We start from the raw sequence: 47,251 nt of genomic DNA on the forward strand, positions 1-47,251 counted from the left end.
CGGCTTCGGCTTCGGCTTCGGCTTCGGCTTCGGCTTCGGCTTCGGCTTCGGCTTCGGCTTCGGCTTCGGCTTCGGCTTCGGCTTCGGCTTCGGCTTCGGCTTCGGCTTCGGAAGTGATTTCTTCCGGGTTGTCCTGGTTGTCAATCGACAGATCGTCCGCTGCAGGATCAGAAGCCGATGGATCAACTTCCAATCGCTCTTCTGAATTGGGGTCTTCCAGTGGTTCCTGATCAGTCTTCTTTTTACCAGCCACCGTCACAATCCCCTTATCGATTCTAAAAACACCCGAACTACAGACGCACCCAAGTTAATCCGCGCCAGCCGCACCCTCAACCCGCAAGGCATGTTTCACAAGTTTTTTGACGGCCTTACTCATCTTCTTGGGCGTGGGTTCTTTAGCAATCTTCAGGCGCCGGAACGTCAACGTTCTAAGGGGGTCGGCCGTCGCTTCGCTAATAGCGGCCAACCATAAAGGCGCAGAACCTTCCCAGACGTCGGCAAATTGTCGCGCGGTCCGTGGCGAAAATATCGGCGCTAAAACGGGTGCGTCACCAAGGGCAGCTTTTTCGGCCTGGGGGGTGAGCGGCAGGAGCCTTTGTCTATAGACCGGCTGTGCGAACGTGGTCAGGCCTAGTTCGGTTAGGCGTTCGGCGACATTGCCGCGGCTGTGTTCCCCGCGCAGATGCAAAAGTGGGCTTTCGGGTCTAAGTTGTAACAGGTTTGCCACCAGTTCCTCAGCCGTCGCGCCAACCATCCGGGCCATCCATCCCGCGCCTTTTGCAGTTCCAGTGGTGGCAGGCCCAACGCAATACGCAGGTAGTTTTCGGTTCACCCCCAAGGATACCGCCGCATTCACCGAGTTTGCCGATGTGAAGATCAAACCCCGAATTCCTTTTGTCGCCACTTGAACCTCAAGCGGCCGTATCTCAAGTAAAGGGGAATGAATCACAGTGACACGCGATCTGGCGCGGGTCGGAAGCTGCGCAACGAACCTCTCCGAGGCGGCGCGAGGGCGGGTCATCAAAAGGTACAACAGGCGGCGCCTTCGGCCTTGGGATTGTTTGCGTCCGCGCAGGGTGCTACCCCGCTTTGAAATCATGATGCAACGGATCAGGTCAATGGTGCAAACACTTACCGTCCTTGGATTGGAAAGCAGCTGTGATGATACAGCTGCCGCTGTCGTGCGCCAAACTGACTTCGAGCCTGCGGAAATTTTATCTTCCATCGTGCATGGCCAGACTGAGCTTCACAGTACATTCGGCGGCGTTGTGCCAGAAATCGCTGCCCGGGCGCACACGGAAAAGTTAGACATCTGCGTAAAACAGGCACTGGACACTGCGGGGCTGAGTTTGCGGGACATGGATGCCATAGCTGTTACAGCAGGACCCGGCCTGATAGGCGGGGTTATGTCAGGCGTGATGTGCGCTAAAGGTCTAAGCGCGGCGTCCGGCCTGCCCTTGATCGGCGTTAACCATCTTGCGGGCCATGCGCTAACGCCCCGCCTGACCGACAAGATTGCATTTCCTTATCTGATGCTTTTGGTTTCAGGCGGGCATTGCCAGTACCTGATTGCCAGAGGGCCCGAAGAATTTACCCGGTTGGGCGGAACAATTGACGACGCACCCGGCGAAGCTTTCGACAAAACCGCGCGGTTGCTGGGACTGCCTCAACCCGGAGGCCCAAGCGTAGAGGCTGAGGCTCGGGCGGGAAATCCAAACCGTTTCCATTTTCCGCGTCCTCTGCTGGATCGACCAGGTTGTGATCTTTCTTTCTCTGGCCTTAAGACGGCCTTGTTGCGTTTGCGCGATCTGGTCGTTCTTGAAAAGGGCGGTTTGATGCGAAGCGACCGCGCAGATCTATGCGCCGGATTTCAACAAGCTGTAGTGGAAACTCTGTCGGAAAAAACCCGAAGTGCCATTGCATTATACATGGCTGAGAGTCCACCAGAGCCGGTCATAGCGGTGGCCGGAGGAGTGGCAGCGAATTTCGCGATTCGCGCTCGTTTAGAGACTGTTGCTGTGGAGTCTGGTGCAAAATTCATTGCCCCGCCGTTGAGCCTTTGCACTGATAACGCTGCCATGATTGCATTCGCTGGGTTGGAGCGATTTCGCCGTGGCGCCAGAGATGGAATGGAGCTTTCCGCTCGGCCCCGTTGGCCACTGGATCAGAACAGCCCTTCGATTTTGGGCGGTGGCAAAAAAGGTGCTAAGGCGTGAGCATTTCAATCCTGGGATCAGGTGCATTTGGAACCGCATTGGCGGTTTCACTTGCTGAGAATGGGCAGGTCACCCTTTGGTCGCGCAATAACGAACAAGCGCAGACAATGCTATTGGAGCGGGAAAACAAATCCCATTTGCCCGGCGTGCGCCTTCCCTCGGAAATCGATGTAACTGCTGACATAGAGAAAGCTGCCCTTTCCGACGTCGTCCTATTAGCTGTTCCAATGCAAAAAATGAGGGAAGCCTTAGTTGAACAAGCCTCTGCACTGGATGGCAAGACACTGGTGGCCTGTTGCAAGGGAATAGAATTGGCTACCGGGGTAGGTCCGATATCTATTATCAAGCAAGTAACACCCAATTCCTGCGCTGCCCTTCTCACCGGACCAAGTTTTGCAGACGACATCGCGCGCGGTCTACCTACGGCGCTGACTTTGGCTTGCGCGGACAAGAACCTTGGGAAAAACCTGCAGACCGACCTAACTACGTCCAATTTGCGCCTGTATCGCACCAACGATTTGATCGGCGCAGAACTTGGGGGCGCCCTAAAGAACGTGATAGCCATAGCCTGTGGCGCTTCCATCGGAGCAGGTCTGGGCGACAGTGCGCGAGCGGCGCTAATGACAAGAGGGTTTGCTGAAATGCTGCGCTTTGCGTTGATGCGTGGCGCAAGGTCTGAAACATTGATGGGCTTGTCCGGACTAGGTGATTTGGTTTTGACCTGTTCGTCGGAACTGTCTAGAAATTACCGTTTTGGACTGTGTTTGGGTCGGGATCGACCCTTCGACCAATCAACTACAGTCGAAGGTGTAGCCACAGCGACCGCAGTTGCGGAAATCGCACAGACCGAAGCGCTGGAAATGCCGATAAGCCAAACGGTGGCAGAGCTTAGTATCGGAAAATACAGTGTAAACGACGCGATTGGCACTCTGCTTAGTCGCCCGCTCAAGGAGGAATAGGATGCTTATTGCGTTGATCACCCGTGACAAAGAGGGCGCGTTGCAAACCCGCCTTGATAACCGTTCGGCTCACCTGTCGTATATTGAAGAAACAGGAGTTGTTTCCCAGGCTGGCCCGTTGTTGGACGGCGATGCTATGATTGGTTCGCTGATCATTTTAGATGTGGAAGATATGGATGCTGCGAAGACGTGGGCCGACAACGATCCTTATGCCAAGGCTGGGTTGTTTTATTCCGTAGAGCTAATCCCATGGAAAAAGGTGATAGGTTGATGGCGTACTGGCTATTCAAATCCGAGCCTTCGACGTGGAGTTGGGATCAGCAGGTCGCCAAAGGCGATTCTGGTGAGGAATGGGATGGCGTTCGAAATTATCAGGCGCGGAACTTTATGCGTCAAATGCATGTTGGCGATCGCGGTTTTTTTTACCACTCGCAAAAAGACAAGGCGATTGTCGGGATTGTTGAAGTCTGCGCCCAAGCGCATCTGGACAGCACAACCGATGACGAGCGCTGGGAGTGTGTGGACATAAAAGCAGTCCGACCATTCGTTGCGCCAGTGACATTAGACCAGATTAAAGCCGATGAACGGCTATCTGAGATGGTTTTGGTTAAAAACTCGCGACTTTCTGTGCAGCCCGTGACTGGTTCAGAGTGGGCTGTAATTTGCAACCTTGGTCAAACTCTGGCTGATTAAAAAGGGAAGATCCTGAACTTTCAGAACCTTCCCTACCCCCGCGCGCTCCCGAGTCACCACACGCGATTGGATTATTCTGGTTCTGACCGTCCTGGTCATGTTTTGACCTTAGCTGATCAACGGCTATAGGCACAAACAACAAATCCGTAAGAATTCACTAAAATTCAATTTTCAGCCTGCTTTTGTCAGCATTAGTTCGGCTATTTTCTGTTACTGCCGAGAGGGAAATCTTTGGTTCCGTGACCAGTGGAAATTCGATGGACCAACGCTAAAAATTTTTTCCAAAGGTCAGATTCCATTCACTTTTTTTGGGGGGTTCGTTCAAATTTAATATATTTTTCAAATTCTTATTTGTTCCTAGGGAAACTTTCTCGAATGGGAAATAAAAGTTCAATCATTCAAGAAAAACTGTTTTTGGGTCAGGCTTGAATATTCTTCATCAATTATTTAACATAAAAGTTAAATTAAAAATCCTGCCATGCCCAGAGAGGTAGTCATGCCAGTTACGCTTCCAAATGAAAGCCCCGAATATCGATCCGCTCGAAACGCCTTGCTCGCGGCCGAAGCCGATTTGAGGTCTCAAATAGAAAATGTCGCGAAACTGCGTCGCAACCTGCCAAAGGGCGGAGCAGTTCCTTCGGATTACGTGTTTCGGACCGAGAAAGGTGAGACTGCGCCTATGTCGACACTATTTGGTTCGCATGACACCCTTGCTATCTACTCGCTGATGTACGGACCAACCGCTGACGCGCCTTGTCCAATGTGTTCAGCTTTTCTTGACGGGCTGAATGGTCAGATCGCGCATATCTCACAAAAGATAAGCTTAGCGATTGTCGCTCAAAACACGGCGGAAAAGTTAGTTGAACTTAAATCTCGAATGGGTTGGAGCGAATTGTCGCTATTTTCCGCAAAAGGTACTGACTATCAACGCGATTATCTGGCAGAAACTCAGGATGGGAGCCAACTGCCGATCCTGAACATCTTTCAGCGCGGTAACGACGGCATACGCCACTTTTGGAGTTCTGAACTTTTCTTCGAGCCCAGCGATTGGCATCCGCGTCACGTGGACTCGGCGTGGCCGCTTTGGAATATCCTTGACTTCACGCCAGGCGGCCGGGGTGAATTTTTTCCCTCGCTACGATGATGCTGATTTGTAACGGCGGCCAAGTCAGCCGCCGTCTATTTCGGATAACTATTTATCAGTAGCGGTAGTGCTCAGGCTTATACGGGCCTTCTGGTTTCACGCCGATATAAGCTGCCTGTTCATTATCCATCTGAGTCAACTTCACCCCAATCCGATCCAAGTGAAGCCGAGCGACTTTCTCGTCCAGATGCTTGGGCAGGATATAGACTTTGTTCTCGTACTGGTCGCCCTTGGTAAATAGCTCTATCTGCGCCAAAACCTGGTTGGTAAACGATGCAGACATAACGAAAGAGGGGTGACCGGTCGCGTTTCCAAGGTTCAAAAGGCGACCCTCGGACAGCAGAATGATACGGTTGCCAGAAGGCATTTCGATCATGTCTACCTGTTCTTTGATGTTGGTCCATTTGTGGTTGCGTAAATTGGCGACCTGAATTTCGTTATCGAAGTGGCCAATATTGCCGACAATGGCCATATCCTTCATCTCACGCATATGTTCGATGCGGATTACGTCCTTGTTTCCCGTGGTCGTAATGAAGATATCGGCGCTGTCTATTTCGTCCTCCAGCAGGGTAACTTCGAAACCGTCCATCGCGGCTTGCAAGGCGCAGATCGGATCCACCTCAGTTACTTTAACGCGGGCACCTGCACCGCGCAACGACGCGGCAGATCCTTTGCCAACATCCCCATAACCACAAACTACGGCGACCTTACCAGCCATCATTGTGTCTGTGGCGCGGCGGATACCGTCAACCAGCGATTCCTTGCAACCGTATTTGTTGTCGAACTTCGACTTTGTTACCGAGTCATTTACGTTGATTGCCGGGAAGGGAAGATGGCCGTCTTTGAAAAGTTGATACAGTCGGTTCACACCGGTGGTGGTTTCCTCAGAAACACCCTGAATCTGGTCGCGCATCTTAGCAAACCAACCCGGGGACGCTGCCATCCGTTTGGCGATCTGCTTCTTGATCACCTCTTCCTCTTCTGAGCTTGGAACAGCAATAATTTCTTCGCCTGCCTCCGCCCGCGCGCCCAAAAGAATGTACAATGTCGCGTCACCGCCATCGTCCAGGATCATGTTTGGGCCTTCTTCGAACAAGAACGATTTGTCCAGGTAATCCCAGTGCTCTTCAAGCGTTTGGCCTTTGATGGCAAACACCGGTATGCCTGCTGCTGCTATAGCGGCCGCGGCATGGTCCTGTGTCGAGAATATGTTACACGACGCCCAGCGCACGTCTGCCCCAAGCGCGACGAGCGTTTCGATCAGTACCGCAGTTTGAATCGTCATGTGCAACGAGCCAACTATCCGTGCGCCCTTCAAGGGTTTCTGGTCGCCGTATTCAGCGCGCAGCGCCATAAGGCCAGGCATCTCTGTTTCAGCAATATCCAGCTCTTTTCGGCCAAACTCAGCCAGCGAAATGTCCTTTACCTCGTAGTCATTGCCCATAGCACGCCTCCGTATAACCTGACCGAGGCATCTAACATTGACATCATGGTCTCGCAATGCGAATTCGATCCGGCAAATTCGAATATACGAAAATTGATCGAGTCCGATAACCTCGCGACCTTAGACGTCTATATGGAACAAGAAATTCAACAGCTGAATGTAACGTCTTCCGCACCCGCACAGTTTCGCAAAGCGATCATATTTTGCTGTGACCAAAATTATTTGGTCTTTGCCGCACACGCCGCGTCCCAAATCGCTTCTCTGCATTCAAATCGAGATTTCGATATTTGCATCTGCTATGGCGAGCGACCGGTTGAAATTCCAAAGTCACTTGAACATCTGAACATTCGGCTCTGTCACGTGGATACAGGAAACCTTTTTCAGGGTCTTAGGCTTGATCCCGGCAAAAGTCATGATGTTTATCTGCGCCTTGCACTGCCTTCAGCATTTTCCGCCAAATATGATCGCATTCTTTATTTGGACAGCGATATTTTTGTCCAAGGCGGAAACTTTAGCGCTTTGATGGACTTGGACATTGCACCACACCCAATTGCAGCGGTGCGCGATAACACTCAGTGGCGTACGCCTGGTCGAAAACCTAAACAGTTCAGAATTTTAGCGCTGCGCTCGGCGCCATACTTCAATGCCGGTGCGATACTGATGGATGTAAATCGTTACAACAATCAGGGCTTGCTAAAAAAATGCTTGGAACTGGGCAAGGCAAAAGCCGACGTTATGATCCGCCATGACCAAAACCTGTATAACGCAGTTTTACAAGGGGATTGGGCAGAAATAAGCCCGATGTGGAATTGGCAGTTTACGTGGTCTTCGCAGCTCTTTGCCATGCAGATCGAACCGCATTTAGTTCATTTCATTGGCAAGACCAAACCTTGGAAAGATCCAAGAGGCGAGCTTAGTCCACGCTTTGCGAGGACTATGAAAGCGTTCTCCGATGTGCATTTTCCCGATGAAAATATATTTCGGAAGAATAATGGGCCGATGGCCTTGAATAGCACAAAGATGCGCAAAATTTTGATAAAACATCTTCTTTCAGCATCAAGGACTCAACGTTATCTAGGCAAATTCAAAAATGATTTTGAAGTGATCACAAACAACGTCATGTCGACTACGGGTCACTAAAGATCAGCTAGGGATGCCGTCGGGCGTTTCTTTGCTGTTGGCTTCAAAAAAGTCGGTGCCGACTGCGACTATGCAACTAATGCCATTCGCATGGGTCACCAAGACCGTGTAACTTCCGGTTTCTTCCGAAGTCCATACTTCCATAACTGATTGCGCACCACGCGTCTTTTGCAACCCTCCAAAGGCCAACTTCTCTGAGTAGCTGTTCTGCAGTTTGGTTATGAGATGCTCGCGCTCTGCACAATTTTGGGCAAAAGCCGGAGGCGCTGCGGCGGCCATTCCGAAAGTCAGGACAATTCCAAACAAACGCTTGAACATATAATGCTCCTTTCGATACGTGTTTCGTTTCGAGAGGGGCGCAACCGGGAGGAGCCTGCGCCCCCCTCAGTCCATTATGTCGGGATCAAATCGCGCCAATTCAAAGCACGAATGCTCAAGAAATAGTTGGCAGCCAGTGATCCAGACAGGTACATCATATCATAAAAACACCGGGCTTGCGCGTCGGTCATAAAGGGGCATGGCAGAATGGCAACACAACCAAGAGCATGGCAAAGGATGCTGTCAGGTCGCAGGTTGGATTTGCTGGACCCCACACCGGTGGACATCGAGATCGAAGATATCGCCCATGGACTTGCTTTTGTCGCGCGCTGGAATGGTCAAACGCATGGTGATTTTGCTTATTCCGTAGCTGAACACTCCCTGCTGGTCGAAGAACTTTTTAGTCGCATCGCCCCTAATTCCCCAGTCAAATGGAGGTTGGCCGCATTGTTGCACGATGCGCCGGAGTATGTGATCGGGGATATGATTTCGCCAGTAAAGTCAGCCGTCGGACCGGGATACGGCGAGCTGGACGACCGACTTGCCACGGCAATTCACATCCGGTTCGGCCTGCCTGCGTCGGTTCCAAAAACTGTCAAAGCGCAAATTAAAAAGGCTGATAAAATCAGCGCCTGGATGGAAGCCACCCAGATCGCGGGGTTTTCTGAAGCCGAGGCCACAAAATTCTTCGGCCGCCCGGACAAGGCAATTATTGAAGGATCGCTGATCAAACTGCGTCCGCCAATCGAAGTGCGGCGGGCATATATGGAACGACACAAACAGTTGATCGCGTCCCTCTAGCAAATCAAATTACTCCACCGTCGGCTTGAAGCCAACAAAGACCTTTGACCCAATGTCGCAATCTGGCAACTAGACGTCTGTTTGGCGGCGTCGAATTAAGTAAATCATGGGATGCTTTATCAACAAAAAATGGAGCATCGGATGACCACCAGGGGCCATTGCCTTTGCAAGAAAACCAGTTGGGAATTTGTCGAAGAAATTTCTTGGGGCTGTTATTGCCATTGTGACGACTGCCGCAGAAATTGCGCGGCCCCTGTCGTTGCGTGGCTCGGCGTTCCCTTGAAAAACTTTAGGTGGACCGGGAAAACCCCAAAAACCTTCGAAAGCTCCAAAGGCGTATACAGACATTTCTGCGCCGATTGCGGTTCACCGCTAGGTTTCGAAGCACAACACTACGAAGGGGGAATGCACCTTTACGCGGCTTCTATGGAAAACCCCGAGGATTTTGAACCGACTTTTCACGTCAACTATCATAGCAAATTGCCATGGCTCAATATGCTCGATGACCTAAAAAAGTACGAGAGCACATTGTTACATGCGCCCGAAGATATTAGCGATTATCAAGATTGACCTTTTGGTATTTTTCGAAGGCAGCCGCCGCGCACTCAGGAATGGTCACATTGATAGCAATTCAAATGAAGGCTATGCCAATAAGACTGTTCTAACGTGGGCTGCGCTTTGCCAGAATCCGCTGCAACGTCCTACGGTGCATGTTCAAACGCCGCGCTGTCTCGCTGACATTCCGATCACATAGCTCATAAACGCGCTGGATATGTTCCCAACGTACCCGATCGGCACTCATGGGGTTTTCAGGCGGTGGAGGCAACTCATCTCCTTTGGCCAGCAAAGCATTCATGACGTCGGTGGCATCGGCAGGTTTTGAAAGGTAATCTGTGGCTCCGATCTTTACCGCGGCCACTGCGGTTGCGATGGCGCCGTATCCAGTCAAGACTACGACCCTGCAATCTGGCCGCTTTTCTCGCAGAACTTCCACGACATCCAGGCCGTTTCCATCCTCCAATCGTAGATCAACTACCGCGTAGGCAGGAGGCCGAGCCGTCGCAATGGCGCGACCAGCTGCAACCGAGCCAGCAGTCTCGATTTCAAAGCCTCGTTTCTCCATGGCCTTGGCCAAACGTCTCAGAAAAGGCTCGTCATCGTCTACCAAAAGCAAGGATTTGTCGGGGCCGATGTCAAGCTCGGAACTGTCTGCCATATTAGGGTCTTTCCGCTATTTCACGCCAATTGGCTTAATTATGAGTAATAGCAGCGCCATGACAAAGGTCAAACTAGCCGCTGAAAATCACATTCTTTCTAGAAAACAGCTGACCTTTTTAGCCATCTGTTCTGCTGTATCGTTGCGGTTAAAGAACTCAATAAACCCGTCCTGTGGGGTAACAAGATAAGTAAAGGTCGAATGGTCGACCAGATAATACTCGTCGCTTTTGTCATGAGCTTTGTAGTAAGTCTTATATGCTTGGCTAGCGGCCTTTACCTGTTCAGGTGATCCAGTCAACGCAATCATACGTTCATGGAGATTGAAAGCGTAGTCTCCGATCACCTCAGGCGTATCGCGATCTGGATCAATCGAAATGAAAAGCGGCGTCACCGAAAAGCCGCGTTCCGCCAGAATATCAACGGCCTCGGCATTACGGGACATGTCAAATGGGCAGACATCAGGACAGAAAGTATAGCCAAAGTAAACAAGGGTAGGCTCTGTGATCACGTCAGTATCGGACACCGTTTCGCCTTCGGCGTTGATCAGTTGAAATGGGCCGCCTATTGCTGCAGCGCCGCCAGCTATCTGGCTAGTACGGCATTGAGCGAATTTGTCATCCCCTTTCCCTCCTGTCGTCAGCAACCACATGGCTCCTAATCCAACGGCCAGTACGACGGCTGCAAGTATTGCGTAAAGGCGGATCATGGCAATTATCCTGATTCAAGGGTTGTTGATCGTTTCAACCGGGACACCTATCAAGATAAGCATCCGACGCAACAGGACATAATTGACCAATGGCAAATTCCAGCATCAGTCTTTGGCGCGGGCAGGAACGCAGTAGTTGGATCCGCCTGCGGACACTGATTTTGCTGCGTTGGGTTGCTATTATTGGCCAGGTCACGGCGATCACGGTAGCCCAACACACCTATCATGTTCAGCTTGAGCTTGGTTTGTGCTATTTCGCGGTTGGCGTATCGGTTATGGGCAACCTGACGGCAATCCTTCTTTTTCCAGAAAACAAACGCCTGTCTGAATTCGAAAATTTCCTGATGGTGCTTTTCGATCTGCTGCAATTGTCTTTTCTTTTGTATCTGACGGGCGGACTGAACAATCCATTTGCCTTGCTTCTGGTGGGTCCCGTTACAATCTCGGCCAATGTAATGAGCACACGCTCAACTCTGATCGTCGGGGCAGTAGCAATCGTTCTGACAACTCTGCTGGCGCAATTCCATTTACCGTTGCGCACCAATGTTGGGCTGGTTTTAGATATGCCCGACATCCTTTTATTCGGTAATTGGTCCGCGATTGTGATTGCTATTGTTTTCCTCGGGGCCTACTCGCACCGCGTCAGCTCAGAGGTGCAGTCCATGTCCGAGGCTTTGTCAGCCACCCACATGGCCCTTGCCCGCGAACAAAAACTGACCGATCTGGGCGGTGTCGTGGCGGCTGCCGCACACGAATTGGGTACGCCGCTTGCCACGATAAAGTTAGCCAGTTCAGAGTTATTGGAAGAGCTCGAAGATCGTCCCGACCTGAAGGAAGACGCAGCGTTGATCCGCGAACAGGCAAATCGGTGTCGCGACATCCTCAGAGACATGGGCAGTGCAGGTAAAGACGATCTGCATCTGCGGCAAGCCCCGCTTTCTGCGGTCATACACGAAGCGGCGGAGCCGCATGTAAACAGGGGCAAATCGATTCATTTTCGCGAAGGTCCCGCTGGGGATGCAGATGTTCAACAACCCGCAATTCTGCGCAAACCAGAAATCATCCATGGTCTGCGAAACTTGATCCAGAACGCCGTTGATTTCGCGCAAACAAATGTCTGGGTCGAGGCGGAATGGACAACGAATTGGATCATGATATCGATTATGGATGACGGTCGGGGGTACCCCTCTCACATTATCGGGCGGATCGGCGATCCGTTTATGCGGAGACGGCGTTCCGAGTCTGATCGAACTACGCGCCCGGAATATGAGGGCATGGGTTTGGGGTTGTTCATTGCGAAGACCCTGTTGGAAAGAAGTGGCGCTGATTTGAAGTTTGCCAACGGAGCCGACCCTTATCAAAATCTGACCAACGACCCAGAGCGGCGTGGCGCCATTGTTCAGGTTATTTGGCCGCGTAGGCTGATAGACGCACAAACAGGCGACTCACCTGTGCCATCCGGCGCCAATCAACCGTTTCAGATATAAATTAGGGTATCATTAACCTTTGACATTCATAGAGGGGCCGTTGGGCTCAAAGGATGTCAACTCCATGGCTGACTGGATCACTCTGGCCGCGATCAGCTTGGTGTCGGCGGGTTTCGCGCTGCAATGGCTTTTGCCGAGACGATTGTCGCGGATTAACGACTATGGGCCGGCCACGCGGAATTCTTTGTTCGACACCGTATTCCTATTCGACGGCGACCGCCTGATAAGCCACTTGGACATTGCATTGGCCGGTTATGAGGCCGTCAATAACTGGCAGGATCTCCATCGTCTCCTTAGCCGGGATTTCCCGACCTTCCCCCAGACATCCGAAACTGTGCGCCGCAAGGGTAGCATGATCGTCGCTGCGCTCGATTGAACGATGGACCGAGAGGTTTTGTGTGAATGGATTGACGGTATAGTCCGGGTGCAACTTCGCGACAAACAAAGCGGTGCGACTTTGGTTCGCAGTGAACTGGCGGATCCAACCCGAATGGCGATGGACCAGGCACCTTACCCGGTTTGGTTGCTGGATGAATTCAACGTTGTTCGATGGTGCAACTCGGCTTACGTCTCCTTGGTGCGCAAAGTGCGAGGAAAGGAAGCCGACTTAATGAAGCCGCTTTTCCCAAAGGCTCAAAGCAAAGATCACTTGAGCAGCAAAACCCGCGTGTCGGTTTCGGTCAAGGGCAACGAGAACAAGCTTTGGTTCGATTTGATGCTTGTAGACAGTGAAGAAGGTCTATTGAATTACGCTACGAATGTTAATGCTATTGTCGAGGCCGAGGCGGCGCAGCGTAAATTCGTGCAGACCATGACAAAGACATTCGCGCAACCGTCGATCGGGTTAGCTATATTTGACCGGAACAGGCAGCTGGCGTTGTTCGCCCCGCTCTTACCGACTTAACTGCCTTTTCACCGGACTTCCTCAGCTGTCGCCCCAGTCTCTCCAGCTTTTTCGACCGATTGCGTGATCAAAGCATGATGCCTGAACCAAAGAATTACCGCGGATGGCGGCGTCAGATGAATGACTTGCTTGAAGCCGCTCAAGACGGAAATTTTCAGGAAACTTGGTCTCTGTCGTCCGGTTCGGTCTATTCTGTCAGCGGTCGCCCGCACCCTGACGGAGCTGTCGCTTTTTTATTCGAGGACATCACAGCCGAAATCACGCTAACCCGCAGATTTCGGTCAGAAATGGATCTTATGCAATCCATCTTGGATAACCTCACGGACGCAATCGCTGTCTTTTCAAATGACGGAACATTGGCACAGACCAACGCCGCCTATCAGACATTGTGGGGCGAGACGGAAGAAGCGGGGTTCGAGCCAGGAACAGTTCTGGACGTAACACGTAAGTGGCAGGAATTATGTGACGCTACCCCAGTCTTGGGCGAGATCCGTGACTTTGTCGGGATGCGTGATAATCGTGCACAGTGGTCGGCAACAATGTCAATGAGAGACGGAACCGGATTGAACTGTACCGTCAGCCCGCTGCAAAACGGGGCGACCATCATTCGATTCACAGTAGAACAGACGACCCACCAGACTGTTGCTATGGACAAAGCCATTGCCTGAACCGGGTTGCAGCGGGCTAGGTGCAAGTCCATTGTAGCGCCATGAATACGATTGTTGAGATCTCGTTGAATTCACCGGAAGAAACTCAAGCACTGGCCGCAAGGCTGGGTGCAGTTTTAGCTGTTGGAGATGTGCTTTTGTTGGAAGGCGAAATCGGAAGCGGCAAAACTCATTTCGCGCGGGCTTTGATCCAGTCGTTAATGTCGGTACCGGAAGATGTGCCCTCGCCCACGTTTACGTTGGTACAGACTTACGATACTCGAATCGGCGAGGTCTGGCATTCCGATCTCTATCGTTTGTCGGATATCAACGAGATTGAAGAGCTGGGCTTGACGCAGGCTTTTGATGAGGCTGTGTGTCTGATTGAGTGGCCGGAAAAACTCGAACAATTGGAACCACCCTCGGCGTTGCGAGTACATTTTCAGACAGACGCTGACCACTGTGAGACACGGCATCTAAACTTCGGCTGGACCGATCCAAAATGGCTCAGAAAGCTGGAGGGGACTCTATGACTAATCGGGCCATATTAGCCGAGGCTCTGATCGCACAGACAGAATGGGCGGATGCGATACATACACCTTTGGCCGGAGATGCCTCGAACCGTCGGTACGAACGTCTCACTAACAAAGTAAATAGAGCCACGGCTCTTCTTATGGATTCTCCACCAGACAAGAATGAAGACGTTGCAGCGTTTGTTCGAATGGCGAAATACTTGCAATCAATCGGTCTAAGCGCACCGGAAATTTACGCAGAGGATTGCGAATACGGCTTTCTGCTGCTGGAGGATCTGGGTGATGACCTTTTTGCCCGGGTTCTGGAACGAGAAGCCGAACTTGAACGCAAGTTATACGAGGCTGCAACTGACGTTTTGGTGCATCTGCATGCCTCACCGGTTATCCCGCTAGATTCTTATGACCCGGCAATAATGACTGAATATTCGGCCCTCGCTTTTACCAAATACGCGCAAGGCATTCTGGGTGCCCATGATGTCGACGCACGATCAAGGTTTGAATTGCGTTTCTCCGATATTCTCCACCGCGAAACAGGAGGCTACCGGGTCGTAGTGCAAAGGGACTATCATGCCGAAAACCTGATTTGGTTGCCGAACCGTACCGGACTTCGCCGCGTTGGCCTTTTAGACTTCCAAAGCGCCATGCTCGGGCATCCTGCCTATGATCTGATGTCTTTGCTACAGGACGTACGCCGCTCTGTGCCGGTTGGGATAGAAATGCGAATGATCGATCGATACATCGCCTCAACGGGCATAGACAGTCACGACTTTAGAACTGCCTACGCAGTGTTAGGCGCCCAGCGCAATCTAAGGATATTGGGTGGATTCGCGCGTTTAGCGACAGACTACGAAAAGCCGCATTATGTTGATTTGATACCAGCAGTTTGGGGCCATTTGATGCGTGATCTCGAGCACCCTGCGCTTGTTTCGATTGCAGATATTGTGCGTAATGCGTTGCCGCCACCCAATCCCGACAATTTGGCGAGGCTTCGACCGTAATGAAAGGTGAACCCGAAGCCGTCATGCTGTTTGCCGCAGGGTTCGGTACACGCATGGGCAACATAACGAAAGACAAACCAAAACCAATGGTCGAGGTCGCAGGCCGGCCCCTGATCAACCACGCATTGGATTTGGCCGAAGGCATTGGCCCATCTCGCATTGTCGCAAACGTCCACTATCTGGCCGACCAGATAATTGCATACTTGGCAGCGACCGACGTGCGAATTTCCTTGGAAGAGCCGGATATTCTTGAAACCGGAGGTGGACTACGCGCAGCCCTGCCTCTACTGGAGTCCGACCCTGTTTTCACACTGAATACCGATGCCATCTGGGCTGGTCCGAACCCATTGCGGCTTTTGAGAGAGGCCTGGAGACCCGAGGAAATGGACGCATTGTTAATGTGTGTTCCCGTCGCACATGCTATTGGCTACAGCGGCCAAGGAGATTTTTCTCAGGACGCTTCCGGGCGTATCGCCCGTGGGCCGGGCCTGATCTACGGAGGCGCACAAATCATCAAAACAAGCGGACTTACCGCCGTTCCTGACAGTACCTTTTCGCTTAATGTAGTTTGGGATCAAATGCACGATGCCGGAAGGCTACATGCCCTTCAATATCCGGGTCGATGGTGCGACGTCGGCCGACCCGAAGGCATAGTGTTGGCTGAGGAGTTGATTGCCGATGTTTGAAAACGACGCTCTGCCGAGGGTGTTTGCTGTTCCGCCGGGCGTGGATTTTCCAAAAGCACTTGTCGACGGCATACGCGCGCGCAGCGCAGCCTTTCCGCCGGAAAACCTGGCCCGCATGCAGTTGATAGTAAATACTCGTCGCATGGAGCGTCGGGTGCGTGATCTGTTTGATCAAGGGGCACCTTGTCTGTTGCCCCGACTTTCCTTGCTGACAGATTTGGGTGAAAGCGTAGATCTTGCACATATTCCTCCGGCGATCCCCGCGTTACGCCGTCGGCTAGAATTGACACAGTTGATTTCAAAACTTTTGGATCAACAGCCAGATCTTGCCGCACGATCATCCCTGTTCGATTTATCTGACAGCCTTGCATTGTTAATTGACGAAATGCAGGGCGAAGGCGTTTCTGCGGACGCTGTCCGCCAATTGGACGTCAGTGATATGTCGGGGCACTGGGCTCGCGCTCAGGCTTTCATTGACATAGCGGATCAATTTATCTCGTCGGGAGATGACGCACTGGACGCGCAAGCGCGGCAACGGCGCGTAGTGGAAAATCTCGTCGCAAGTTGGCAAAAACAACCTCCGCTTAATCCGGTCATCTTGGCAGGGTCGACTGGATCGCGTGGCACAACACTTATGCTGATGGAGGCCATCGCCCGACTGCCTCAAGGGGCCTTGATCCTGCCGGGTTACGATTTCGATCAACCACAGTATGTGTGGGAGAGTTTGGACAACGCCCTCACCTCAGAGGATCACCCGCAATACCGGTTTCAAAAGTTGCTACGGAAGTTGGATATGTCGCCGGATCAAGTTCAGCCATGGACCGATGACCAAGCTCCTTCGCCATCTCGCAACCGGTTGGTATCTCTTGCATTGCGTCCTGCGCCGATCACGGATGCTTGGATGTCCGAGGGGCCTCAACTGCGCGAACTGGATATTGCCACCCGGGACCTGACTTTGGTCGAGGCTCAATCCCCCCGTGCAGAAGCACTGGCAATCGCTATGCGTTTACGGCACGCCGCCGAAATCGGACAGTCTGCAGCACTGATAACGCCGGACCGAATGCTGACCAGACGGGTCAGCGCCGCTTTAGATCGCTGGAATATCTTACCTGATGACAGCGCTGGATTGCCTTTGCAGCTTTCTCCGCCAGGCCGTTTTCTGCGCCACATTGCCAGTTTGTTTGTGCGCCGCCTTGATGGTGAAGCATTGCTGACGCTACTGAAACATCCTTTGTGCCATGATGGCGGCGGCCGAGGCGGCCACCTGCTGTTCACCCGTGAACTGGAGCTGCACATTCGTCGCCATGGACCGCCCTTCCCGGACCAACGCAGCTTGACCGCTTTTGGCGAAGGCAAAAACTTGCCGGAGCCTTGGTTACGTTGGCTAGTGTCTTGCTTCTGCGAGCTACACAGCCCCTCCGAACTTCCGCTGTCTGACTGGGTGGCTCGTCTCCGCTCGACTGCTGAGTTGATGTCAAACGGGTCGAGCGGTGAAGCTGGCAATTTATGGGAAAAGAAAGCTGGTCAAAATGCCTTTGCCGTTTTGAACGAATTGGAAAATGAAGCTCAGCACGGCGGTCTGATTTCGGCTCGGGACTTTGCTGATCTTTTGGGCGCGTTACTTGCCGGCGAAGAAGTTCGTGATCGTGATGCTCCACATCCAAGTATCATGATCTGGGGAACGCTTGAGGCACGTGTGCAAGGCGCCGACTTGTTGATACTCGGGGGTTTGAATGAGGGCAGTTGGCCCGAAGCAGCCTCTCCCGACCCATGGCTAAACCGTCAGATGCGAGAGAAGGCGGGACTGTTGTTGCCAGAACGTAGGATCGGATTGTCAGCGCACGACTTCCAACAGGCGGTCGGCGCTCCGGAGGTATGGTTGACCCGCGCCGTCCGCTCGGAAGAAGCGGAAACGGTCGCCTCGCGATGGCTAAACCGCTTAACCAACCTCTTGCAGGGATTGCCTGCTCAAGGTGGGCCGCAGGTCTTGTCTGACATGCGGGACCGCGGCGACCAATGGCTGCGCTGGACGGAGGCTATGGAAGCGGCGCCGCGGGTTCAGCCTGCATCCCGTCCGTCTCCTCGTCCACCCCTGTCTGCCCGACCAAGGCGCCTGAGTATAACTGAAATCAAGCGATTGATCCGCGACCCTTATGCAATTTATGCCAAACACGTACTGCGCTTAAAGCCGTTGGATCCATTGGTGCAGGCCCCGGATGCCCTATTACGCGGCATTGTCGTTCACGAGATACTCGAGGAGTTCATCAAGGAAAGTGTTTTGGACGTCTCGCTATTGACGCGTGAGAACTTTTTGAAATGCGCTGAGATATTGCTTGCTGAACATGTTGCATGGCCAACAGCGCGCACCCTTTGGCTGGCCAGACTTGAACGGATTGCGGATGACTTTCTACAAGCTGAACTCATGCGCCGATCGGATGGAGGGCCTGTGGCGTTTGAGGCGACGATGAATCTGGCGTTGACGCCATTGGATTTTGCGATTTCGGGACGCGCTGATCGCATTGACCGCACCAGACACGGGGCCTTGCGAATTATCGACTATAAAACAGGTACACCGCCGACCAAGGGTCAGCAGGCGAACTTTGACAAACAATTATTGATCGAGGCGGCAATAGCCGAACAGGGCGGTGTCGAGGGTTTCGATCCAATATCTGTCGCTCAAGCGGTGTTTATTGGGATGGGCGGCACATATAAGGAGGTGCTTGCGCCGCTGGACAAGGAACCGGTGGACAAAGTCCTAAAAGAACTCAAAGAGTTGATTTCGGCCTATTTAGAGCCTGAACAGGGGTTTTCGTCCCGCAGAATGGTGCACAAAGACAATGATACGGGTGACTACGACCACCTTGCCCGTTTCGGTGAATGGGACCGTACTACTGAAACCAGCCCCGAGAACTTGACATGAGCGCCTTGCACGACGCAACCCAGCGACAGGTGCAAGCTGCTCGGCCGGGTGCCTCAACCTGGCTGGCTGCGAATGCCGGGTCTGGCAAGACACGTGTTTTGACCGACCGTGTGGCCCGGTTGTTACTAGATGGTGTGCAGCCGCAGCATATCCTTTGCCTGACCTACACCAAGGCTGCAGCCAGCGAGATGCAGAACCGGCTGTTCAAACGTTTGGGCGAATGGGCTATGTTGGCCGACGATCAATTGCTTGAGCAGTTGACCGATCTTGGTGTCGAAGGTCATATCAGCCCTCAGCGCTTGGCGCAGGCTCGTACATTGTTCGCACGCGCGATCGAAGCTCCGGGCGGATTGAAAATTCAAACGATCCACTCATTTTGCGCTTCGCTTTTACGTCGGTTTCCGCTTGAGGCAGGGGTCAGCCCACAATTCAGTGAAATGGAAGATCGGGCCGCCGCCTTGTTGCGCGAGGAATTACTCGAAGATTTTGCAGATGGTCCGCAAGCACACCTGGTCAAGGACGTTTCCCGTTTTGTGACGGACTCCGGGTTTGACAAGTTGACGGCGGCCATCACCAGCAAACGAAGTCTTTTTGCCAAATCTAAGAGCTGGGCCGACCTCCTGACTCTTTTCGACTTACCCGATGGATTTAACGAGGAAGATCTTTTGAATCGCGTCTTCTTGGGTGGAGAAATTGAGTTTTTACAAAGTATTGTTCCCAGTTTGGTCGAAAGTGGTGGGAACGACGCAAAGGCAGCAGCAAGATTGACATCTGGAGTGACTGCGAACCTTGCCAGCCTGCCGCTATTGGAAAGTATCTTCTTGTTTGGAAAAACTGCAAAGGCACCTTTTGCAGCAAAGGTCGGCAGCTTTCCTACCAAGAATCTCCGCGAAGGTGTTTTGGCGGATAAGATGCCTCAGCTAGATCAGCTGATGCTTCGGGTTGAGGCGGCGCGCGAGCCACGGCTAGCGCTTATTGCTGCCCGAAAGACTTTTGTCCTGCACAATTTCGCTGCCGCCTTTTTGCCGGAATACGAGCGCCGCAAACAGTTGCGCGGCTGGCTGGATTTCGACGATCTAATTTTGCGTGCGCGTCAGGTGCTTAATGACCCGGCCGTAGCTGAATGGGTATTGTACCGACTGGACGGCGGCATCGATCACATTCTGGTGGACGAAGCGCAAGACACCAGCCCAGACCAATGGGACGTTGTCGAAAAACTAGCGCAGGAATTCACGAGCGGGGAAGGCGTCCGCCCTGGCATCGAGCGGACTATATTTGTCGTCGGTGACAAAAAACAGTCTATCTATTCTTTCCAAGGTGCCGACCCGCGGGCCTTCGACAGAATGCAAGCTGAATTTGGGCGGAAGCTTCAGGAATCAGGCTCTAAACTATGGAATTCAACGCTGGAATATTCGTTTCGTTCGTCCAGTGTCATATTGGGTTTAGTGGATATTCTGTTCGAAAACCGTGCAAATGCTGGCTTTCACAAGGAATCCCAGCACCGAGCTTTCAAGGCCGATCTGCCAGGCCGTGTCGATTTGTGGCCGGTGATTGAAAAAGTCGAAGATGATGAGGATGGCGATTGGACTGACCCTGTAGATCGTCCGGGGAAACGTCATCACAACGTGCTTTTGGCCGAAAGAGTGGCCCAATCGATAAAATGCATGATCGACACCGGCGAAACGATCCCCGAAGATGGCGAGGTGCCGGGCACATTTGTCCGCCGAAAAGTGCGGCCCGGGGACTTTCTGATCTTGGTCCAACGACGGTCTGACCTTTTTGCCGAGATTATTCGGGCCTGCAAGGCTGCTGATCTGCCGATTGCAGGGGCGGATCGCTTGAAGGTCGGAGCAGAGCTAGCTGTCAAGGATTTGGCGGCATTGCTGAGCTTTTCGGCCACACCAGAAGACAGTTTGTCGTTAGCCACAGTTTTGAAGTCGCCATTGTTTGGTTGGACAGAGCAGCAGATTTTTGATTTGGCGCACAAACGTAAGGAAACTTTTCTTTGGGCGGCATTGCGAAAGCGCTCTGAAGAGTTTCCGGAAACCCTCGCAGTTCTTAACGATTTGCGTGGACAAACGGATTTTCTGCGACCCTACGACCTGATCGAACGCATTTTGACGCGTCATGACGGTAGGAAAAAATTGCTGGGTCGACTTGGCGCCGAGGCAGAAGACGGTATCAACGCACTGTTGTCTCAGGCTCTTGCGTATGAACGTACCGATATTCCAAGCCTGACCGGATTTCTGGCCTGGATAGAAACAGACGATCTGGAAATCAAACGCCAGATGACCGGCGTTGGGAATATGATACGGGTAATGACCGTTCATGGCTCCAAAGGACTGGAAGCACCCATAGTTATTTTGCCTGACACTGGGAAAAGGCAGCCTCCAAGGGACGCTGAAATTATGGCGGCCCATGAAGTGCCGTTTTGGAAAGTACCGACTGATGCATCACCCAAAGTGATTGCCAACGCGCGCGACGACGCCCGAACACGAGAGGAAAACGAACGCCTACGCCTTTTGTATGTGGCTCTAACAAGGGCCGAAAAGTGGTTAATTGTTGCCGCCGCAGGTGACATCGGAAAGGATGAAAGCAGCTGGTATAATATGGTTGAAGCCGCAATGGAAAGGGCGGGAGCCATCCAGTTGCAGGGGTCTCAAACCCGGCGACTTGAACATGGCGACTGGGCAGGATTGCCGTTGGTCAAGCAATCCCACCCAGCTGTGCCGACCGAAGTTTTGCCCGCTATTTTTAGTATGCCTGCGCCCAACCCAGACGCTCCTCAGGCGGCTGCAAGCCCTTCTGAACTAGGTGGTGCCAAGGCACTACCGGGTGACACAGGACAGGACGAAGAAGCGGCAAAGCTACGCGGAACCCGGCTGCATCTTTTGTTGGAGAATTTGCCAATGGCTACGGAAGACGCATGGCCTCAGCTGAGCGTTCGATTGTTGCCGGACATGCAAGAGGCAGATCGGCACAACTTATTGCACGAGGTCACGCGCGTTTTAAAAGCCGAAGACCTAAAACCTTTTTTTGATCCTGACGCTCTTGCAGAAGTCCCTGTGTCAGCAGAGTTTCAGGGTCGCCGCCTTCACGGCGTGATAGACCGATTAATAGTCACAGAGAAAGAAATTCAAATCATTGACTTCAAATCAAATGCCACCGTGCCCGATACGCCCGAAAACTGTCCGCTCGGCTTATTGCGCCAGATGGGTGCCTATTCAATCGCCTTGGCTCAAATCTACCCAGACCACGAAATTCGAGCGGCGATACTCTGGACTCGAACTGCTAGACTGATGTGGTTGTCACAGGAACTTGTAACGAATGCCTTGCAGCAACAGTCGGCATCTTGACCTTGGATATTCTCACACATACGTTCACACTCCAAGCATTCCCCATTCAGGAGACAGAATATGTCGACCGTTGCTGTTACCGATGAGACATTTGACGCTGAAGTCAAAAATTCAGACGTCCCCGTAGTAGTAGATTTTTGGGCCGAATGGTGTGGCCCATGCAAGCAAATCGGTCCCGCTCTTGAAGAATTAGCGACCGAATATGGCGGCAAGGTAAAAATCGCCAAGGTCGACGTGGACAGCAACCCAAATTCTGCCGCGGCCATGGGTGTGCGCGGAATTCCGGCGCTGTTTATTTTTAAAGACGGTCAAGTGGTTTCGAACCGAGCGGGAGCAGCGCCCAAGGCTGCGTTGCAAAGCTGGATTGAAGAATCCATTTAATTGTCTCTGGTGACTGTTGCATTAGGCGCCCCGATGGGCGCCTTTTTCATTTCGAAATTTCGGAACCAAAAAGTCAGATTCGGACAAAGGACAATGAAATCAAATGGCCAAGACGCGAGTATTAGTGGAGTTCGGTATGGGAACTTCTCTGCGGCGTGAAGATTATACCGAAGCCGCGAAACGCGCGCTAAAAGATGCGCTGTGGCGTAATTCAGTGGACCTAGCCGATCTATTTGGCTTTCCCAAAGACGCAATGATTATCGACGCCGAAATTGGCGTGCAAAAGCCCGAATTGGTGGATCCGGGCATTTTGGAATCGATTTTTCCTTACGGTCAGCCGAACATCAAGGTTGTCCATGGCGGACTGGACATCGCAAAGCCGCATAATGATGGCCAAACGGTTATTGCGAACGCCGCGGTCATTGTTTCTTTTGATATGGAGCCTGCCAATTGACCCCCAAACGCATCATTCTGGAAACGGGTACCGGCAACGACTTGTATGGCCAGGATTACACAAAAGCTGCCCGCCGGGCATTGCAAGACGCGCTGCATCACTCATCTATCACGCTTTTTTCAAGTTTGGGCATCGACCACAATGAGATGCTCGTTAAGGTCACGGTCGGAGTGCAGCAACCTGAACAGGTTGACTGCGATCTAATAGCCCAAGATTTACCACGTGGTCGCGCAGAAGTGCGGGCCGTAAAGGGTGGGCTGGATGTTGAAGATGAAGCTTCCGGAAACCGCCATGTGATAGCGACCGCCGCTGTGGAAGCGTTTCTGCCCGACCAGTCGGATAAGTTTGTACGAAGCTAAAATAGAATAAGCCGCTCGGACGACCGGGCGGCTGTTCGAATTTCAAAGTCCAAGCGCGGATTTAGATCTTTGCTATTTCTGAGCGCTCCAGCCCGATATCATCCAGCTGTGCATCAGTAAGACCCGACAGAACTTTGCGAGTCTTGCGGTTTTTGTTCCATTCGAAAGCATCATCGAAGGCGGTGGTGAACGCGTTTACTAAGTGCAGGATGGTAGCTGCTCCGAGTGGTGCGTGTTTTGTTGCAGTTTGTGCCATTTGCGCATTCCCTCAATCTGAAACAGCCGACCCGTTGTCGGTTGTAATTGTCATGTAGTGCCGCGCCTGCGGACTCACAAATGCTAGTCCAACAACCCCGAATTGCATTTTTTGCATATCTTTTGAGCAGTTTTAGAACGGGTTGCGCCAACACCGTGACCGGCCCATATATAGCGACTGTAGTAACGGAGGCTTTGATGGCAGACAGCGATTTTCCCGGTTGGCATGGCACGACGATAATTGGTGTCAAAAAAGGCGATCAAGTCGTCATCGCCGGTGACGGTCAGGTGAGCCTTGGCCAGACCGTTATTAAGGGCACTGCGCGAAAGGTACGTCGCCTGTCACCGGGCGGGTTTGAAATCGTCGCAGGATTTGCCGGTTCTACGGCGGATGCGTTTACCCTTCTTGAAAGACTAGAGGCAAAGTTGGAGGCCACGCCCGGGCAGCTGGCCCGTGCTTCGGTCGAACTGGCCAAAGACTGGCGTACTGATAAATACCTGCAAAAACTTGAGGCTATGCTTATCGTTACGGACGGTAAGGATCTTTTTGTGATAACCGGGGCAGGGGATGTGCTGGAACCAGAGCACAACGTTGCTGCCATCGGTTCAGGTGGAAACTTTGCCTTGGCGGCAGCGCGCGCAATGATGGAAAGCGACAAGTCCGCCGAACAGGTGGCCCGTAGTGCTATGGCGATAGCCGCTGATATATGCGTCTATACAAACGGGAACCTGACGGTAGAAACGATCTAGGCCAGCAGGGTCGAAATTTCTTTACCTTTCCATCGCCTGTGCATTCCAATCAAACCCAGGATGGCAGCAGCGATCACAATGTAGTAAGGCAGGCGGATATCGATACTCATCAATCCGCCGCCGATCAAGGACATGACCCCGCCTGCCAAACAGAAAACTGCAGTAGTAACGCCCATTACCCATCCTTGATCTGTCTCGCTGACAGCAGATGAAAACAGGCCCAGCAAAGTCGGGTACGACACGCCAAAGAAGAAATAGAAGAAAAAGACGGGGGCATAGCTCAGAACGCCGCTGGGGCTGAATGCAAAGCCAAAGCCGCAGATCACCATAACAACCAACGAAGTATAGATGATTAGGTGTTTGCTGAAACGCTCTTGCGCAGGCTTCACAAGAAACGTGCTGGAAAAAGCCAGCGCAATCCCGATGACCACCATTGCCACACTGCCGCCAATTACACCGTATCCCCAAGCGCTAGTCAGGAAGTTGTCGACAAAGACATAAAACGTAACGTTTGAAATCATGAACAGCGCATAAACAGGCAAGATTTTCAGAACCATAGGGTGTTCGCGAACTGCGATTAGGCTGTCAGTGACATCGCGCGGTCGAAAAACAAAAGCTGTTCGTTCAGTGCGCATATCTTTGAAAAAGAAAAGCACGAGGAAAATTGCGATCAAGACCAGAACAAAAGCGCCATAAAAGGGCGTCTTTAAGGTTGCAAAACTCCCCAGCAAGGCCGCGTCGGACAGCACTGCTCCTATAATCGGCCCTCCGACCAATCCAAAGCTTACGCCCGTTATAATATACCCCATATTCCGATCCCGGTCGGCGGCATCAATACTGCCATCTATCATTGCCGCCTGCGCAATCGGTTGGTTTCCGGCTGTGAAGCCCGTTATTGACCGGCCTATGATCAACATTAGTAGGCTATTGAGATACAGTGCTGCTATTGTCAGTGCATACCCTGCCAGTGCACCACCCAAACAGACCAGCAGCGCATTTTTTCGTCCGATCGAATCTGACACCTTAGAGACGTAAACGACGCCAAGGAACCAGGACAGGAAGAAACACCCAATAACCAGCCCGTAATATAGATGGCGGGTTCCGACAGGAGTGCTTTCCGGCAAAAACCCGGACTTCGTTTCCATAATCAAAGAGTTGATTATCGGAAAGACCAGCCCTTGCCCAATCAGGTCCACGAACACAACAAACAGCAGGGTGATCTTCGCAATTTTTGTCATTTCCGCGCTCCTGACCCTCAACACCTTGAAATCACTGTAACAGAGCGTGCGTAATTCGCCTAAGGAAAGGGTTTGCAAACCTGATGAGGCATTGCTAACCAACGCTGCCAAGAAAATTGATTTGGTTGTTTTCGCCTGCACCGTGATTACCTAGGCCGCAACCGACTCATGACGACTGAAAGGACCACCCTTTGACCGACTTAACCCCGCGCGAAATAGTCTCGGAACTTGACCGATTTATCATTGGTCAGAAGGATGCGAAGCGCGCGGTTGCCGTTGCACTGCGCAACCGCTGGCGGCGCAAGCAACTTCCAGACGATATCCGTGACGAGGTTTACCCAAAAAATATTCTGATGATCGGCCCTACGGGCGTCGGCAAGACCGAGATCAGCCGCCGACTTGCCCGGTTGGCGCGTGCCCCGTTCATCAAGGTCGAGGCCACCAAGTTCACCGAGGTAGGGTATGTGGGGCGCGACGTTGAACAGATTGTTCGCGATCTCGCCGATGCCGCCATAATCCAAACCCGAGAATACATGCGTGAGGACGTTAAAGCCCGCGCCCATCAGGCGGCCGAAGACAGGGTTATTGCCGCAATTGCTGGAGAAGATGCCCGCGAGTCTACGCGCGAAATGTTCCGCAAGAAACTCAAGGCAGGTGAGTTAGACGAGACTGAGATCGAACTGGAGCTAGCGGATACTTCAAACCCGATGCCGATGTTCGACATTCCGGGTCAACCCGGCAGCCAAATGGGAATGATGAACCTTGGCGATATTTTCGGCAAAGCCTTTGGCGGACGGACGGTGAAACGTCGCATGACCGTTGCCGATAGTTACGACGCATTGATTGGTGAAGAGGCCGACAAGCTGTTGGATGATGAGATCGTAACACGCACGGCCCTTGAATCCGTCGAGCAGAACGGAATTGTGTTTCTGGATGAGATCGACAAGGTGTGCGCACGCTCCGACGCCCGCGGCGGTGACGTCAGTCGTGAGGGTGTTCAACGCGATTTACTGCCACTTATCGAGGGCACGACTGTTTCCACAAAGCATGGACCAGTCAAAACCGACCATATCTTGTTCATCGCTAGTGGCGCGTTTCACATAGCCAAACCTTCAGATTTACTTCCTGAACTTCAAGGCCGTCTACCGATCCGTGTCGAGCTTCGGGCACTGACCGAAGAAGATTTTGTGCGCATCCTGACCGAAACCGATAATGCCCTTACCCTTCAATACACGGCGTTGATGGGCACAGAAGATGTCACCGTCAGCTTTAGCGAAGACGGCATCGCCGCGCTGGCCCGTATTGCGGCAGACGTAAACCAAAGTATTGAGAACATCGGTGCACGACGGCTTTATACTGTGATGGAACGGGTCTTCGAAGAACTCTCGTTTGTCGCCCCTGACAAAGCGGGATCCGAAATTTTGGTCGACGCGCAATTTGTCAGTGATAATTTGGGTGAGTTGACTAAGTCAACTGATCTCAGCCGTTACGTTCTGTAACCCTAAACAGGCAGATTCCGCCAATGCCGCTCCTGCTATGGCTTTGGCTCTTTGGGCAAGATATCAGATTTCGCTAGCACGTCTTTGATTCAATCCGAGGTCTGATTGTGCTGCGCTGCCAGATCCTGATTACGACCGCTGCATCTTTATTCGCTATTGTGGATCGGTCAGTGTCCGAAACAGTATCTGAAGCGTTAATGATCGAAATACCGGAAGCCGTGTTCGCGGAGACCGCTCGCGCACGAGAAGCAGACAGAACTTATGGGTTTTGCCGTAGTAAGGGTTTGCGATTTCTGGAAATAACTGTCTCGATAACCCCGGACCGTACACCAGGTACCTTGAACTACTCTTGTGTCAACACAAACCCTAACAGGGAATTTGTTTTGGCGGACGTCGTCGAGTTTTCAGGACCTGAGGAATTTAGACATCGATTACGAGGGGTCGATGAGGTTACTATATTTGTTCACGGTTACAAAGCGACGCAGGCCCAGACCGCTTTTCGCGCAGCGCAATTGACCCATGATGTCTGGATACCGGGATCAACCTTGATCTATTCATGGCCCAGTCACGCCAAAGGTGCCGGGTACGCTTACGATCTGGGCAGCATGTTGTTCGCTTGTGATGGGTTAGAGTCGACAATCAGTGCCCTAAAATCCATGGGTGTTAATCGCGTCATTTTGATCGCACCTTCAATGGGAAGCGCCTTGGTAATGGAGATGGTTAGGCAGGCCGAGTTGCTGAAGCCTGGCTGGTCAAGAAAGAACCTCTACGCCGTGATCGACACGAATACTTTTAATGGTGACGCTGGATCGTCTCATCTCGTGGCGGCCGTGTCCCGGCATTTATCGCTATTCTCAGCTCGGCCCGCAGCGGCAGCGGCACCTTTGGGTAGAATAGGCCGGGCATAGACGTTTTGGTTCCTTCTACCAATTACATTCCCGAGGCAGCGACCGAAATAGTTCTATCTGAAACATGGCAAGTGCAGGTTGGCTCTCTATGATAGAGTTTTGTACAATGAAATCTGTTGCGCCACTGCCTATCAAGATTTGATTAGTCAGGCTCATCCAAATCACATTTGTCAATTGCTAGCCTTTGAGAATCTCTGCAGCATCTGTAACTAAATGAAGCTTTTTCTCTAGCGAGGTAACTGCGTCGTCCGAAACGCTCATCTCAGGTGGTACTTCAAAAAGCCGTTTCGCTCCATGATGGGGAAAAGGTAGATATAGGTTCTCAGGTTTAGCGTTCTTGTGCCACTCCATCCAAGCATCGCGATATTTTAATCGCGTCGGTGAAAGACCGGCTTCCAAACTGATTCCGTTTTGTGTGTTTCCGGTCAAACCGGACCCATCATCTAGGCAAAGCATTGTAAGCGTCTCAAGTTTAGCGATCCGATTTCCTAATAAACAACTAGCGCGATGAATTAACTCGCTGTCCGCTCCAAAGCGCACAGTATCCCAAAAACCAAGTTCAAACTCCAATACTTCTTTTCGGATCAATAGTGAGATTGGAGCTAGTCGGCAGATACCGTTGTAACTGTAATTCCCAACTTTGGTTGGCCATGAAAAGCGCGCCTCTGAATCAAGCCGCACCATGTAACCGATACTCGCCAAGCAATACGCGTCTTCTAAGATTGGTCTCAGTTGTACAGCAATTCTGTCAGGTAACGCTATATCGTCCGCATCGTGCCCGGTGATATATTTGCCGCTTGCAACCGATAGGGCTCTGTTTTTAGCAACGTAAGGACCTGCGTTGACACTTTGGCGCAGAACAATCAACCGCCCATCTTTTTTCGCAATTTCACGCAATATTTCGTATGTGGAATCTTGGCTGCAGTCGTCGACGCAAATTAATTCTAGATTTTCCCAACTTTGCTTCAGTATCGAATCTACCGCGTACTGAATTGTACTTTCACTGTTGAACGTCGGCATAATTACCGACACCTTTGGTCCTTCAGCCACCGGCTGAAGTCGCTCAAACTCGATCCTGGCGAACCTGTTTTGATATGAACTTTTGAGCGAGGCTGCCGGTTTTTCGAGGTTCGACAAAAAGGAGTTAAAACTCTCAATCCATGCATTATCATTAGGAGCTGTCATGCTACGGAACAGGGGGATAACTTCACCGCCTATTGCGGATTTCCGAGACTCAAGCAGGGCGAAAGCTTCTTTCTCACCACATTTGTTTAGCTTCGAAAACGCTTTCAAGACTGTAGTGTCTATCTTTCTGAGTCTTCGGTTCTTTAAGTACCTGATAACGGTAAGTGGCACAGTGATCGGAAAGAGCAAAATTAGCAGCAGTGACCAAGTGACTTTCGCAAGCCGTTTTCTCTTTAAAAACCCCTTTACCAGCTTATTCTTGGACGCGTTCAACTGCTCCTGTGTAAATTGTACAATACCTGTTGTTTGCTTTAGCTTCCTCTGAATGTGAGATATTTCACTAGTCAGCTTCTCGTTTTGAAACTTCAAGTGCCTCAATTCTTTCTGCGCATCAATGTTTTCATCAACTGGCAATTTTGGCTCTGTCATTTCGCGAATCTAATCTATTCCGGTCTACGAGCATTGGCGGCCAATTTTTATTGCTGCCATATCATACGGTTCAGTCTGCTGACCACCTCGAAGCGAACATAAACAAATATTAGGCAAGCCTGATAGTGTATTGAGTGTGACACCCGATTTTTCTTTTCTCAACACAATTGGCTGAAGATAAATCTATGAGCACTGTAATGCTTTTTGCGCGGTCAACTTGATCCAAAGCTCTTCGTTTAAATTTGCTTTGGCAGACTGTGTTTTTCATCAAAGATAGGCAATAATTGTCGTAAGCACCTGAAATAATTTGGTAAATAATAATTGAGCCAAACTTCTATCATCAATAAGTCCAGCTACAGGCTTTGGCTATCGGCTAAATTTCCTCGTCTACGCCACAATGATCGATTCAATGATCTATGAAAATTTTTCTGAAGTTCCCGGTGGAAAAGTAAGATTTACTGGATTCGGATAGCGAAAAAAATTTCTTGAGCCCCTTCGCAATGAAGATTGCGCCAAAGCGACACACCCCAGCTTAACTGCGGCTCACTTCTGGTTCTAAAGAGCAATATCGATGGCGTTAAACGAGTCCAACAAAGTAAGTGTGTCGTGACAGTTACGCTCTTGGCGAAACCGATTGAAAGCCGGCTACAATTCTGGAAGCCCCGGATAGGATACCGTTTGAAAATGACTGTAAAGCAAGAGGTGTGCCCTGCCTAAAACCGAAAATATTATTTGTTCAGGCGTCAATGCTAGAGTTCCTTGAATTTCGGACCAACAAACAATTGCTAGAATTAACTTTAAGAAACATCGAGGCGGCCTTTAAGAAGCAACAATCCTATCTTATACAAAGCACGCGATACTCTTTCTTCGATAAGATCGCAGCCATACTGCAACATCCTGAAGCTGTTTCGCAAAAATTGCGGCTAAATCAAAAAGAGTTAAAGAATAAGTTCGAAAAGGATAAAGAGACATTGCGTCAGTTCGAATAGCCAACAATTCAACTATCCGGCCTAGTTTCAGAAACCGTGTTCGGTTATCTGCAGCAACCGGACATGTCCTCAATGACAAAACGAGCAAAGGACCTACCCAACCCGGAAGTAACAGTAAATTGGTCGGGTCGCATGTAGTTGCACTTGATGCATGGGGCAACATTTTAGCAATTTCGGATCGACAAACTTCCAAGGGATAAAATGAAAGCAGTTGAATCGGAAAAGGCAGTGTTAGTTGGGCCAAGTAAAGATAAGTGGCGCGTATCAGTTCAAGATAGCAGCCCAAGTCTGCTTCTTAAAAATTCTCGCACTGCTCGAAGGAATACTGAAGGAAGAACTAATGGACAGAACTGAACGATGAATTACAGGCCCGAAATTGACGGCCTTCGAGCGCTCGCCGTGATGCCTGTCATATTCTTCCACGCCGGAATTCCATATTTTTCAGGCGGATACGTGGGTGTGGATGTGTTTTTCGTAATTTCTGGGTATCTCATTACATCGATATTGACCGGCGATTTAAAAAAAGGGCGCTTTTCGATCGTCAGGTTTTATGAACGCCGCATTAGGCGCATTATTCCAGCTCTCTTTTTTGTCGTCGCGGTGAGCTTTATTGCAGGATGGTTCATATTGCTTCCTGCCGACTTCAAAAGTTTTTCTCTTAGTGTCGTTGCGGTCTCAACATTTTGGTCAAATATTTTCTTCTGGATGGAGAGCGGGTACTTTGACTCGGCAACGGAATTGAAACCGCTTTTACACACTTGGTCATTGGCAGTTGAAGAACAGTTTTATATCGTCTTCCCGTTCCTGCTTGCTTTGCTTTGGCGATTTGGTCAATGGATCGTTTTTTTTGCGCTGTGTTTAGTTCTTGCAGTCAGTTTTTCTTTTGTCCTATGGGATTTCGGCGCATTTAGCGAGCCGGAGGCAGCATTTTACCTGCTTCCAACGCGTGCCTGGGAGTTAATGGCAGGCGCACTCGCGGCGCTGTACTTAAATTCCCCAAAACCAAGATTGCCAGGTGTTCTTTTTTCCGGAATGCTGTCCGTTCTGGGTATCGCGCTGATTGTTTTTTCTATACTTACCTTTGATAAATATACACCGTTTCCGAGCCTGTATGCTCTCGCACCTATTACTGGAACGGTTCTGATTATCTTATTCGAACGCCGAGAAACTTGGTCTTTCCGTATACTGTCCAACCCGCTTTTTGTTGGCGTCGGATTAGTTAGCTATTCCGCGTACCTATGGCATCAACCGGTTCTTGCATACGCGCGCTATCTTAGTTGGCATGAACCGCCAATTTGGATGATGACGGCACTGTGTGTATTCACTATGCTACTCGCGTTTTTGAGTCATAGGTTTATTGAAACGCCTTTTAGAAAAAGCCCGGTATTTCCCGGTTCTACGATCATTCTCCCGGCAGGAGCGGCCGGATCACTGCTTGTCTTAGCGGGTCTATCAATTTCTTGGTTGCAAGGCGTACCAGGACGATTCCCTCCAACTCACCAAGCCGTCTTTGAACAATATGCTGATCCTGCAAACTATGTCCGGGGGCAATTTTCTATCTTCCAAAACTTAGAGTTTGATCAGAATGATCGTCGGGAAAAGTTGCTGATCATTGGAGATAGCTACGCGCAGGATATTCTCAACGCCGTTTTGGAGTCCTCGATGGCGGAGAAATTCCAAATTTCAACTTTTTATATCGGAGCCCGCTGTGGAAACCTGTTCCTAAAACGAGATTTTTCGCATTTACGTGAACCGGGAGATCAAGATGTGTGTTCAAAAAGGCCTGGTTACGAGGATAAGTCGCTACAAGCGCGGATAAAAAAGGCGGACGAAATCTGGCTAGCATCCAGTTGGAAAGATTGGCATGCGAAGAACCTGCGTGAGAGTCTAAAGAATTTAAACGACACTACCGAAGCCCGGGTTCGGGTAATGGGGCGAAAAAACTTTGGTTCCCAGATGCCACTCAAGCGGTATATGAAAGAATATAAGGCAGGCAATGAGGAGATTATTGTGAAAATCGCATCATCCCACCTGGCTGTAAATCAGTTGATGCGCGAAACGTTGCCCCGGCATCAATTCGTGGACATCTCGATGTTAATGTGCAGCGGTGATGAATCTTGCCGGAACACAACCGAGGACGGATTGTTGATATCTTACGACGGAGGCCATTTGACCCGTGCCGGAGCAATTTTAATGGGGAAAAGGTTGAGTCAACTTCTTCAATAAAGGTTTAGGCAACCTTACAACCGGAATAATAACCGCAGAGATGCTCTGATAAGAACAATAGATCAAAGGAACTGACGGGTGCAAAAAGTTCTAATTACCGGAACGGCAGGGTTTATCGGGTTTCATCTCGCCAAACTTCTGCTCGCTAATGGTGACAGAGTACATGGCTTTGACGGGATGACGGACTACTACGACGTTCGCCTGAAACAACGACGTCATTCGGCTTTGCTACAGAACCCAAACTTTTCATGCGACGAAGGCATGTTAGAGGAAACATCAAAATTTGATACGGTTACAGACAGTTTTGAACCGAATGTTATTGTTCACCTTGCGGCGCAAGCCGGCGTTCGCTATAGCCTCGAAAACCCGCGCGCCTATTTAGACAGCAATGTCATCGGTACGTTCAATGTTATGGAAGCCGCGCGTCGCCACAAAGTTCAGCATTTGCTAATGGCGTCAACCTCTTCTGTGTATGGCGCCAATTCCGACATGCCGTTTGATGAGTGCGAAAAGGCAGACACACAGTTGACTATTTATGCTGCGACAAAAAAAGCAAACGAAAGTATGGGGCACGCCTATGCTCACCTTTGGGATTTGCCTACAACAATGTTCCGGTTCTTCACGGTGTACGGGACATGGGGTCGGCCCGACCTTGCGCTTTATAAGTTTGTTGATGCGATACTAGATGACCGACCAATCGACATCTACAACCATGGAAACATGTATCGTGATTTTACATATGTTGATGATCTTGTGCGTGCAATTTCACTTCTTATTGAAGCAGTACCAATACGTCCTGAGTTGCCCGAGGATATTGAAGAAGGTGATAGCCTGAGTCCGGTTGCACCCTACCGTGTAGTTAACATCGGCAATTCGGAAAAAGTTAAGCTTTTGGACTTTATTGATTCAATTGAAGAATCTCTGGGCAAGAAAGCCATTCGAAATTATATGGACATGCAAATGGGTGACGTCCCCGCAACTTGGGCGAATGCAGACTTGCTTCAACGCTTGACCGGATACCAGCCTCAGACCAACTTCAGAGACGGAATTCAAAAATTTGTCGACTGGTTCCGGGAATACTATGACAAATAGGTTTTGGTATGTCCAAAGTTGAAACTGAAAACGCGGAAAGTTTTGAGGGAGCCATTGAGGGTGATGCTGAAAAACTGAGCGCGCAAACCGTCACGGACTTTGGTCAGCAATGGACGTATTTTACGCAAAATGAAGGCTATTACGCCAGTGATGAGTTCTTTTTGGATTTGGTCGAGCCGCTTTTATCAATAACCGATTTCCAAGGTGCAACTTGCGCGGAGATCGGGGCTGGAACTGGAAACATCTCCGCTATGGCACTGCGTGCTGGTGCTTCTGAATTAACGGCTGTTGAACCAAGCGATGCAGTAATTGCCTTGCGGGCAAATTTGTCATCTTTCGGTGACAGAGTAAAAATTGTGCACGGCCTTGGCGAGCAAATTCCTGAAAACAATTTTGATATCGTTATTTCTATTGGTGTTTTACATCATATTCCAAATCCAGATCCTGTCATGTCGGCTGTATTCGATGCGCTCAGACCAGGAGGATGCATGTTTGTTTGGTTGTACGGCAGAGAGGGAAATACCGCTTATCTTTCCTTTGTGATACCTTTGCGTGCGATTACGCGCAAGCTACCCATACCTGTCCTCAATGGACTTTCCTATTTGATGGACGCAATTTTGACCCCTCTTGTTTGGCTGGCCAAGCGTGATTTTAGGGTGCCAATGTCTGATTATTTGAGAGACGTTTACGGTAAATTGTCTGCTGCCGATCGGCGGCTCGTTATAGTGGATCAACTGAAGCCCGCTTGGGCATTGTACTACACTGAAAGCCAGGCTCGTGATTTACTGGCTCGCGCTGGCTTCACTGAGATCAAGTTGTATCATCGGCATGGTTACAGCTGGTCAGTTTTGGGGCGCAAGCCAGAAAACTAGTGATCTATCAAGCGACAAAAACCATTCGACGGGCACTGGAGCACATTAGCGACCCAGGCACGTTGATTGCAAATATTACCTCCGTGGCAGCACTGGCGGCTTCTGGAGTGGCACTAAACCTTCTAATTGGCAGATTTTATGGCTTCGAGGGTCTTGGTGTTTTTAGTCAGGCGTTGCTATTTTTTCTTATCTTGGGTCAGGTTGCGGCAGGCGGCTTCGCTTTTTCCGCGCTATACTATTTTTCTCATAACGGATCTTCAGATCGGGTTGCTCGAACATATCTAGTCGCTGCGTTTTTGCCGGTACTAGTTATCGGCACACTGATAGCACTAACGCTATGGTTCGGCGCCCCTTTAGTAGGATTCTTACTTGATAGCCCTGAATTAGCCAAGACGATGCCAGCGGTCGGATTGGGTGTTATGTTATTTGGAGTTAATAAGGTCGGCGTCCATTCACTCAATGGTATGGGACATCTAAAAACTTACGCGGTTCTTCAGGGAATTCGTATGCCGATCATGTTGTTAGCGTTTCTCGTTATTCTACGCATGCAAGTTTCGGCAGGTGGATTCGGTTGGATATTCGTTGCATCCGAGGCAGCGTTTTTTACCGTTATGTTGCTTGCGTTATGGCTATACACCCGGGGAACTCAATTGGAACTTGGCTTGGTGCGTACAGTCATGATCCAAGAAAGCGGGCGAGGTTGGCGCGGCGCGCTGATTGGGCTGCTGGCTGACGTCAACAGCAAAGTCGACGTCTTAATGCTCGGTCTTTTGGCGTCTGACAGAATGGTGGGAATTTACGCTCTCGGCGCAATGTTTGCGGACGGCCTGCGCATGCTCCTCGCCGCTATTCAGAGTGTAGTAAACCCAAAAGTCGCTGACTACTTGTCTCGTGGAGACTTAGCTGAATACGAAACTCTCTACACCTCACTTGCATCAATCGGCCGGTTGATCAGTTTGTCGGCATTGATATTAGGTGTTGCGCTATTGATCTTCGCGGCCCCGGCGATTCTGGGAGCCGAGGATATTAGTTCCTCCGTTGTGGTATTCTTGGTTATGGGTGTAGCGACAACACTTGCGGCCCCCGCAATAATCCTCAATCAATCCTTCACCCAAGCAGGCTTTCCGGGTCTGCAAACTGCTTTCCTAGCGGTTCTCGCTGTATTGAACTTCACGCTTAACGCAACGCTGATACCGCTGTTTGGCCCTATTGGAGCAGCTATGGCGACTGGCATGGCAGAGCTTGCTCAGCTCTACCTGCTGGCTATTTGGAAACCCCGGCTTATTTACTAGTTTACTTTTATTTCAACGCTATGCAAATCGTTTCATCATCTGAAAGATCGTGAAACTCAATATGCAAGCTGCCCGAATCGATCAGTATTTCCTGAACTTCGTCTTTGGAGGGGAAGTGCATGTGGAACATATCTTCCGCGCCCAAAGGCACCTTAAGAGAGGCAATCGAGGAGATATATTTTATCGCGTGTACAGCACCATGAAAACTGGCGCTCTTAATAAATTGTCCTAAACCACGAGACACCAGATGCACGACACGCGCCAACGAACTTTGACGTTCTTCCGGCATCAGATCCATCACGATACACAGCCGCCCGCCCCGCCGTAAGACACGCATCCCCTCTTGCAGCGCAGCCGTCGTGTCAAGTACATGGTCAAGGGATCGACAAAACACGACACCGTCAAAGCTCTCATCGGCGAAGGGCAGCGTTTCTGAAATTCCAACAACGAATGGAAACTCTCGATCAGCGGCTCCGGCAAGAGGATCTATCCCTATAACCGGCCCTATGCCATGCCCAGTCAAATACCGCGGAGAATTTGCCTGAGGCCCGCAGCCAATATCAAGAATGCAGCCTTCGATCTTAGCCAATTTTTGGAACTGCTCTGCGAAACTGGCTTCAGTTGAAAGGTTGAGCAGCGGATCCGCATCATAAGAAAACTGTCCGTTTTCTTGCAATCGGTCCCATAAATCTTGGCGCTCTGCAAGCAGCGCGGGTAGCGGATCCGGAGTGAGATCTGGATGTCCGTTGGTTACACGATAAACGTTGGAGCTTGACGACACTTTAATCAACTTGTTTTCAGAGTCCCGCGAGAAACACAAAGGTGATTGATCCAAAGGATCGACCAGAAGTTCCGTGATATCCATTGCAGTGCTCCACCCTTAATTGCTGGTCATTAAAGTCGAACAAGGGACTATGACCCCGATACACCTTCACTCCCATTGGCTCAACCACATCCACTTGGTTTTAACCGTCAAAATCGGCTGATTAGGTATCAAAACGTTAACCCTGGAACTGTTAGTACCGCCGAGGAGCCGACAGAATTCGAGTCATAGCTTTGTCGAAATTCACTCCAACCGTCGCCAAATAGTCGCGAAGCTCGTCCATCCTTGGCACGTTTTCAACGAGAATACGTTCTGCGCCAAAATCCCTAGTGATTTTACCGTCACGGATTTGGTTTGATCGAAATGTATCGAACTCGGTAAACCCAGCAATCGTGAAATAAATGAAGTTGTAGAACGGCGCCGTGCCGTCACCAATTCTCCATGTTGTCGGACATCCTTCTGGCACTTCGAAACTATATTCGTCTTTCAAAACCCGCTCGACGGTCTCTTCCTCCCAAGGTATGTAGTCAAAAAGTTGAATGTAATCGTGTTTTAAGAAGTAGCTTGAGATAAAGGCTTCCAGACTATCCAGAAGCGAACGGTTCAAATAGGCTGGGTTGCGAAGAAATTGACTGGCATAATACCCGATGTAGCGCATCTTCTCAATTAGCGACAGATTCCAAAGTCGCCTGTTGCCCTCATCAATTCCGGCAAATCCAGCTTTGAACCATGTCTTCTCGTAACGCCCATTCTCGCAAAAGATAATCGCAGGCATGTCCAGTTCTTTTTGCAGGCGGTTGGCGTGTTGATAAAACTGTTTGTCGCCGGCTGTGAATATTGGGACCATTCCAAGTTCAGGTTTCTTGAGCCATGCCTCAATATTCTTTCGGATATTTTCCTGTTTTCGGGGAATATCTGCCGAAACAATAATATGCTCGATGCCTAACTTGGCACATACACGCGAGGTATTCCGTCGTGCCAGATCCGTCACCATCCCCCAATCGTAGGTGAAGGCGATTGGGTTCAATCCCAGCTCGGTTTTTGCGATATGCAGCCCGTAACAACTGTCCCTTCCACCGCTGACCGCCATAAGGCAATTGGGACGATCCGTGATGCTGCGCAGCTTTTCAAGTTGCGCGTCCAGCTCGTCGCGCTGTTTAAGCGGAGTCAAAAGATTGTTACGACACCAGTTACATTCACCCGCATCGTCGAACTCAATGAACGGCATGGTGTGCGGTAGCAAACACTTTTTACATCTGCGCAGCTTCGCCTGTTTGGGATCAGAAAGCGCACTCAAGTCTTCAGGTTTAGAAGCCGAAACCAGCTCGGCCGCAAAGCATTCTTCCGTCACGCGCCAACTGTCTACAGTGCCCGGATCATAGCGCCTTATTTCGCTTTGCTGGATACCAACGCCAGCGAGATGCGATTCCATTAACCTCAACATTTCCCGCTCAGACATAAGTAGCCGTCCGAGCGGAGCGCCATCGCGGACCAATCGCGCTTCATAAAGAGACCCATTGTTTGATGCCGCGTGTATTTGTCCAGATGCAGCGTCGACCATCAAGTAAGATACGACGCCCTCAAGATCAGCAAGCGTTACCGAATTGGCATCCATGGCACTGCGTCCCGCATCCAGGTGATGGCGCAACCGGGTTGGGATTGCGAGGCTGTCCAGCTCTGGCACAGGCCGGTCCGGGTCGATTAACTCAGCATGATTAACAATCACTCCGTTGTGTACGCCCACAAAACCTTTGTCATCGAACGGCTGGTTGTTTTCATGAAATGCCCTTAGGCCATTAGTGACTAACCGCGCATGTCCAATTATTACGGCACCGCTATTGCCAATACCTGCAAGAGCCTTTTTGGAGAATTCTGCAAATTCCGAGCCACGGACAATCGCCGAAGCTGATTTTGGGCGTTTTATATAGAAGGTTTGGCCATTTCGATAAGCGCACACGCCCGCTGCCTCCCGACCACGTCTTTCCGCAATCAGAAGCAATTCTCTAGTTAATCGAGTCAGAACTGATGCGTCGATAGAATGATCAGCGTCAAGCGAAAGACAAAATATCCCGCACATCGGCGTACAACCCTTCAATTTAACTACCTAAACTAGGTCGTGACTTGGCTATCCCAAAAAATGCTGGATAGCCATTGCTGTTTGTAGGATACGTTCGTTATTTGCACGACCACTTCGCTGGGCAACCATTGTGCTCTCGATATAGCCAGGATTAAAAAAACCAACACGCTCGACTGCCTCTCTGCTCAGGTAACGATCAAGTACAGGACCGAATTCCGAACCATTTATCCAGGCTGTCGTCGGCACCTCAAATCCCATCTTTTTATAGGGGCCCAGTGCCGCGACGGCTTCGGGCGCATTTTGCTGCAGATATTGGCTTAGAGCCTTTTTCAGGAGTCGTTTGGGATCTGTTGCGTGGAATCGAACCCCCAGTGGAAGGGATCTCACTAACTCTACCATTTCAATATCCAGAAACGGTATTCGCGTTTCAACGCTCTGCGACATATATGCGTTGTCGTTTGGAACCAGGCTGCAAGATGTCAGAAAGCTCTTGATATCAATGTATGAAAGCTGGTCGATCAGTGGCCAGTCTTCAATTCGCTCTCGGTACTGAGTAAAGGCAATCGCGGGATCTATTTCACCGACCATTGCATAAGCGTCTGGGGTCAGCGCTTCTTTCCAATCCTGAAACCGAATTACTTCCTTAAAACCGTAAAAACTGCGCAGCAGATCGTTGGTGACAGACTTTGCAAAGCTTTGCACCATAAAACTTAACGGTAAACGACTTGAACCAGCCGGCAGTGAATCGCTCGCTTTTGCAATCAGATTCCTAACGGATCTGGGAAGACGCCGATAGAAGCGTGCAAAATTAGCGGCGTGAAGTGTCGGATATCCGCAGAATAATTCATCGCCACCTTCTCCTGTCAACACGGCTTTGTAGCCTTGGGAACGGATTTCCCCCGCCAAGACTTGTGAAGCAGTGTTAACCCAGACACCGTAGGGCTGCCCATGTCCGGCGTAGCGCATCGATACGGTGCCCGAAAATTGTGCTTCGCTCAGATGCAGGACGTAATGCTCACGGTCCAGCGCCTTTGTCCAGGCCGCGGCCAGCGGGCTTTCGTCGTATGCTGGCACATCGTATCCAACGGTAAAGGCGCGGCCGGTTCCACCTTGCGCCCAGGCGGCTGCTGATACTGCACGACTATCAAGGCCCCCGGATAACAAGGTTCCTACCGGCCTGTCCGCCATGAGGTGCCTTGCCACCGCACGCGGAAGAACTTCTGCGACTGCGGCTACTGCTTCCGCCTCGCCCTGCCGACTTTTTTCCGGGTTAAAGGACATGTCCCAGTAGCGGTGTTTTTGTTGACCATCTGCTGTACAGATTAGAGCGCACCCAGGTTCCAAAGCCCTTATGTCCGAAAAGGCGGTAAACGGTTCAGAGACGTACATGCTGCCAAGAAAGGTGGCGAGGCCTTCAGGGCTGAGTTTGTTTGAAAAGCCTTCCACCGATTTAAGAGCATTGAGTTCGCTGGCAAAAATCAGGTCTCCGAGAACCGAGGGGCTTTGAAGCAAGTATAGTGGTTTCATGCCAAAGCGATCCCGTGCAATAATTACCTCACGCTTTCGCAAATCATAAATTGCAAAGGCGAACATTCCGTTGAGATGTTCAAGGACCCCTTGCCCGAATTCTTCATACCCGTGAACTAGAACTTCAGTATCTGTATCAGTAGAAAATCGGTGGCCCATTGCGGTCAAGCTGCTCACCAATTCCGGCGCATTATAGATTTCGCCATTCATTACGACGACGACATCGCGGTCTTCGTTCCAAATCGGTTGATGCCCGTTTTCTGCGCCCACCACCGCTAGGCGGGTATTGCCAATCCATACATGGTCGCTGTTAAATTGTCCTCGCTCATCAGGGCCGCGGTGATGAAGGCAATCTAACATTTTTGCGAGGCATGCTTCAGCTTTTGCAGGGTCAATAGTCTGTGTCAAAGCCAAAACGCCCGCGATGCCACACATGCGTCAAACACCCCCCTTTTTTTCAGCAATCACATACATCACATCTCCAGTGGGCACATAAATGGTGATTTTGCCCAAACCTATTTTTTCAGCCAACTTTGCGAAAGACTTAGGCAAAAGCCCAACTCGACCGGCTTTATAGATAATAAAGGCGACGTTGGCGTATTTGCCCATGGACTTAGAGTAGGATGTACGCAATCCTGCGCGCTGCATCGCTTCGTCCATAGCCGAACGCGTAAAATACGACAGGTGCTCGGGTGGCGTCATGAAAGGCCAGCGCCGCCCTGTAATTGCAGCCATATTTGCGCCAATGTCAGGTGTTGTTACGATCATGCGCCCACCTGGTTTGAGCCAACTGGCCGCTCGCTTCAAAACAGGTTGCGGGTCGTAAACATGCTCTATGGTATCAAAAATCAACACGCCGTCAAAACCACTTTCCGGAAGGTCAGGCATAAAGTTTTCAACTTGTCCGGAAATCAATCTTTCCTCAGGTATGGTCGGAAGTCTATTGCGAGCGTCCTCAATCCCAGCCTCAGAAAAATCCACGCCATACCAATTATAAGTGTGCGCAGAGGTCGCAATAAACTGTCCAGCACCGCAGCCAATTTCTAAGAGACTATCACCGGGTTTGAACCCGGCGCGAGCCAACAACCCGTGTCGACGAGCGTATTCCAGTTCTATCGCTCTTGGATCGGTATACTTGGTTTTCTGAAAATATAGGGCCCCATAAAGTTCATCAAGTTCTTCATCAGTCGGCTCAGGTTCTATTTGCTGAAACCCGCATTTATCGCATTTATGAAGATTAAAGCGCCCAAATCTGTAACCCGCGCGAAGCTTAACTGTCTCGCCGCATAGACGGCAATGTTCAAAAGGCCTCATCTTCCCGCCTGCCGTTTGCTTCCAACCTGCTCAAGGCTGCATTGGTCCGGGCTTGCGCAATGCGTATTGCCGAGACCTGATCGCAAACTATCCCCATAAAAAAGAGGATAAGAGAAGTCAAAAGCATCACAGCGCCAAATACAGGCAACCCCAATCCCTGTGCCGCTATAACAATCACCGAGTAGATCACGCCGGATGTAGCCAACGCTAGCGACGGCAACAAAAACAATCGAATTGGGTCATAAAGTGCTACAAGTCGGGTGATCAGAAGGAGAACGTTGAAGCCGTCTTTGACTACGGAAACTGATGACTTGCCAACTCTCTTGCGAGTTTCTATTGACATGAAGCATACATCGAAGTTCTGTTTGAGATATAGAATTAGAGATGTTGCTGAGGCCGAAAAACCATTGGGCAACAACTCTGCGAACGACAATAGCTGCTCCCTCCTATAAATCCGCAAACCGCAGTTTAAGTCAGGAATCCGCTGTCCCACCAGCAATCTTGAAAAACCCGACAACAAAATCTTTCCAGGTTTGCGAACCGGATCTACATGCGACGATCTGCTGCGAGCGCCCGAAATCAACGCGGGTTTCATTTGCTGCCACTTCTTTATCAGCGCATGAGCTTGTTGGGCCGTAAACTGACCGTCTGCGTCATAAAACATAACAAAAGGAGTCGAAGCCTCTTTCAAGCCGGTTTTCCAAGTCCCGCCATATCCGCGGTTCTGAGGATGCGAAATGACTCTTGCTCCCGCGTTACGTGCTCTCTCGGCCGTTTGGTCGGTGCTACCGTCGTCAATCACTAACAGCGTCACTTCTGGCAGCTCAGCTTTAAGCTCGCGAACAACCGCGTCGACCGACAGTTCTTCATTGTAGGCAGGCAATATAACAGTGATTTTTTCTGGCGAGAAGTCTTCCACGGTTCAGTGCTCTCTTTTGCCTCGACGGCACTGCTGTTATCAGGGGATGCAAATTCATACAAGCGCTGTCGTAAAGGCAGTTAAGGCCTTAGGTAGTAGGCAAATTGGCCAAGTTCAAACTGCAGCTCGAACCCGTAGCTGGAAACTAGCCTGAACTCAGCCTCTTCAAGTACGATCCGGCGGTCAATTACTACGTCAGTTGAAGTGAGCGAGTCCACAAACTTAACAATCATTGGGACTTGTTTGCCCGGGTCGCGCCGCGCTTTACGGATTGCGTCGATTTGATCCATAAGTTTTTTGTGTGAACTAGCATCAATGCGACCACTATATGCTATGAAGTTGTTGTCCTTTCGGTTGAAGGTTAGCGAAAGAAACGCGATATATCTCAAAGCGCTGGAAAGGTAGTCATGAAGCAAAACGGGGGTAATTGGTCCGATACCTTCAATATCGGCTAGTTTTTGAGAAAATTGCCCGAACTGCGTCAGACTCGTATCTTCAATGCTCTGACCTTTACTAAAACGATAAAGGCCATGGCTCGTTGATGGGAAGGCGAATAGCCAAACCAGCGCAGCAATTACCATTGTGCAGGCCGCAGCGAAGGACGTTAACTTAGTACCCACCTTCTGCGCCAGAAAAACGATAAGCATAAACATACCGATGTATGCTCCTGGAACTGCAAAACGCGTGGCCCGAATAAAGTCCAGCTGTAAAGGCCCACGCCCTTTCGCTGCCGCAACCGCCTGGTCGGCGGCCGATACAAATAATGCCAGCAGGACAGTGGTGGTGAAAAACCCTGCAACCCAATACCATGGCCTAGGACAATCAAGATTTGCGCGGAGACGCAAAGGCAGAAGACCAGCCGACGCAATAGCGAAAATACTAAGTCCACCAAAAACGAAAAGGGTTCCGAAGAAAGGCGTGACCACGAATTTGGCCCACTCCATACCAGAAACGCGCGAGATCAATGTCGACATGCGCAAAATGCCGCGCAACGAGGTGAGTTGATCGATCGCCATACCAATATTGGCGTACGGAGAACTTGCGAATTGCTTTAGCGCTTCTTTGTCTCCGGCAGCAAATGTCTGCAAAAAAAGAAACGCATAGGGGCTCATTAGAGTGAGATAAAGAATTCCGGCTAGAATATGATGAAGTAAATTGTGACCCCAGCTTTGTACGTCACCTCGGCGAAGACAGCTAACAAACAAAAGAGCCAGGGCGACCGGAGGTCCGGAGGGAAGATGCACGTAACTTGCGGCCCCGGCCGCAGCCATTAGGACGTAGGGCCTGGCGCGCAGATTTGCAATCAATATCAGCAACAGCCAAGGCAAGACCGCTCCGTATGCGCTTCGTGCAAGAGGAGAGTAATACTGACCCCACAAATCGCCGGAAATTGTGAAGACTGTTGGAACACTGATGAGAGCGAGCGCGATCGCAACGGCTTGATTGGTAAAAAGTTTTTTACCGAGAAGATAAAACCCTCCCATCTGTATAAGGGCAATCGGAAAACAGATAATGACGTAAAAAAGACCCAACTGGCCTCCAGCCAAGCCAAGCAGATAGTTCGGCCACATTAAGGCTGCCTGATAAAAGTCAGTTGATCCCTCGACACTCAGCAAAACATCATCAGAAAAGGCGTCAGGTTGAAGCCAGCTGGCAATAATATAAAGAATTGACGCATTGTCGCCATTCTCGATAACGTATGGAGTTCTCGTGTTCAGTGCGAGAAACAATTGGAGAATAGCCGCAACGGCTACAAAGATTGCCCAAGCGAAAAGCTCCGAACGTATTAAAGGAAACTGAAGTTTCTTGGTTCCAACGTGATCGACCGAGTTGCTTTGCTGCGACGGTTCCATTTGGTACTTCCAAGTTTCAGTGCATTGCTCATAAGGACGATACCGACCACTTTTCCAATATTTAATCGCTTGCGGAAGAAATATCTCGATTGGTTGATAAGCCATTTAGACGCAGACACGCGAATTTGTCGCAAGTTGTACTGGCTCTCTTATTAACGGCTTACACCATCAGCAGAATTTAACGCAAAGGCTCTTGCGACATAAACCTTCACGTCAGGCCCTCACAACATTACTCTCATTTGCGTTGTAAACACCACGCGTGTCGACAATCAGCTTGGCATGTTTTTTGATTGTCTCATAGTCGAAGTTGTCATGATTTGTAGCCAAAATAACGGCATCGTGTGCAGTGAGAACCTCGGGCGTTAGCTCCTCAGATACCAGCTGAAAATTGTGATCTCGCATGTCTGGAAACGTAGGCACATGTGGATCGGAATAACTCACCAATCCTCCTTTACCTTGAATCATTTCCATAAGCACCACGGAAGGACTCTCGCGCATGTCGTCCACATTTTTCTTGTAGGCAATACCTAGAACCAAGATTTTGCTTCCTCGTACTGACTTACAGCGGTCGTTCAATGCGGAGGCAAGTTTATTGAATACGTACTGCGGCATGGCTGTATTGACTTCACCTGCCAACTCAATAAATCTGGTATTTACACCGTATTCTCGCGCCTTCCAGGTCAAATAAAATGGGTCAATTGGAATACAATGCCCACCCAGCCCAGGTCCAGGATAATAAGGTGTGAAACCAAAAGGTTTAGTCGACGCAGCCTTAATTACCTCGAAAATGTCAATACCCATCCGGTCAGCTACGATTTTCATTTCGTTGACTAGGCCGATATTCACCGCTCGATGTATGTTCTCCAACAGTTTCGTCATTTCTGCTGTTTCGGTAGAACTAACAGGTACCAGTTCATCGATGGCTTGATCATAAAGTGCAATACCGGCTTTCAGACAACAATCAGTGTGACCGCCTACAACTTTTGGGATAGTATTGGTTGTAAATTCCGCGTTCGCTGGGTCTTCGCGCTCCGGCGAGTAAACGGCAAATATCGTTTCACCCACTTTAAGGCCGCTTTGTTCCAAACGAGGCAAAACCACGTCTCTTGTCGTTCCGGGATAGGTAGTGCTTTCCAGCGCCACTACCTGTCCTTCCCTCAGGAACGGGGCGATCTGATCGCACGTGCTCGTAACAAAACTCATATCCGGTTCGCGATACTTGTTCAGAGGTGTCGGGACACAGAGCATAATCCCGTCAGCATCCGCTATTCGTGAAAAATCTGTTGTTGCCTCAAAACCATTCTTCCGCGCTAAATCGATTCTTGCATCTGATATGTGCTCAATAGAACTATGCCCTTTGTTCAATTGGTTAACTCGTTCTTGGTCCAGATCGAACCCCAAAACCCGATAACCAATTTCCGAATAACGCAACATCAGTGGTTGGCCTACATATCCCAGTCCAACGATTCCGATAACAGCTGTTTTGTCTGATAGTTTGGCGAGCAGTCTATTCAAGCTCACTTGTTCTAAAGACGAATTTTTCATTTGATCAAAACCATAGTTTTACCTGTATTTCATTGGGCCCAGAAATAGCGCTGGTAAGCTCCCGAAGTTCGCTTTTATATCTTTGTTAGAGGATAGCAATCCAAAAAACGCGATTTAGGCACCTTGCTCAAGTGCCGTCCACAAGAATTTGTTTGTCCGAGGATTACTCAAGCTGTCAGGGCTGTCCAATTCGCCATCTACAATACTCTTCGTGGTTTTTCTTAATACGTCAAAATTAGCGTCGTTTGTCTTCAGACTGCGTTTTGAAACAACTCCAATTTGACCTTGAATGCCCACGGGTTTGTTCTTGCAGGTATATCTTCAGTCATTTCTCTATGCCTGAGGTTGCTCACGGCTGACACAGACCGGAGCGTTTTGAAGGCAGTTCTGCAGCATGGTATAGAAACTCACTATCATATTTGTTGTCCTTAACTTCACCCAATGTCCGGGCGGGTTTCAAAGAACTTAGATTGCTACTGGCGGTTCCTAACCTCGTTAGTTCGCCTTTCTCTGAAAGCTGTTGCTAACCTCCAGATTTTAGTTATCCAACCCCCAAAAAATTACGGGCTGACAGTTACCATCGCAACCAAACTTGCTTCTGGCTGAGCAAGTTTTTTCGCTTATCCCGCGGCCCGCGCTGTGAGGGGTTTATCAATCAGGATTGTACCAAACTTTGGCGATGTACCAAACATATTCAATGCACACAAATAACCATCCTTGGATTTAGTTGAGAACAAAATGCTGGCGAACTTCTTTGGTAAATTAGGCAATCGCACATGTGATAGCATCAAGATTGTCCGGTGCATGAGTAGATAAACATTATCCGACTTTAGCTGCATGAGTATCTTGAGGCACTCCGGGTTTGGGTCAGTGATGATTAGCTTCGCGAAACGTTCCCGTTCGCAAGCCACGATAGCTTCTGGAATTTCGCTAATAGATGAAACAATAATGTCTCGTTCAGAGATCGCAAACGGCCGTAACGCATCTGGAAGATCTTTGGCTGATTTAGGTCGCCCCTTTTTATGACAGATATAAATTGCATTGTGTGAAAATACTCTATTCACAGTGCGAGATGTCTTTAAATAGTTTTCGAC

Annotated in this window: 43 protein-coding genes and 1 pseudogene; 27 read left to right on the forward strand and 17 right to left on the reverse strand. The window is 50.3% G+C overall.

All coding sequences use genetic code 11. The features are described from left to right. Both AC2FNE_RS18165 and AC2FNE_RS18170 read right to left on the reverse strand, forming a co-directional pair. A pseudogene (locus AC2FNE_RS18165) lies at positions 1-253 on the reverse strand (hypothetical protein); the annotation flags it as partial. Between the two features lie 54 nt (positions 254-307). Further along, entirely contained in the window at positions 308-1,033 is a 726-nt protein-coding gene (locus AC2FNE_RS18170; RefSeq protein WP_496805962.1) for a uroporphyrinogen-III synthase, read from the reverse strand. An 85-nt stretch (positions 1,034-1,118) separates the two neighbouring features. Between AC2FNE_RS18170 and tsaD the strand changes: the two genes are divergently transcribed. From tsaD to AC2FNE_RS18195, 5 genes are all read left to right on the forward strand, one after another. After that, positions 1,119-2,216 carry a tRNA (adenosine(37)-N6)-threonylcarbamoyltransferase complex transferase subunit TsaD gene (gene tsaD / locus AC2FNE_RS18175; protein ID WP_496805963.1) on the forward strand — a complete coding sequence of 366 codons (1,098 nt, stop codon included), beginning with the start codon at positions 1,119-1,121 and terminating at the stop codon, positions 2,214-2,216. Continuing rightward, positions 2,213-3,175, forward strand: a complete 963-nt coding sequence (locus AC2FNE_RS18180; protein WP_496805964.1) for an NAD(P)H-dependent glycerol-3-phosphate dehydrogenase — start codon at positions 2,213-2,215, stop codon at positions 3,173-3,175. The genes tsaD and AC2FNE_RS18180 overlap by 4 nt, the downstream gene beginning before the upstream one ends. Position 3,176: 1 nt before the next feature. Continuing rightward, complete coding sequence (locus AC2FNE_RS18185; protein ID WP_496805965.1) at positions 3,177-3,446, forward strand: YciI family protein; 270 nt, start codon at positions 3,177-3,179, stop codon at positions 3,444-3,446. Further along, a complete protein-coding gene (locus tag AC2FNE_RS18190; protein WP_496805966.1) occupies positions 3,446-3,868 on the forward strand; it encodes an EVE domain-containing protein in 423 nt (140 codons plus the stop codon). Before AC2FNE_RS18185 ends, AC2FNE_RS18190 begins: the two co-directional genes overlap by 1 nt. Before the next feature lie 496 nt (positions 3,869-4,364). Beyond that, the gene (locus AC2FNE_RS18195; protein ID WP_496805967.1) at positions 4,365-5,012 is read left to right on the forward strand and encodes a DUF899 family protein; all 648 of its coding nucleotides are present in this window, start codon (positions 4,365-4,367) and stop codon (positions 5,010-5,012) included. Between the two features lie 55 nt (positions 5,013-5,067). Here AC2FNE_RS18195 and ahcY read toward each other — a convergent pair whose 3' ends face one another. Continuing rightward, positions 5,068-6,456, reverse strand: coding sequence for an adenosylhomocysteinase (gene ahcY, locus AC2FNE_RS18200; RefSeq protein ID WP_170481134.1), 1,389 nt, complete (start codon positions 6,454-6,456; stop codon positions 5,068-5,070). A 132-nt stretch (positions 6,457-6,588) separates the two neighbouring features. Between ahcY and AC2FNE_RS18205 the strand changes: the two genes are divergently transcribed. After that, a complete protein-coding gene (locus AC2FNE_RS18205) occupies positions 6,589-7,596 on the forward strand; it encodes a glycosyltransferase family 8 protein (protein ID WP_496805968.1) in 1,008 nt (335 codons plus the stop codon). 3 nt (positions 7,597-7,599) lie between these two features. On the opposite strand, the gene AC2FNE_RS18210 is transcribed toward AC2FNE_RS18205, so the two are convergent. Next, positions 7,600-7,914, reverse strand: coding sequence for a hypothetical protein (locus AC2FNE_RS18210; protein ID WP_496805969.1), 315 nt, complete (start codon positions 7,912-7,914; stop codon positions 7,600-7,602). Positions 7,915-8,121: 207 nt separating this feature from the next. On the opposite strand from AC2FNE_RS18210, the gene AC2FNE_RS18215 reads away from it, so the two are divergent. Both AC2FNE_RS18215 and AC2FNE_RS18220 read left to right on the forward strand, forming a co-directional pair. Beyond that, complete coding sequence (locus AC2FNE_RS18215) at positions 8,122-8,715, forward strand: HD domain-containing protein (RefSeq protein ID WP_496805970.1); 594 nt, start codon at positions 8,122-8,124, stop codon at positions 8,713-8,715. Between the two features lie 141 nt (positions 8,716-8,856). Further along, on the forward strand, positions 8,857-9,285 hold the full coding sequence (locus AC2FNE_RS18220; protein ID WP_496805971.1) for a GFA family protein: 429 nt from the start codon (positions 8,857-8,859) through the stop codon (positions 9,283-9,285). A gap of 91 nt (positions 9,286-9,376) precedes the next feature. Here AC2FNE_RS18220 and AC2FNE_RS18225 read toward each other — a convergent pair whose 3' ends face one another. Beyond that, entirely contained in the window at positions 9,377-9,931 is a 555-nt protein-coding gene (locus tag AC2FNE_RS18225) for an ActR/PrrA/RegA family redox response regulator transcription factor (RefSeq protein WP_170481122.1), read from the reverse strand. Between the two features lie 87 nt (positions 9,932-10,018). Beyond that, entirely contained in the window at positions 10,019-10,639 is a 621-nt protein-coding gene (locus tag AC2FNE_RS18230; RefSeq protein ID WP_496805972.1) for an SCO family protein, read from the reverse strand. Between the two features lie 89 nt (positions 10,640-10,728). On the opposite strand from AC2FNE_RS18230, the gene regB reads away from it, so the two are divergent. From regB to AC2FNE_RS18290, 12 genes are all read left to right on the forward strand, one after another. Next, positions 10,729-12,126 (forward strand): sensor histidine kinase RegB, encoded by a 1,398-nt coding sequence (gene regB / locus AC2FNE_RS18235; RefSeq protein ID WP_496805973.1) that lies wholly within the window; start codon positions 10,729-10,731, stop codon positions 12,124-12,126. A gap of 64 nt (positions 12,127-12,190) precedes the next feature. After that, entirely contained in the window at positions 12,191-12,502 is a 312-nt protein-coding gene (locus AC2FNE_RS18240) for a hypothetical protein (protein WP_496805974.1), read from the forward strand. A gap of 3 nt (positions 12,503-12,505) precedes the next feature. Then, positions 12,506-13,030, forward strand: a complete 525-nt coding sequence (locus AC2FNE_RS18245) for a hypothetical protein (protein ID WP_496805975.1) — start codon at positions 12,506-12,508, stop codon at positions 13,028-13,030. A 116-nt stretch (positions 13,031-13,146) separates the two neighbouring features. Next, positions 13,147-13,698: a hypothetical protein gene (locus tag AC2FNE_RS18250; protein ID WP_496805976.1), complete on the forward strand. Its 552-nt coding sequence runs from the start codon at positions 13,147-13,149 to the stop codon at positions 13,696-13,698. A gap of 41 nt (positions 13,699-13,739) precedes the next feature. Next, entirely contained in the window at positions 13,740-14,210 is a 471-nt protein-coding gene (gene tsaE, locus AC2FNE_RS18255) for a tRNA (adenosine(37)-N6)-threonylcarbamoyltransferase complex ATPase subunit type 1 TsaE (RefSeq protein ID WP_496805977.1), read from the forward strand. Further along, positions 14,207-15,208, forward strand: a complete 1,002-nt coding sequence (locus tag AC2FNE_RS18260) for an aminoglycoside phosphotransferase family protein (protein ID WP_496805978.1) — start codon at positions 14,207-14,209, stop codon at positions 15,206-15,208. Before tsaE ends, AC2FNE_RS18260 begins: the two co-directional genes overlap by 4 nt. Then, a complete protein-coding gene (locus AC2FNE_RS18265; RefSeq protein WP_496805979.1) occupies positions 15,208-15,894 on the forward strand; it encodes a nucleotidyltransferase family protein in 687 nt (228 codons plus the stop codon). The genes AC2FNE_RS18260 and AC2FNE_RS18265 overlap by 1 nt, the downstream gene beginning before the upstream one ends. Beyond that, positions 15,887-18,814: a double-strand break repair protein AddB gene (gene addB, locus AC2FNE_RS18270; protein ID WP_496805980.1), complete on the forward strand. Its 2,928-nt coding sequence runs from the start codon at positions 15,887-15,889 to the stop codon at positions 18,812-18,814. Before AC2FNE_RS18265 ends, addB begins: the two co-directional genes overlap by 8 nt. Next, positions 18,811-22,170 carry a double-strand break repair helicase AddA gene (addA, locus tag AC2FNE_RS18275; RefSeq protein ID WP_496805981.1) on the forward strand — a complete coding sequence of 1,120 codons (3,360 nt, stop codon included), beginning with the start codon at positions 18,811-18,813 and terminating at the stop codon, positions 22,168-22,170. The genes addB and addA overlap by 4 nt, the downstream gene beginning before the upstream one ends. Positions 22,171-22,230: 60 nt before the next feature. Beyond that, positions 22,231-22,551: a thioredoxin gene (trxA, locus tag AC2FNE_RS18280; RefSeq protein ID WP_170481095.1), complete on the forward strand. Its 321-nt coding sequence runs from the start codon at positions 22,231-22,233 to the stop codon at positions 22,549-22,551. Between the two features lie 103 nt (positions 22,552-22,654). Beyond that, positions 22,655-23,005: a Lin0512 family protein gene (locus tag AC2FNE_RS18285; protein WP_496805982.1), complete on the forward strand. Its 351-nt coding sequence runs from the start codon at positions 22,655-22,657 to the stop codon at positions 23,003-23,005. Next, the gene (locus AC2FNE_RS18290; RefSeq protein WP_496805983.1) at positions 23,002-23,364 is read left to right on the forward strand and encodes a Lin0512 family protein; all 363 of its coding nucleotides are present in this window, start codon (positions 23,002-23,004) and stop codon (positions 23,362-23,364) included. Before AC2FNE_RS18285 ends, AC2FNE_RS18290 begins: the two co-directional genes overlap by 4 nt. A 61-nt stretch (positions 23,365-23,425) precedes the next feature. On the opposite strand, the gene AC2FNE_RS18295 is transcribed toward AC2FNE_RS18290, so the two are convergent. Next, positions 23,426-23,620: a DUF1127 domain-containing protein gene (locus tag AC2FNE_RS18295; protein WP_496805984.1), complete on the reverse strand. Its 195-nt coding sequence runs from the start codon at positions 23,618-23,620 to the stop codon at positions 23,426-23,428. 197 nt (positions 23,621-23,817) lie between these two features. On the opposite strand from AC2FNE_RS18295, the gene hslV reads away from it, so the two are divergent. After that, entirely contained in the window at positions 23,818-24,369 is a 552-nt protein-coding gene (hslV, locus tag AC2FNE_RS18300; protein ID WP_170606537.1) for an ATP-dependent protease subunit HslV, read from the forward strand. Here the strand turns inward: hslV and AC2FNE_RS18305 are convergent. Further along, positions 24,366-25,607, reverse strand: a complete 1,242-nt coding sequence (locus AC2FNE_RS18305; protein ID WP_496805985.1) for an MFS transporter — start codon at positions 25,605-25,607, stop codon at positions 24,366-24,368. The genes hslV and AC2FNE_RS18305 overlap by 4 nt on opposite strands. Positions 25,608-25,798: 191 nt before the next feature. On the opposite strand from AC2FNE_RS18305, the gene hslU reads away from it, so the two are divergent. Together hslU and AC2FNE_RS18315 are read left to right on the forward strand one after the other, a co-directional pair. Continuing rightward, on the forward strand, positions 25,799-27,106 hold the full coding sequence (gene hslU / locus AC2FNE_RS18310) for an ATP-dependent protease ATPase subunit HslU (RefSeq protein WP_496805986.1): 1,308 nt from the start codon (positions 25,799-25,801) through the stop codon (positions 27,104-27,106). 170 nt (positions 27,107-27,276) lie between these two features. Continuing rightward, a complete protein-coding gene (locus tag AC2FNE_RS18315; protein WP_496805987.1) occupies positions 27,277-28,014 on the forward strand; it encodes an alpha/beta hydrolase in 738 nt (245 codons plus the stop codon). Between the two features lie 177 nt (positions 28,015-28,191). Here AC2FNE_RS18315 and AC2FNE_RS18320 read toward each other — a convergent pair whose 3' ends face one another. Beyond that, the gene (locus AC2FNE_RS18320; RefSeq protein WP_496805988.1) at positions 28,192-29,628 is read right to left on the reverse strand and encodes a glycosyltransferase family 2 protein; all 1,437 of its coding nucleotides are present in this window, start codon (positions 29,626-29,628) and stop codon (positions 28,192-28,194) included. A gap of 1,346 nt (positions 29,629-30,974) precedes the next feature. Here AC2FNE_RS18320 and AC2FNE_RS18325 point away from each other — a divergent pair. The 4 genes from AC2FNE_RS18325 (at position 30,975) to AC2FNE_RS18340 (ending at position 36,099) form a co-directional block, all read left to right on the forward strand. Further along, positions 30,975-32,843 (forward strand): acyltransferase family protein, encoded by a 1,869-nt coding sequence (locus AC2FNE_RS18325; protein WP_496805989.1) that lies wholly within the window; start codon positions 30,975-30,977, stop codon positions 32,841-32,843. A gap of 78 nt (positions 32,844-32,921) precedes the next feature. Continuing rightward, on the forward strand, positions 32,922-33,935 hold the full coding sequence (locus AC2FNE_RS18330; RefSeq protein ID WP_496805990.1) for an NAD-dependent epimerase/dehydratase family protein: 1,014 nt from the start codon (positions 32,922-32,924) through the stop codon (positions 33,933-33,935). 8 nt (positions 33,936-33,943) lie between these two features. Continuing rightward, complete coding sequence (locus AC2FNE_RS18335) at positions 33,944-34,807, forward strand: class I SAM-dependent methyltransferase (protein WP_496805991.1); 864 nt, start codon at positions 33,944-33,946, stop codon at positions 34,805-34,807. Further along, on the forward strand, positions 34,807-36,099 hold the full coding sequence (locus AC2FNE_RS18340; protein WP_496805992.1) for an oligosaccharide flippase family protein: 1,293 nt from the start codon (positions 34,807-34,809) through the stop codon (positions 36,097-36,099). The genes AC2FNE_RS18335 and AC2FNE_RS18340 overlap by 1 nt, the downstream gene beginning before the upstream one ends. Before the next feature lie 7 nt (positions 36,100-36,106). Here the strand turns inward: AC2FNE_RS18340 and AC2FNE_RS18345 are convergent, their stop codons facing one another. From AC2FNE_RS18345 to AC2FNE_RS18380, 8 genes are all read right to left on the reverse strand, one after another. Continuing rightward, the gene (locus AC2FNE_RS18345; protein WP_496805993.1) at positions 36,107-36,964 is read right to left on the reverse strand and encodes a class I SAM-dependent methyltransferase; all 858 of its coding nucleotides are present in this window, start codon (positions 36,962-36,964) and stop codon (positions 36,107-36,109) included. A gap of 151 nt (positions 36,965-37,115) precedes the next feature. After that, on the reverse strand, positions 37,116-39,017 hold the full coding sequence (locus tag AC2FNE_RS18350) for a hypothetical protein (RefSeq protein WP_496805994.1): 1,902 nt from the start codon (positions 39,015-39,017) through the stop codon (positions 37,116-37,118). 30 nt (positions 39,018-39,047) lie between these two features. Further along, positions 39,048-40,961 (reverse strand): asparagine synthase (glutamine-hydrolyzing), encoded by a 1,914-nt coding sequence (gene asnB / locus AC2FNE_RS18355; RefSeq protein WP_496805995.1) that lies wholly within the window; start codon positions 40,959-40,961, stop codon positions 39,048-39,050. Between the two features lie 3 nt (positions 40,962-40,964). Beyond that, entirely contained in the window at positions 40,965-41,840 is an 876-nt protein-coding gene (locus AC2FNE_RS18360) for a class I SAM-dependent methyltransferase (RefSeq protein WP_496805996.1), read from the reverse strand. Beyond that, positions 41,827-42,759, reverse strand: a complete 933-nt coding sequence (locus AC2FNE_RS18365; RefSeq protein ID WP_496805997.1) for a glycosyltransferase family 2 protein — start codon at positions 42,757-42,759, stop codon at positions 41,827-41,829. Before AC2FNE_RS18365 ends, AC2FNE_RS18360 begins: the two co-directional genes overlap by 14 nt. 80 nt (positions 42,760-42,839) lie before the next feature. Next, positions 42,840-44,612, reverse strand: coding sequence for a hypothetical protein (locus AC2FNE_RS18370; RefSeq protein WP_496805998.1), 1,773 nt, complete (start codon positions 44,610-44,612; stop codon positions 42,840-42,842). Between the two features lie 213 nt (positions 44,613-44,825). Then, on the reverse strand, positions 44,826-46,157 hold the full coding sequence (locus AC2FNE_RS18375; RefSeq protein WP_496805999.1) for a nucleotide sugar dehydrogenase: 1,332 nt from the start codon (positions 46,155-46,157) through the stop codon (positions 44,826-44,828). Positions 46,158-46,777: 620 nt separating this feature from the next. After that, positions 46,778-47,251, reverse strand: a 474-nt coding sequence (locus AC2FNE_RS18380; protein ID WP_496806000.1) for a hypothetical protein, incomplete at its 5' end; no start/stop codon positions are given.

Source organism: Ruegeria sp. YKSD179 (genome assembly GCF_059612885.1).

Excerpts from the sequence above, each read along its gene's own strand:
- tsaD (WP_496805963.1), top strand. The coding sequence starts at position 1,119 with ATGGTGCAAACACTTACCGTCCTTGGATTGGAAAGCAGCTGTGATGAT.
- AC2FNE_RS18185 (WP_496805965.1), top strand. The coding sequence starts at position 3,177 with ATGCTTATTGCGTTGATCACCCGTGACAAAGAGGGCGCGTTGCAAACC.
- AC2FNE_RS18190 (WP_496805966.1), top strand. The coding sequence starts at position 3,446 with ATGGCGTACTGGCTATTCAAATCCGAGCCTTCGACGTGGAGTTGGGAT.
- AC2FNE_RS18195 (WP_496805967.1), top strand. The coding sequence starts at position 4,365 with ATGCCAGTTACGCTTCCAAATGAAAGCCCCGAATATCGATCCGCTCGA.
- ahcY (WP_170481134.1), bottom strand. The coding sequence starts at position 6,456 with ATGGGCAATGACTACGAGGTAAAGGACATTTCGCTGGCTGAGTTTGGC.
- AC2FNE_RS18205 (WP_496805968.1), top strand. The coding sequence starts at position 6,589 with ATGGAACAAGAAATTCAACAGCTGAATGTAACGTCTTCCGCACCCGCA.
- AC2FNE_RS18210 (WP_496805969.1), bottom strand. The coding sequence starts at position 7,914 with ATGTTCAAGCGTTTGTTTGGAATTGTCCTGACTTTCGGAATGGCCGCC.
- AC2FNE_RS18215 (WP_496805970.1), top strand. The coding sequence starts at position 8,122 with ATGGCAACACAACCAAGAGCATGGCAAAGGATGCTGTCAGGTCGCAGG.
- AC2FNE_RS18220 (WP_496805971.1), top strand. The coding sequence starts at position 8,857 with ATGACCACCAGGGGCCATTGCCTTTGCAAGAAAACCAGTTGGGAATTT.
- AC2FNE_RS18225 (WP_170481122.1), bottom strand. The coding sequence starts at position 9,931 with ATGGCAGACAGTTCCGAGCTTGACATCGGCCCCGACAAATCCTTGCTT.
- AC2FNE_RS18230 (WP_496805972.1), bottom strand. The coding sequence starts at position 10,639 with ATGATCCGCCTTTACGCAATACTTGCAGCCGTCGTACTGGCCGTTGGA.
- regB (WP_496805973.1), top strand. The coding sequence starts at position 10,729 with ATGGCAAATTCCAGCATCAGTCTTTGGCGCGGGCAGGAACGCAGTAGT.
- AC2FNE_RS18240 (WP_496805974.1), top strand. The coding sequence starts at position 12,191 with ATGGCTGACTGGATCACTCTGGCCGCGATCAGCTTGGTGTCGGCGGGT.
- AC2FNE_RS18245 (WP_496805975.1), top strand. The coding sequence starts at position 12,506 with ATGGACCGAGAGGTTTTGTGTGAATGGATTGACGGTATAGTCCGGGTG.
- AC2FNE_RS18250 (WP_496805976.1), top strand. The coding sequence starts at position 13,147 with ATGAATGACTTGCTTGAAGCCGCTCAAGACGGAAATTTTCAGGAAACT.
- tsaE (WP_496805977.1), top strand. The coding sequence starts at position 13,740 with ATGAATACGATTGTTGAGATCTCGTTGAATTCACCGGAAGAAACTCAA.
- AC2FNE_RS18260 (WP_496805978.1), top strand. The coding sequence starts at position 14,207 with ATGACTAATCGGGCCATATTAGCCGAGGCTCTGATCGCACAGACAGAA.
- AC2FNE_RS18265 (WP_496805979.1), top strand. The coding sequence starts at position 15,208 with ATGAAAGGTGAACCCGAAGCCGTCATGCTGTTTGCCGCAGGGTTCGGT.
- addB (WP_496805980.1), top strand. The coding sequence starts at position 15,887 with ATGTTTGAAAACGACGCTCTGCCGAGGGTGTTTGCTGTTCCGCCGGGC.
- addA (WP_496805981.1), top strand. The coding sequence starts at position 18,811 with ATGAGCGCCTTGCACGACGCAACCCAGCGACAGGTGCAAGCTGCTCGG.
- trxA (WP_170481095.1), top strand. The coding sequence starts at position 22,231 with ATGTCGACCGTTGCTGTTACCGATGAGACATTTGACGCTGAAGTCAAA.
- AC2FNE_RS18285 (WP_496805982.1), top strand. The coding sequence starts at position 22,655 with ATGGCCAAGACGCGAGTATTAGTGGAGTTCGGTATGGGAACTTCTCTG.
- AC2FNE_RS18295 (WP_496805984.1), bottom strand. The coding sequence starts at position 23,620 with ATGGCACAAACTGCAACAAAACACGCACCACTCGGAGCAGCTACCATC.
- hslV (WP_170606537.1), top strand. The coding sequence starts at position 23,818 with ATGGCAGACAGCGATTTTCCCGGTTGGCATGGCACGACGATAATTGGT.
- AC2FNE_RS18305 (WP_496805985.1), bottom strand. The coding sequence starts at position 25,607 with ATGACAAAAATTGCGAAGATCACCCTGCTGTTTGTTGTGTTCGTGGAC.
- AC2FNE_RS18320 (WP_496805988.1), bottom strand. The coding sequence starts at position 29,628 with ATGACAGAGCCAAAATTGCCAGTTGATGAAAACATTGATGCGCAGAAA.
- AC2FNE_RS18325 (WP_496805989.1), top strand. The coding sequence starts at position 30,975 with ATGAATTACAGGCCCGAAATTGACGGCCTTCGAGCGCTCGCCGTGATG.
- AC2FNE_RS18335 (WP_496805991.1), top strand. The coding sequence starts at position 33,944 with ATGTCCAAAGTTGAAACTGAAAACGCGGAAAGTTTTGAGGGAGCCATT.
- AC2FNE_RS18345 (WP_496805993.1), bottom strand. The coding sequence starts at position 36,964 with ATGGATATCACGGAACTTCTGGTCGATCCTTTGGATCAATCACCTTTG.
- asnB (WP_496805995.1), bottom strand. The coding sequence starts at position 40,961 with ATGTGTGGCATCGCGGGCGTTTTGGCTTTGACACAGACTATTGACCCT.
- AC2FNE_RS18360 (WP_496805996.1), bottom strand. The coding sequence starts at position 41,840 with ATGAGGCCTTTTGAACATTGCCGTCTATGCGGCGAGACAGTTAAGCTT.
- AC2FNE_RS18370 (WP_496805998.1), bottom strand. The coding sequence starts at position 44,612 with ATGGAACCGTCGCAGCAAAGCAACTCGGTCGATCACGTTGGAACCAAG.
- AC2FNE_RS18375 (WP_496805999.1), bottom strand. The coding sequence starts at position 46,157 with ATGAAAAATTCGTCTTTAGAACAAGTGAGCTTGAATAGACTGCTCGCC.